This window comes from Bradyrhizobium rifense (assembly GCF_008123425.1).
Taxonomy (GTDB): domain Bacteria; phylum Pseudomonadota; class Alphaproteobacteria; order Rhizobiales; family Xanthobacteraceae; genus Bradyrhizobium; species Bradyrhizobium rifense.
Genome location: NZ_VSSS01000047.1, coordinates 1 through 55770 on the forward strand (window position 1 = coordinate 1; position 55770 = coordinate 55770).

Consider the following 55770-nt stretch of genomic DNA (forward strand, 5'->3'; position numbering starts at 1 on the left):
CACGTCCGACGCCGCCGCCTCCCCCGGCCGCGCCGCCCCCGACTCATCAGGCTCCTCCGCCGCCCCCGCCGCCGCCGGCTGCACCCAAGGCGCCGACGCCGCCTCCGGCCGCGGCTCCGCAGCAGCATGCACCGACACCGCCGCCGCCTCCGGCGGCAGCCCCGCAGCAGCACGCACCAACGCCGACTCCCCCCCCGCCGCCGCCCGCGGCAGCACCGGCGCGTCCAGGTGCCCCGCCGCCACCCCCGCCTGCTGCTGCCACGCCACCTTCAGCGGGTCCTGCGGCACGGCCTGCGCCGGCGGCAACGCCAGCCCCGACCGCAACGCCTGCCCCGCCGCCCGCAGCACCGGCAGCTCGTCCGGCCGCGACACCTGCTGCTCCGACAGCCACACCCACACCGTCCGCGACGCCCGCGCCCGGCACCGTACCGCCCGGACGCCCCGGCGGTCCCCCGGCTGCAGGGTCACCGGCTCCAGGCGCCACGCCTGCGCCAGGTGGCACTCCGACGACAGCGCCCGGACGTCCGGGCGCTCCGCCGGCTGCAGGAACACCAGCTCCGGGCACCACCCCGGCCCCGGCAGCAACGCCGGCTCCCGGCGGCGCGGTGACACAGCCCGGACGTCAGGGTGGAACGCCGGCCGCTGGCGCGCCTGCGGCTGCCGGATCACCTCCCGCGGGCACACCGCCCGCGGCACCGCAAGCGGGCGGGCAGGCTCGACCGACGCCTCCGGTTGGCGCCGCAGCGCCGTCAGTGGTCCCTGGTTCGCCGGCGGCCGCGGTTCCGGCCAACAGGGCGCAGAACGCTCCGCCGACGGTCAGTTCGGCCTTCCGCGCCGCGCCGACGACCACCACGCCGCTGCCACAAGCGCCGCGCCCGCAGCAGCGTGACCTGACGCCGCTTGCGATCGGTGCAGGCGTCGTGGCCGGTGCCGTGATCGGCGCCACCATCGCCGACTACCGCAATCAGCGGCAGGAGGTCGTCGAAGGCGGCCGCACTGTCTACACCGAGCCGGATCGCATCATCATCCGCGACCCGGGCGGGCAGGAGTATGTCCGCGGCAACGATCTCTATCGCTTCCGCTACGGCGCCCGTGACATCCGCACCGAGACCATCGGCGGCGAGACCCGCACCGTCGTGATCCGTCCCGATGGCAGCGAGATCATCACCGTGGTCGGTCCGGACGGTTCGCTGCTGCGTCGAATCCGCAGGGACCCCCGCGGGCAGGAGCTCGTCATCATCGACAACAGCTACCGCGATCCGCGCGCGGTCGGCGGCTTCTATGTCGACGTGCCGCCGCCGGTGGTCAGCATCCCCTACGATCGCTACATCGTCGACGCCCAGGATGCGACGCCGGACATGATCTACGGGGCCATGGAGGCACCGCCGGTGCAACGGATCGATCGGCGCTACTCGCTCGACGAGATCCGCTACAGCCCCAACGTTCGCATGCAGATGCCGAGCGTCGACGTCAACACGATCAATTTCGAGACGGGATCGTGGACCATCCCACCGGACCAGGCTGCGAGGCTGCAAGTCATTGCCGACGGCCTCAACCGTGCGATCCAGCGCAACCCGCGCGAGGTGTTCCTGATCGAGGGACACACCGACGCGGTCGGCAACGACGTCGACAATCTGTCGCTGTCGGATCGCCGCGCGCAGTCGGCGGCCGAATTGCTGACCCAGCAGTTCAATGTGCCCGCGGAGAACCTGACGTCGCAGGGCTACGGCAAGCAGTACCTGAAGGAGCAGACCGACGGACCGAGCCAGATCAACCGGCGCGTCACCGTCCGCCGCATCACGCCGCTGCTCAACGGTGGCCAGGCCTCGCTGCCGCCGCCTCCTCCCGGCACCACGCCGCCGCGCTGAGACGATAGCCAATAATGCAAAATGGCCGGGAGCGATCCCGGCCATTTTTGTTTTGGGCTCTCGTCATTGCGAGGAGCGAAGCGACGAAGCAATCCAGACTGTCTCTGCAGAGAGATTCTGGATTGCTTCGCTTCGCTCGCAATGACGAACGAGGCGACAGTCGCGGGTTACGTCAATCCTTGTCGTTCTCGAGCTTGAAAATCTGCGAGCCTTCGCTGCCCGACAGCAGGCCGGTCTTCGAATAGAGACCGAGCTTCGTCCGCGTATCCGCGATGTCGAGATTGCGCATGGTGAGCTGGCCGATGCGGTCGGCCGGCGTGAAGGCGGCGTCCTCGACCTTCTCCATGCTGAGCCGCTCCGGCGCATAGGTGAGGTTCGGGCTCTCGGTGTTGAGGATCGAATAGTCGTTGCCGCGGCGCAACTCGAGGGTGACCTCGCCGCTGACGGCGCGCGCAACCCAGCGCTGCGCGGTCTCGCGCAGCATCAGGGCCTGCGAGTCGAACCAGCGGCCCTGATAGAGCAAACGTCCGAGGCGCATGCCGCTGATGCGGTACTGCTCGATCGTGTCCTCGTTGTGGATGCCGGTGACGAGACGTTCATAAGCGATGTGCAGCAGCGCCATGCCGGGCGCTTCGTAAATGCCGCGGCTCTTGGCTTCGATGATGCGGTTCTCGATCTGGTCGCTCATGCCGAGGCCGTGGCGGCCGCCGATGGCATTGGCTTCGAGGAACAGCGCGACGGGATCAGAGAAGGTCTGGCCGTTCAGCGCGACCGGCTGACCTTCCTCGAAACGCACCACGACCTTCTCGGCCTTCACAGCACAATCGTCGCGCCAGAACGGCACGCCCATGATCGGGTTGACGATCTTGATGCCGCTGTCGAGGCTCTCGAGATCTTTTGCTTCGTGCGTGGCACCGAGCAGGTTGCTATCGGTCGAATACGCCTTCTCCGCGCTCATCTTGTAGGCGAAACCCTGCGCGGTCATGAACGCCGACATCTCGGCGCGGCCGCCGAGCTCGTCGATGAACTGCTGATCAAGCCAGGGCTTGTAGATGCGCAAGGACGGGTTGGTCAGCAGGCCGTAGCGATAGAAGCGCTCGATGTCGTTGCCCTTGAAGGTCGAACCGTCGCCCCAGATGTTGACGCCGTCTTCCTTCATCGCCGCGACCAGCATCGTGCCGGTGACGGCGCGCCCGAGCGGTGTGGTGTTGAAATAGGTGATGCCGCCGGTCGAGATGTGGAAGGCGCCCGACTGGATCGCGGCGATGCCTTCGTGCACGAGCTGCATGCGGCAATCGACCAGCACGGCCTTCTCGGCGCCGAACGCTTCCGCCTTGCGCGGGATCTCGTTGTAATCGGCTTCGTCGGGCTGGCCGAGATTGGCGGTATAGGCGTAGCAGCGCGCTCCCTTCTGCTTCATCCAGAGCAGCGCCGCGCTGGTGTCGAGACCGCCCGAAAACGCGATGCCGACTTTCTCACCCTTGGGCAGGCTTTTCAGGATCGTGGTCATGGCGCTTCCAATCGGGTCTCAAGGGGCTGATGGCGGGGTGTTGTTTGACCGCGCGAATATCAAATTTCGCGAGGCTCGGCACGCATTTAATGGCTCAAATCGACGGTGCAGGGTCCGTCTTGCCGCCGAACAGGCGCTGGCGGAGCCGGTAGGCGGGCATGTTGAGCCGGGTCAGTGCGGCATCGACCGCCTCGTCCGAAAACCGGGTCCGCGGCCAGCGGTAGATCAGCGCGTAGCCGAACCAGATCACGATGAAGGTGACGAGGCCCGCGGTCGCGACATCGGTAAAGAAGTGCCCGCCAAAAGCCATGCGGAGCCCGCTGGTCGCGGCACCGAACACCACCGCGCCGGCGTAGGCGAGCGGCCGCCATGCCGGTGGCGCGAGCGCAGCCGGCGCCAGCGTCCAGAACGCCGTCGCACCCTCGCCCGAGAAGAACGAGCAGTTGCGCGCACAGTCGCCGCGCGGATCCCACCACGCCACGAACTGCTGGTCGCCGGCAAATTCGGTCACCACCACCGGCCGCGGCCGGCCCCAATAGGTCTTGAAGGTGAGGTTGGTGAGAATGCCGGCCGACAGGATGATCGTGACGAGCAGGAACACGATCGCACGCCCCGACACCATCAGGGGACGATCGGGCCGGATCATCTTGACCACGAGTGCGACCAGCGACGGCAGCACGAAGGCCCAGGAGACCCACATCGCAGCGTCTCGCGCGATGCCGGCCCAGCTATTCAGCTTGAGCGGAAAGGTTTTTGTCTCGGGATCGAAGAACAGCGCGGCGAGCTTGAGATCGAGCTCGGGATAGAGGCCGAAAACGACGCCGATCACAAGCCACAGCGCCAGGGCGATGAAGAGTCCGGTACGGTTCATGGCGCGCGGTTTAGCGGAGGGAAGAAGGGTTGAAAACCCCGGAATCGGGCGCGGCTCACCGCGCGTCCGGCCTTGAATTCAACGGCAGCGGCGGAGGCGGCTCGAGCGGGGGCGGCGGCTGGCGCCAGGCGCCGGCATTGCGGCCGGCGACCAGCCAGTAGGCGACGCCTGCGACAATGCCCGCGCCGGTCATGATCTCGAGATGACGCCGCACGATGCCTTCGAATTGCAACGTGTCGGAGTGGAAGGGAACAAGGCCGAGATAGCAGGCAAGCCCAACCACGCCGCCGCAGACGGCATAGGCGAGCGCACTGCGGATATAGAGCGCTTCGGTCACCGCGACGATCACGGCGGCCGGAACCAGAGCAAAGCCCGAGACGAAGATGAAGCCGAAGCCGAGCAGGATGTCGATCGTACCCTGGTCGACCGGACCGGCGCCGAGATCGGAAAATTCCGGAAACAGTAGCGCGCCAACGACGATCATGCCGCCGACGAAACAGGCGGCGAGAAAGCCGATGAAGATCACGATGAGGCGGCCGATCAGGGACATGACACCACCCTCACCGTCACTGCGAGAGCGCGAGCGCGCATCTCAATCCGTCATCGCCATGGCGCGCAGCGCCTGGCGTTCACGGGCCGACAGCTTTTCCGTCTCCGACTTGAGCTGGCCGCACGCCGCAAGAATGTCGCGGCCGCGCGGGGTGCGCACCGGCGAGGAATAGCCGGCGTTGAAGATATATTCGGAGAATTTTTCGATCTGGTCCCAGTCCGAGCATTCATAGGCCGTGCCGGGCCAGGGATTGAACGGGATCAGATTGATCTTGGCGTGAATGCCCTTGAGCAGCTTGACCAGCAGCTTTGCATCGTCGAGCGAATCGTTGACGCCCTTGAGCATCACATATTCGAAGGTGATGCGGCGTGCGTTCGAGGCGCCGGGATAGTCGCGGCAGGCCTGCAGCAGCTCCTTGATCGGATATTTGCGGTTGAGCGGCACCAGCTCGTTGCGCAGCTCATCGCGCACCGCATGCAGCGAGATCGCAAGCATGACGCCGATCTCCTCGCCCGCGCGCACGATGTTCGGCACCACGCCCGAGGTCGACAGCGTGATGCGGCGGCGGGAGATGCCGATGCCTTCATTGTCGCCGACAATCAGCAGCGCATCGCGCACCGCATCGAAATTATAGAGCGGCTCGCCCATGCCCATCATCACGATGTTGGTGACGCGGCGCGTGCCGTCCTCGCGGTCGGCCCAATCATTCAGGCGATCGCGCGCAACCATGATCTGGCCCACGATCTCGCCGGCGGTGAGGTTGCGCACCAGGCGCTGCGTGCCGGTGTGGCAGAACGAGCAATTCAAGGTGCAGCCGACCTGCGAGGAGACGCAGAGCGTGCCGCGATCGGTTTCGGGGATGTAGACGCACTCGACTTCATGCGCCTTTTCGACATTGTCACCGCTCGGCAGCCGCAGCAGCCATTTGCGGGTGCCGTCGTTGGAGATCTGCTCGGCCACGACTTCGGGCCGGTCAACCGTGAAATGCTGCGCCAGTTCGGCGCGAATGCCCTTCGAGACCGAGGTCATGTCGTCGAAGCTCTGGGCGCCGCGGAAATACATCCAGTGCCACAATTGCTGCACGCGCATCTTGCGCTGTGCGGGCGCGACGCCGATGTCGCCGAGGCGATCGGCAAGCTCGGTGCGCGACAGACCGATCAGCGATGGCTTCGCCGGCGGCACATAGGTTTCGAGTGGAGTCTTCTCCACCAGGATTGCGTCGCGCGGCTCGGTCGTCGGTTGCATTGGTTGCCTGATATCTCTCGTCATGCCCGGGCTCGTCCCGGGCATCCACGTTCTTTTCGCCCGTGGCTAGCACGTGGATGGCCGGGACATCTGATGCGAAGACGCGCTTCGCGCTCCAGCCCGGCCATGACGGCTGTACCTTTGGGATACCCCTAATATAGCAACCGGAACCGCCGATTGCGACCGTGGCTGTTGCTTAGCCCTAAAGGCTTGAGCCCGCAGCCTTAACGCCTGCAATCCTGCGAAATCCGGTCGAGCGCCTGGGCGAGGCCCTTCAGCGAGAACGTGTCGGTCGTCTCCGTCCCCTTGGCCGAGACGCCCTTGACCACCAGATCGGCGGATTTGCGCATGGCCTCGACCATCCGCTCCTCCTCGGCTGCATTCTTGATCCAGAGGCCGTCGCCCTGCGTGTACATCGCAAACGCAGCGCCCCCGACCTCGACGGAGGATTCCGAGCCCGGCTTCAGCGCATAGCCGATCATGACCGAGACTTCGTTGTTCACCTTCTCGGCTGGGCGGGTCGAGACGAAGGCGTAGGCTGGATCGCGTGGCCGGTTCGGCGGATTGGTCTTCGACGACGAGGGCTTGGCCAGCGCAAAGCAGACCTTCTTGCCGTTGGGCGTCGCCGAATAGGCGCCCCAGGTACCGAATTGGCCGATCAGGGTCGGCTCCGCGCCACCCGCAACCGCCGCGGGAACGGCCGCCGGCTTGCTCTCGGGCTTGGCTGCCGTCTTGGCGGCGGCAGCGGCTGGCTTGGCCGCCGCCTTCGGCGCCGGTTGCGTCGTCTGCGCTCGTGCGGAATCGGTGATTCCACAGGCTGTCACGCCAGTCATCAAAGCTAAAATCAGCACCCGCCACATGCTGGAGTGGTTCCCTCAATATTGTGACTGGAAGATGGCCCGGTCCTGCTTTGTCCCCGGCGCAGGGATAACCGGGAAAGTCCAATTTGGGAAGGCAGTTAGCGGGTCGGCGCAGCTAGCTTTTCGACCGCGTGGCGCGCTGCTCGGCCCATTGTGCATCGGTCCAGCGCAACAAATCCTCGGCGCCGGAACTGCGCAAATGCGCGCCACCATCGATCACCACCATCTCACCGTTGATATAGCCGGCGCGGTCCGAGACCAGGAAACTGGCGAGATCGGCGAGCTCGCCGTGCTCGCCCGTGCGGCCCATCGGGTTGCGCGCCGTCCAGCCTTCGTCACGGCCCTCGGGGCGGAGCTGGCCCGATGCACCGGCGGTCGGGAACGGCCCCGGTGCGATCGCGACGGTGCGGATGCCCTTCGGACCCCACTCCACCGCGAGGCTTTTGGTCATCGCCAGCACCGCCGATTTCGCCATCGCCGAGGGAACCGTGAAGGCGCGACCGGTGATGGTCGAGGTCGAAAGGATCGAGAGCACGACGCCGTTATGCTTACCTTCGATCCAGCGCTTGCCGGCGGCGAGCGTGCAGTACATCGCACCATGCAGCGTCGGCGCCAGGATCGCGTCCGCCGCGCGGAACGACAGATGCTCGCTCTGCGCGATGAAGGTTGCGGCACCGTTGTTGACGAGGATGTCGAGCGGCGCCTCGTGCCAGATTGCATCCATCATGTTGTCGACGGCGGCACCATCGCGAACATCGCACGCGATGGTCGTGACCTTGCCGCCGGTCTGGGCGCGCATCTCAGTCGCGGTAGCTTCGAGCCGGTCGAGCTTGCGGCCGCAGATGATGAGCTCAGCGCCGAGCGCGAGAAAGCGGCGCCCCATCGCGGCGCCGAGGCCCGAGCCGCCGCCGGTGACGAGGATGCGTTTGCTGCTGAGCAGACCTGTTTCAAACATCGCTTGAATCCTTGTTTTTCCGTCATTTCGAGCGGAGCGAAACAATCCAGAGTCCGTGCCGCGGAAATAGTCTGGATTGCTTCGCTGGGCTCGCAATGCCGAGGATAGGCCCGTGCGCTCCTCAGACAAAGAATCCTGATTGTAGGGTCGCCCCAAATCCGGCAAAACCGGCCAACTATAATTCCGTCCTGAAACGCCAAGTTCTCTCAAGAAGGTGCCGCCATGAAAGCCATCCTCTGCTCGCAATATTGCCAGCCCGACGATCTCGTGCTCGCCGATGTGCCGGATCCGGTGGCTGGCCCCGGCGAAGCCGTGATCGCGATCAAGGCGGCGGCGCTGAACTTCTTCGACATCCTGATGATTCAGGGCAAGTACCAGATCAAGCCGCCGTTCCCGTTCTCGCCGGCCGCTGAAGTCTCAGGCGTGATCGAAAGCATCGGCCCTGGTGTCACTGACCTCAAGGTCGGGGATCGCGTGGTCGCCTCCTGCGGCCACAACGGCGCGCGCGAGAAGATCGCGCTGCCGGCGGCAGGAATCGTGAAGATTCCCGACAATCTCGACGATGACCGCGCGGCCGGCATCATCATCATCTACGGCACCGCGCTGCATGCGCTGGAAGATCGCGCGAGCCCGAAGCCGGGCGAGACGCTCGCGGTGCTTGGCGCTGCCGGCGGCACCGGCCTCGCTGCCTGCGAGCTCGGCAAGCTGATGGGCCTGAAGGTCATTGCCTGCGCCTCGTCGGACGAGAAGCTCGAATTCGCCAAAGCGCATGGCGCCGAGCTGACGCTGAACTACGGCAAGGAAGATCTGAAGGAAGGTTTGCGCAAGCTCACTGGCGGCAAGGGCGTCGACATCATCTTCGATCCCGTGGGTGGTGCGTATGCCGAGCAGGCGTTGCGCTCGATCGCCTGGGAAGGCCGCTTCCTCGTGATCGGCTTTGCCGCCGGCGACATTCCGAAGATGCCGCTGAACCTCGCGCTCTTGAAGGGCTGCGACATCCGCGGCGTGTTCTGGGGCGCCTGGACCCGGCAGAATCCGGAGAAGAACCGCGCCAATCTCGAAAAGCTCGTGAAGTGGACCGCGGAAGGAAATATCTCCTCGCATGTCGACCGCACCTTCCCGCTGGCGCAGACCGCCGACGCATTGAAGGTGCTCGCGGGACGCCAGGCCATGGGCAAGGTGATCTTGCATCCGTGAGGATGCAGTGCTGTCGCCACATACTCAACTGTCATCGCCCGGCCTTATGCGCAATTGCGCATCAGGACCGGGCGATCCAGTACTCCGAGACGGTCGTGGCTCAATCGATGGGCCGCGGCGTACTGGATGCCCCGGTCAAGCCGCGGCATGACAGTGTGCTGGTTGTATCCCCGTCAACCATCGCCGCCGAAATTGCGGTGCATTCCCCTGCTCCGCCCTAATCAAACCCAACTATTTCCCGATTCGCGCAAACCGCCGTCGTTTTTTGGGCTGATTCAAACTGCGTTTTACCGGTTCCATTTGCGGGACACTTCTGGACAAAAGCAAGAAAACTGAAGCCGGGAATGCCCCTGCGTTGCGTAGTAATGGGGAGCATCACCATGGAGACGACGGCGTATCGCCCGTCGAAGGAGTCGAGCGCGCTCGACTCCAATCGAGCCGTATCACATCCGCCGACCGCGTCCTTTATCCGGGCACGCGCCGCGCGGGCCGATCTTTCGCAGGACGATCCAATTCCACTCTTCTTGTCCGATCCGCTCGGTGCGCCGGACCCACGCGAATATGCGCCAGTGGAGTTGCGCTCCAGAATTGTCCCGCGTGTTCTCGCGGCCGTTCTGGCGGCGTCCACCCTGGCAGTTCTGGTCACACTGTTTCAGTCCGACTTTCGCGGCCTCTTGGCCGCCAATGCCGGTAGCTGGGTGGGCATCGCGCCGGACCAGGCCATGGCGTCGGCCAGCGCGCCGGCCGTACCGCAGACCCCGCTCAAGGATCCGGCCCGTGTGACCAACACGAGACTGGCGAGCGCCGACGCGCAGGGTCTCCCAGCACCGTCAACGCCGAGCCGCGAAGCGATCGCGACCGCCTATCAGACGGCGCTGCAAGCCCAGGCACCCGCGCCCGCACCCGTCGCGGCGCCGCCTGCACCCCCTCCGCCCGCCAAGACGCTCGACGCCGACACGCTGGCCGGGCTGATGACGCGCGCGAAGAGCCTGTTGAGGATCGGCGATATTGTTGCAGCCCGCTTGCTGCTCGAACGCGCGGCCAATGCACAGGATGCAACGGCGGCACTCCTGCTGGCGCAAACCTATGATCCGGCGGTGCTCGGCACACGCGACACGCGGAGCGTCAATGCCGACGCCGCAGCCGCGCGTGACTGGTACCAGAGGGCCGCAGCGCTCGGATCGTCTGAGGCGGAACAGCGCCTCGCTCTTCTCTCGAACTAGACCACTTCAGGGGACATCATGCGTAACGCTATGGGAATGGCGCTTGCCGCCATCATGACCATCTGTGCCTTCGCGGCACGCGCCGAACAGACCGAATATGATCCGGCAAAAGTCTCGGACAGCCTGAAGGCGATCTTCCAGTTCGGCTCGACCTCGACCAAGCAGGCGCTGAACGCCAACACGGTCACGCTGATCACCGGCACGATCGGCGGCACCTATGTGCAATTCGGCGCCGACCTCGCCTCCGTGCTCGACGACGGCAACAAGATCCGCGTGCTGCCGATCGTCGGCCGCGGCTCGGTGCAGAGCGTCGCCGACATCCTGTTCTTGCAGGGCGTCGATCTCGGCGTGGTGCGCGCCGACACGCTCGACTATCTCGAACGCAAGGGCTTTGCGAAAGACATCAAGCGGCAGTTCACCTATGTGACGAAACTCTACAATGAAGAGATGCAGGTGATCGCGCCGAAATCGGTCGCGACGCTGAAAGACCTCGAGGGCAAGACGGTGAGCGTCGACCTGCCGAACGGCGGCACCTTCGTCACCGCGCTCACCGTGTTCGAGCGGCTCGGGATCAAGGCCAAGTTCGTCTATGTCGAGCAGCGCATCGCGATGGAGAAGCTGAAAGCCGGCGAGATCGATGCCGTGATCGTGGTCGGCGGCAAGCCGTACAAATCGGTCTCGACCTTCGGCAATGACGGCCGCTTTCACCTCGCGAAGGTCGACTATGCCAAGCCGCTCCAGAACGACTATCTGCCGGCGACGCTGACCGCCAAGGACTACCCCAACCTGATCAAGGACGGTGAGAGCGTGGACACCATCGCGGTGCCGGCGGTGCTCGCGGCCTACAATTGGGCGCCCAACACCGAGCGCTATCGCAAGATTGCGCTGTTCGTTGACGCGTTCTTCACCAAATTCCCCGCGCTGCAGAACCCGCCGTTCCATCCCAAATGGAAGGAAGTTTCGCTCGCGGCGCCCCTGTCCGGCTGGAACAGATTGCCGGTGGCGCAGCAATGGCTCGACCGGCACGGCGTCGAGCCGGTGACGCAGCAGCGCTTCGAGGCATTTTTGAAGCAGAGCCCCACGGCCGCAAAAGTGTCCGACGCAGACAGGGAAGCACTGTTCAAGCAATTCCAGGCGTGGGACGCGGAGAAGGCGCGGACGGAGAAGAAGTAGCGGGTGGCGCGCTATTCCTCCGCCTCATCCACCCCGCGCTTGAGCGCAGCGCGCGCGGCGTCGCGGTGCTCCGACGTGATATGGCCGGCGACCATGCGAATGGCGGTGGCGAGCACGGCGGCGTCATCGGTGAAGCCGAGCACCGGCATCACGTCGGGAATGAAGTCGAACGGCAGGATGAAATAGGCGATCGCACCCAGCAGCGACGCCTGGACATGGCGCGGCGTCTGCCGGTCGAACGCGCAGTAATAGGCGGCGAGCAGATCCTCGGCGACCGGCAGATGCGCGACGACGCGCTTCAGCTTGCGCCAGAAGCGGCGACGCACGCTTTCACGATCTTCCGCGAGCCGATCGGCCGGCTCGAAGCCGACGCTGTGTTCGGCAGCCATCTTTGGAAACTCCAGCTCAACCCGGCGCGGCTGAAGGCCGCATCCGACGACGATCACAAGATGGGGATGCGGCTCGGGCCCGCAAGGCGTCAGCCCTGCGTCAGCTTGGCAATCGCGTTCATCGCCGTTGCGAGCTCGATGTCGAGCTTGGTGACGCCACCGGCGTCATGGGTCGACAGGATCACTTCTACAGTCTTGTAGACATTGCGCCATTCGGGGTGGTGATCCATCTTCTCGGCGACCAGCGCCGCCCGGGTCATGAAGCCGAAGGCCTCGTTGAAATCCTTGAAGACAAAGGTCTTCCCGATCCCTTTGCCGTCCTGGACCTCAGCCCAGCCCGGGATACCGCCCAGCGCCTGCTTGCGTGCGTCCGCCGATAGCCGTTCTGCCATGATCGCCTCCGTTTTCAGGGGAACTTTACCCTAACACCGTGCTTACGCCCCGGGTTCATGCGGCATTTCGCCGATCCGCTAACCATGACGGAGATGTAACCCCGCGGAACAAGAAATTTGCTACAATTGCGGGCGTAAATCGCCGGCCAAGATGAAACTGAGCCTGAAGCGCCTGTTTGGGAGATCGATGACCGGGGCATCCGACCTGGCCGAAACGCCCTCTCCGCCTTCGCCGCGATCCGCGGCGCGGAAGACGGCGCTCGTGTCTCTGGCGCTGGTGTTTGCAATCATCGGTGCGCTTGTCGGCGGCTATTACTTCGCGATGCGACCGGTGACGCTGAAGATCGCGGTCGGTCCCGCCAACAGCGACGACGTCAAGGTGGTGCAGGCCCTGACGCAGGCCTTTGCGCAGAGCAAAGGCTTTGTGCGGCTGCGCCCGGTCCAGACCGACGGCGCCACCGCCAGCGCGGATCTGCTCGCGGAGGGCAAGACCGATCTCGCCATCGTGCGCGGCGATCTCGATGTCCCCAAGAACGCACAAGCCGTCGCGACGCTGCGCAAGAACGTCGCAGTGCTGTGGTCCGTGCCCGGCAAGGGCAAGAAGAAGGGCGCGAAGATCACCAAGATCGCGCAGCTTGCCGGCCATCGCGTCGGCGTGGTCGGCCGCACGCCGGCCAACGTCAATCTGCTCAAGGTGATCCTGCAGCAATACGGCGTCGATCCCGCCAAGGTCGAGATCGTGCAATTCCCGGCGAGCGAAGTCGCCGAAGCAATCAAGGCCCAGAAAGTCGACGCCTATCTTGCGGCCGGCCCCGTCAACAGCAAGATCACGGCGGACGCAATCGCCGCCTCCGCCAAGGATGGCGGCACGCCGACCTTCCTCGCAATCGATTCGGCGGATGCGATCGCGCAGAACCATCCGGTCTATGAAGCGTCCGAAATTCCCGCAGGCACTTACGGCGGTTCGCCCGATCGTCCCGACGACGAGGTCAAGACCATCAGCTTCTCGCATCACATCGTGGCGCGCAAAGGCCTCTCAGAAACTACGGTCGCGGCCTTCACACGCCAGCTCTTCGCCGTACGCCAGCAATTGCTGACCGAATTCCCGCAGGCCGCGAAGATCGAAACGCCCGATACCGACAAGGATGCGGTGATCCCCGTGCATCCGGGTGCCGCTGCCTTCGTCGACGGCGAGGAGAAAACCTTCCTCGACAAGTACAGCGATTACATCTGGTGGACCCTGATGGCGCTTTCCGCCACGGGTTCGATCGGTGCATGGTTCGCGGGTTATCTGAAGAAGGACGAGCGCGACAACAACAGCCATCTGCGCGACCGCCTGCTCGACATGCTCGCCGCCGCCCGCAAGAGCGAGACGACCGAGGAGCTCGACCAGATGCAGACCGAGGCCGACGAGATCCTGCGCGACACGTTGCGCTGCTACGATCACGGCGCCATCGAGGAAGGCGCGCTGACCGCCTTCAACATCGTGCTCGACCAGTTCCACACTGCGGTTGCCGACCGCAAGGCGGTGCTGTTCAGCATGCCGCAGAACCTGCAACGCACCGGCGCGCAATTTCGGGCCGCCGGCAACGCATAAACGCTTGCGCGCGTAATTGCCGCGTCACATTGTCTCAATATAGCGTCAGACTTCATCCTGGCGACCGCCGCCTCGGCTGGCCCGCCGCGCGATATCGAGAGCATCGCCATGAAGATCAAATTCTCCCGCCGTCGTTTCCTCACCACCAGCGCCGGTGCGCTTGGCGCGATCGCGATGCCGCATCTGTCGCGCGCGGCCGACCGGCCTGCGGTCACCCACGGCGTGCAGTCCGGCGACGTCACCGTCGACGGCGGCGTGGTCTGGGCGCGCACCGACCGGCCGGCACAGATGCTGGTCGAGGTGGCGACGACGGAATCGTTCAAGGACGCCCGCGCGCTGCCGCCGATCGCGGCCCTGCCGGAGAGCGACTTCACCGCGAAGATGCTGGTGGACAATCTGCCGGGCGGACAGGACATCTTCTACCGCGTCCGCTTCCGCGATCTCTCCCACACCGCGATCGAGGGCGAGCCGGTGGTCGGCCGCTTCCCCACCGCGCCGGCCGACCGCCGCGACGTCAGCTTCGTCTGGGGCGGCGACGTCGCCGGCCAGGGCTGGGGCATCAATCCCGATGACGGCGGCATGGTCACCTTCGCAGCCATGCGCAAGCACCGGCCGGATTTCCTGCTGCATTCCGGCGACACCATCTACGCCGACGGCGTGATCCCCTCCGAGGTCAAGCTTGCCGACGGCAAGATCTGGAAGAACCTCACCATCCCCGAAAAGGCCAAGGTCGCCGAGACGCTGGACGAGTACCGCGCCGCGCACAAATACAATTTCACCGACGACAATGTCCGCGCCTTCAATGCCGAGGTGCCGATCTTCGTGCAGTGGGACGATCACGAGGTAACCAACAACTGGTCGCTGTCGAAGGATCTGCCGGCGACCTACAAGGTGCGCGACATCTCGCTGCTCGCCGCGCGCGCTGGCCGCGCCTTCCACGAGATGTATCCGATGCGCGAAAGCATCGTCGAGCCGGGCCGGGTCTATCGCCAGATCTCCTACGGTCCGCATCTCGACGTGTTCGTGCTCGACGAGCGCAGCTATCGCGGCCCGAACGGCGCCAACCTTGAGACGGAGTACGGCCCGGCCAGCTATTTCCTCGGGCCCGAACAGATGGCCTGGCTGAAGCGCGGCCTGCTCAATTCGCGCGCGACCTGGAAGGTGATCGCCTCCGACATGCCGCTCAGCCTGATCGTCTATGACGATGCCACCAACAAGAAGGGCTCGGAAGCTTTCGCGCAAGGCGACGGCCCGGCGCGTGGCCGCGAGCTCGAGATCGCCGACATCCTGCGCTTCATCAAGATGGCGCCGATCAAGAACACGGTGTGGCTGACGGCGGACGTGCACTACGCCGCCGCGCATTATTACGATCCGAACAAGGCGCAATTCCAGGATTTCGAGCCGTTCTGGGAATTCGTCTCGGGTCCGCTGCACGCCGGCACGTTCGGTCCGAACGAGCTCGACAACACCTTCGGCCCCGACGTGCGCTTCATCAAGGCACCCGGCCTGGACAAGCAGAACCTGCCGCCGTCCGCCGGCATGCAGTTCTTCGGGCACGTCAAGATCGACGGCGCCTCTGGCCAGATGACAGTGACGTTGCGCGACCGCGCCGACGTCGCGCTGTGGTCGACCACGCTCGATCCAAAGCTCGCCTGAGGCTACCGCGCCGTCACGCGCCGCGTGCCTGCAACGCCGCCTCCAGCGCATCGCTGGAGCACGGCTTCTGCAGCCGCGGACGCGCGGCAAATTGCGCAGGGATGCTGGTCTCCGCGCCGTAGCCGGTGACGAAGACGAAGGGAATTTTGAGCGCCACGAGCCGCTCGGCGATCGCAAAGCTCTTCTCGCGTATCAGCTCGACGTCGAGCAGCGCGAAGTCGGGCGCCCGTGCCGTGATTGTATTCAACGCCTGCGCCACCGAGCCCACGGTGCGCACGCTCGTCACACCAAAGCCGAGCAGACGATCTTCGAAATCGATGGCGATGATCGGATCGTCCTCGACGATCAGAACATCGGCAGGGACGTCGGCCGAACCTTCCGGCGAAGCAGGTATCATGATCCTGGCTGCTATCGAGGGCTGCATGTTTTTACCGATCTGGACAGCCTCATGCCGACGCCTGCGCCCAGCGCATCGGAGGGTTCCCGGAACGAAACTCACCACAGAACAGTTTTGACGTCTGTCCACATGTGCACACAAGCCGCGGACGGAACTGGTTAGTGTCGAAAAGGAGAGCAGGGATTTGCGATGGATGCCCGTATCAGCAAGGCAAACGAGGTCGAGAGCCGCCCCGCCAATAATCTGCTGCGGCGCTTGAATCCGGCGGATTATGCGCTGCTCGCACCGCACGTCAGTGTTGACGACGTCGGCGCGAACCATCTGCTCTACAGCCCCGGCGACGATGTCCAAATCGTGCACTTTCCCTGCGGGCCGGCGCTCGCGACGTTTCTCGTTTCCAACGAAGACGGTCGGGATGTCGAGACCGTTCTGGTCGGCCGCGAAGGCGCGGTGGGCGGCATCGTCAGCGAAGGATTTTTGCCGGCCTATACCCGCATCTGCGTGAAATTCGGCGGGCCGTTTGCGCGCATCAATGTCGCAAAGCTGGAAGCGGCCAAGCTGCGCTCGCCGTCGCTGCGCAATATCTTCGCCCGCTATGCCGATTGCATGCTGGCGCAGATTTTCCAGTCGACCGCCTGCAACGCCATTCACTCGATCGAGCAGCGCACTGCGAAATGGATTTTGGCCGCAATGGAGCGGACCGGCGACGAGAGCAGCGTGCCATTGACGCATGAACAGCTCGCCACGTTGCTCGGGGTGGGGCGCAGCTACGCGAGCCGCGTGCTGCAATCGTTCAAGGCCGAAGGCGTGCTCGACACCCGACGCGGCTCGATCCTGGTCCGCAACCATGACGGCCTGCGCCTGCGCGCCTGCCTCTGCAACGACGCCGTGAAGATGCATTTCGAGGAGGTGCTGCGCGGGGTCTATCCGACCGAGGAAGCCGACCGCAGCTCTGCTCAGGGCTGATCGAGGCGGCCACCCACGGGATAAAGGGCCGGTTTGGCCCGGGATCGCTTAAGCTCCGGGGATTCCCGGACAAAATTCAGTCAACCAACCCCGAAAGAACGCATTGTTTTTTGGCGTTTTTTCCCTATATTGCGCCGCAAACGCGTAGGGCTCCCGGTCAATATGGCCGGGTTTCCTTTTTGGGCGTAGCAGGCCCCGTTTTCCACGTTTCCAGCGTTATCCGTGAAGAGGTCCCGGCTTGACCGGCGAGATCGCGCTTAACCCATTGTCCGACCGCAAAGAAGCTCACTCATGAATCTTCGTAACGTCGCCATCATCGCCCACGTCGACCACGGCAAAACGACCCTCGTCGACAAGCTCCTCCAGCAGTCCGGCACGTTCCGCGAGAACCAGAAGGTGACGGATCGCGCCATGGACTCCAACGATCTGGAGCGTGAGCGCGGCATCACCATTTTGGCCAAGGCGGCCTCGGTGCAGTGGAAGGACACCCGCGTCAACATCGTCGACACCCCCGGCCACGCCGATTTCGGCGGCGAGGTCGAGCGCATCCTGAACATGGTGGACGGCGCGCTGGTACTGGTGGACGCCGCCGAAGGCCCGCTGCCGCAGACCAAGTTCGTGGTCTCCAAGGCGCTGAAGGTCGGCCTCAAGCCGATCGTCGTCATCAACAAGGTCGACCGTCCCGACGCGCGCCCGACCGAAGTCATCAACGAGGTGTTCGACCTGTTCGCGGCGCTCGACGCCAGCGAAGAGCAGCTCGACTTCCCGATCCTGTACGGGTCGGCCAAGCAGGGCTGGATGGCCGAGAGCCCCGAGGGTCCGCAGGACAAGGGCATGGAGCCGCTGTTCGACCTGATCCTGCGCCATGTCGCACCGCCGACGGTCGAGGAAGGTCCGTTCAGGATGATTGGCACCATCCTTGAGGCCAATCCCTATCTCGGCCGCATCATCACCGGCCGCATCTCGTCGGGCGTGCTCAAGCCGAACCAGCAGGTCAAGGTGCTGCATGCCGACGGCAAGCTGGTCGAGACCGGGCGCATCACCAAGATCCTGGCATTCCGCGGTCTCGAGCGCACGCCGCTCGAGGAAGCCGAAGCCGGAGACATCGTCGCCATTGCCGGCCTGACCAAAGGCACCGTCGCCGACACCTTCTGCGATCCGACCGTCGAGGTGCCGCTGCCGGCACAGCCGATCGACCCGCCGACCGTGTCGATGTCGTTCATCGTCAACAACTCCCCGCTCGCCGGCACTGAAGGCGACAAGGTGACGAGCCGCATGATCCGCGACCGCCTCTTGCGCGAAGCCGAAGGCAACGTCGCGTTGCGCGTCGTCGAGGCCACCGACAAGGATGCGATGGAAGTGTCCGGCCGCGGCGAATTGCAGCTCGCGATCCTGATCGAGACCATGCGCCGTGAGGGCTTCGAGCTCTCGGTGTCGCGCCCGCGCGTCGTGTACCAGAAGGACGAAGCCACCGGCGGCGCCTTGGAGCCGATCGAGGAAGTCGTGATCGACGTCGACGAGGAGCATTCCGGCGTCGTCGTGCAGAAGATGAGCGAGCGCAAGTCCGAGCTGGTCGAGATGAAGCCTTCGGGCGGCAACCGCCTGCGCCTGGTGTTCTATGCACCGACCCGCGGCCTGATCGGCTACCAGGGCGAACTGCTCACCGACACCCGCGGCACCGCGATCATGAACCGCCTGTTCCACGGCTATGCCCCGTACAAGGGCGAGATCCAGGGCCGCCGCAACGGCGTGCTGATCTCGAACGACCAGGGCGAAGCGGTGGCCTACGCCATGTTCAAGCTGGAAGACCGCGGCCCGATGATGATCGAGCCCGGCTGGAAGGTCTACAAGGGCATGATCGTCGGCGAGCACACCCGCGACAACGATCTCGAGATCAACGTGCTCAAGGGCAAGCAGCTCACCAACATCCGCACGACCTCGAAGGACGAAGCCGTGCGCCTGACCCCGCCGATCCGCATGACCCTCGAAAAGGCGCTCGCCTATATCGAGGACGACGAACTCGTCGAGGTCACCCCGAAGTCGATCCGCCTGCGCAAGAAGCACCTCGACCCGAACGAGCGCAAGCGCGCGGAAAAGTCCAAGGAAGCGGTGGCGTAAGCTGCCGCTCGCCATAGTGCCGTAGGGTGGGCAAAGCGCAGCGTGCCCACCACTCGACAATGGTGGGCACGGCGCAAGAGCGCCTTTGCCCACCCTACGAAACCGTCTCTGGAATATTGGATCACCCGCTCCAAAGCGCTTATGGGCGGGTGATGACGGCTATGCGCGTGGTGGCTTCTGGCCCCCCAGCGAACGTGCTAGAGCCCACCCATGTCCCTCCCTTCTTCCGTCGACGTCGCGATCATCGGCGCCGGTGCCGCCGGCCTCGGCGCAGCGCACGCGCTGCAGGGCTCCGGCCTCTCCGTGACCGTGCTGGAGGCGCGCAACCGGCTCGGCGGCCGCGCCTGGACCGTGCAGGCCTCGCCTGAGGTGACCTTCGACGTCGGCTGCGGCTGGCTGCACTCCGCAGACAAGAACTCGTTCGTTCCCATCGCACGCGCGCTCGAATTCGAGCTCAACAAGGACCTGCCGCCCTGGCGCGAACGCGCCCATGGCAATGCGTTTCCGCAAAGCGAGCGCGACGAATTCATGCGCGCGATGGACGCGTTCTACGAGCGGCTCTGGCATGCCGCTCAGAAGGGCAAGGACGAGCCCGCGAGCCTGAGCCTCGAGCCCGGCAATCGCTGGAATCCCATGATCGACGCGATCTCGACCTATATCAACGGCTGCGAACTGAAGGACATGTCGACGCTCGACTGGGACGCCTATGAGGACACCGACGCCAATTGGCGCGTCCGCCGCGGCTATGGCGCGCTCATCGCGGCCTATGGTGCGCCCTGCCCGGTGGCGCTGAACTGCAATGTCACGCTGATCGATCATTCGAACAAGCGCGTCCGCATCGAGACATCACAGGGCACGCTCACCGCGGACAAGGTGATCGTCACCGTGCCGACCAATCTCATCGCCGATGAAGCGATCCGCTTCTCGCCGCCATTGCCGGCCAAGGTCGACGCAGCGCGCGGCCTGCCGCTCGGCGTCGACGACAAGGTGACACTGGCGCTGGACGATGCCGAAGCCTTCCCGAAGGAAGGCAATCTGCGCGGCGCCACCATGCGCACCGAAATGGGCACCTACCACATCCGCCCGTTCGGCCAGCCCTGCATCGAAGGTTTTTTCGGCGGCAGCTTTGCACGCCAGCTGGAAGATGCCGGCGAAGGCGCCATCGCCGCGCACAGCATCGACGAGATCGCGAGCTTTCTCGGCAACGACATCCGCCGCAAGCTGAAGCCGCTGTACGAATCGCGCTGGGGGCAGGATCCGTTTGCGAGAGGCTCGTACTCGCACGCGTTGCCGGGACACGCCGGTGACCGTGCCGTGCTGGCCGCGCCGGTGGATGGACGGTTGTTCTTCGCTGGAGAAGCGACGTCGCCAACGTTCTTCACGACGGCGCATGGGGCGCGGGACAGTGGGGAGCGCGCGGCGAAGGACGTGCTGGCGGCTTTGGGCAAGCCGTAACCGCAGACTCCGTCATTGCGAGCGCAGCGAAGCAATCCGGACTGTCGCCGCAGAAAGACTCTGGATTGCTTCGCTGCGCTCGCAATGACGGGCTACTCGATCACCCGCGCCCGCAAATCAGCGTCCGGCACGAAGCACGCGTCGTATTTCCCAAAAATGCGATAGCGGTTGTGCGCGATGAGGCTGTAGACCGTATTCCGCAGCGGTTTCGGCACGGCGAACAGCACCCGCGTCCAGGCCCAGCCCGGAAGATGCGAGAGCACCGTCAACGCGGCATCCGACTTCAGAAACGCGACGCCCCCGTGGATCACCGCGTTGGTGTCGGGATCATCGGGATCTATGCCGAACGTCCGCGCAAGCTCTGCCCCATAGTCCGACTGAATCGGCGTAAACCGAAACTTCTTCGCCGTGTCGCGCTGCGCGACGAAGCGCACCCAGCGTGAGCAGAAGATGCAAACGCCGTCGAACAGGATCACGTCGTCATCAGGCCATTTGGGCATCAGTGATTATCCAGCATCAGAAGCGCCACCAGCATTAGCACAATGACCGGTCCGGTCTTCACCAGCGCGCCGAGCGGCTCGATCCAGAGATCCGGCGTCAGGATCGCCGCGCCGAACATATAGCCTAGCGAGGCGACGATACCCGCAACGAGCCCGATCGCAGCCGTCCGCCGGACGGCGATCAGCACGCCAATGCTCATGTCCATCAGGCTGGTACCGATGGTGATGGGATCGACCAGCGCGAGCGGGAAATTGTGCGCGGACAAGATGCCGGCGGCAGCGCGGTAGGACACGAACAGCGCAATGAAGCCGGAGACGAGCCAGAACGCGACCAGGCTCGCAAAGATCAGCGCCTTGATCAGGAACAGCCGCGCGAACCATTTGTCCTGGATGGTGGCGGGGTGGCGCCCGATCGTCTCAGCCAGCGTTTTCGGCATGATGCCGGTGGCGGCGATCCACGCCGAGGGATCGCCGCTCACGCCGCGGCGGAGCTCGGCGATGGCGGTGGAGCGCATCGGGGGCATCCAGCCGAGAGTGTTGGCGAGATCGCCGATTTTGGCACCGAGATCGAGCATGAAGGACGGCATCGCGACATGCGGCCAGCCGGCCGTGCCGAACGCGAGCCGGAACTGCCCGATGACGCCGGCCATCGTGATCGGCTCGGATTGCATCAAGTCCCAGCTCACCGCTTTCACGGACGCATCGTCGATATCGCGCGCGGCGAGCCAGGCGATGGTCGCGGAGATATCCTCGACCGCGACGGGCTGGAATGGCGTCGCCATCTCCTTCGCCGCCAGGTCGAGCGGGAAGGCGGCGAGTGCGCGCAGCATGGCGCTGCCGCCATAGGCTGACGGTGCGACCACGAAGCCGGGCCGCAGGATGGCGTGGGGAATGTGGGATGCCGCGATCAGACGTTCAGCCTCGCGCTTGGTCGTGGCGAACGCGGTACGATCCGCTTCGGGGATCCCGGGGATCGAGATGTGCACCAGCCGGACCGCACGACCGCTGCCGGCGATCGCCTGAAGCAGGCGCGCAACAAAATCGCGATGCACGGCATTGGTGTCGCTGCCCGGACCATCCTGGAGCACACCGAGGCAGTTCACAACGACATCCACGGAATGCTCGCTCAGCAAGCGCATCAGCGCGGAGGCGTCGAGGATGAGGATCGGCAGCTTGATATCGAGCGCGCTCATCTTTTGCGCCGGCGACAAGCTGCGCGCGAGACCGACCACGCGAAACCCGCGTGTGCGCAAATCGTCGGTGACGAAGCGGCCGATCAGGCCGGAGGCGCCGAGCACCAAAATGGTTCGCTGGTTCATCGCATTATTCAAAACGGTTTTGCGACCATCAGCCAGAGGATCGCCATCGTGGCGCCGAAGCCGGGGAAGCCGAACGCAAACCAGCGGCGGAACAGGGTGAAGTAGCGCTCCGGCAGCGCGACGCGCTGCTCGGCGGCCTTGCGCGCGAGATCGCGCATCTCGATCTGCATGAAGACGACGGGGATCCAGAACAGGCCGGCAAAGACGTACAGCGCGAGCGAGGCCAGCAGCCAATTTTCGGTGACTGGCGTCGCCGAGAGCATCATCAGCAGGCCGCCGGTGACCGGCTGCAGGATCACGGCCGACAGCGTGAAGATCGCATCGGCAATCACCACCACCGACGCCGTGCGCGCGATGAACGCCGCGTCGTTGGTGCGATGTGCCATGAGCATGAAAAAGGCGATGCCGGTTCCGGTGCCGAGGATGACGATGGCACCGAGCACGTGCAGATATTTGACCAGGAAATACAGCGTCATGGCTTCTTGGTCGCCACTGGTTTAGGCAGGTTCAGTGCACGCGCGAGCTCACCGCCTGCGGCCTGGACGCCAGCCTCGGTCTCGATCATCCAGTGTCCTTCGCTGCCCACGGCCGGCAGCGTACGAAAATCGTCCTTGCCGCCGCCGCTGCGAAATGCATCTGCCAATGTTTTCGAAAATGCCGGCGAAAAATAGCTGTCATTGGCGGCAACCAGCGACGTGACAGGAATGCGCGCCGCCTTGCCGAATTCGACAGCAGCCGCGAGAAGCGTATGTGGCGCGCAGACCTTGTTCGGTTCGTCATTGGCATGGCCGCCGCGTCCGGGCGCGAATACCGTGATCGCGGAGATCTGTTTCGGATCGGCGTTCGCAAGCGCCAGTGCGCCCCAGCCGCCTGCGGAGTGTCCGATCACAACCGCAGCATCCTTGCGAATAAAATCCTGCTTTTGCAAATAGTCCAGCGCGAGCGAAATTTCCTCCGCGGTGGCACGGCCCGCGCGTGCGTAATCCGCTTCGTCGCAGCCGCCCTGGTCCTCGGCATAGCGGCCGCCGGTCGCACCATGGCCGAGCCGCTCCGGCACCAGCACGGCAAAGCCGCGTGCAGCGAGAAACGTTGCGAGTGCGCGATATTCCGGCTGCGGCATTTGCGCGCGACGCAGCACGTTCTGCGTCGACGCATGTGCGATCACCGCAAGCCGGAACGGACCGGCACCGGCGGGACGAAACAGCAGCGCGCGCGCGGCAATGTCGGTATCCGGCGACGGCACCCGCCATTCCTGGCGGCGGAACGGCTCGCTCTCCGCACCCGATGCCCCGAACGTGACCTGGGCGCACAGAGGCTGCGCCGTCAGCAGGGACAGCAGAAGCAGGCGAGCAAGGGTGTCGAGGAGCCGCATGAATGGCCGAGGGCGAGCACGGATATCGCAGGCCAGACTAGTCGGAACGAATCACTCTGGGCGGACTTTCTGCGTTGCCATCGGCGTTCATTCGTTGCGACCGTGGAGTTTTGCACCGGCGCATGGCAGACGATTGCCGCACGAAATGGCGGCTTGTCTTTTTTCGGTACAACATGGCTAAAATACTGATGCAGAAAGTCCACAGGTTAACCGATAATTAACGATAGGTCTTGCCGCCAGCGCGGCGACTTGGTTTGATCGCCTCCATGAGCACAACCCTGATCGAGGTCCGGCCGGCCAAAGCTGCAGATGCAACTGCGGTGGCGTCCACCCATGACGAAGCCTGGCGTTCCGCCTATCAGGGCATCATTCCCGGCGCCGAGCTGGAGAAACTGATTAACCGTCGCGGTCCGCAGTGGTGGGACAGCGCGATCCGCAAGGGCAGCCGCGTCAGCGTGCTGGTGTTCGGCGACAAGATCGCAGGCTACGCCAATTACGGCCGCAACCGCGCCCGCAGCCTGCATTTCGACGGCGAGATCTACGAGCTGTACCTGCGCCCCGAGTTTCAGGGCCTCGGCTTCGGCCGCCGCCTGTTCACTGCCGCCCGCCGCGACCTTATGCAGAGCAATCTGAAGAGCATGGTGGTCTGGGCGCTCTCGGACAACGATCCGGCAACCGAGTTCTATCGGGCCCTCGGAGGCCGCATGGTGGCGCGCTCCTCGGAGCGGTTCGGGCCAAAGTCGCTCGACAAGGTTGCCTTCGCTTGGACCAACTAGATTCGGACCAATTGAGCCGCTGAAACCTTAACCGGCAGCGTTTCCCGTCCGCCGATACCGCCCGCCTTTTGCGCCGGTGATCGCTGGATTCATTATTTCATAAAAACACGATGGATCGGGGGGCCAAGCCCGCGTATGACAGCGCCAAAATCGCTGCCGGGCGCAATTTAACCTCGGCAACAACGGAGCCTATCTAATGCGTATCGATGCGGTCTCGATCGGGAAGAACGTCCCTGAGGACGTCAACGTCATCATTGAAGTCCCCGTGGGCGGCGAGCCGATCAAATACGAGATGGACAAGGAAGCCGGCACGCTGGTGGTCGACCGCTTCCTCTACACGCCGATGCGTTACCCCGGCAATTACGGCTTCATCCCGCACACCCTGTCCGATGACGGCGACCCCTGCGACGTCCTGATCGTCAACACCCGCGCCATCATTCCCGGCGCCGTCATGAGCGTGCGCCCGGTTGGCGTGCTGTTCATGGAAGACGAAGCCGGTGGCGACGAGAAGATTCTGGCAGTGCCGTCGTCGAAGCTGACGCAGCGCTACGACAAGGTGAAGTCGTATTCCGACCTGCCCGACATCACGCTGCAGCAGATCCAGCACTTCTTCGAGCACTACAAGGATCTCGAACCGGGCAAGTGGGTGAAGATCACGCGCTGGGGCGGCCCGGAGGAAGCGCAGAAGCTGATCCTCGAAGGCATCGAGCGCGAGAAGAAAAAGAAAGCCTGAGCTTTGCTCCCTCGCCCCGCTTGCGGGGCGAGATGAACTACACCGCCGGCTTCGGCAGCCCCGCGATCGCACAAGCCGCGCGCAGCGTGTTCACGAGCAGGCAGGCGACCGTCATCTGGCCGACGCCGCCCGGCACCGGCGTCACAGCACCGGCAACGCCAAGCGCTTCCTGATAGGCGACATCGCCGACGAGGCGGGTCTTGCCGTCGTCCTTCGGAATGCGGTTGATGCCAACATCGATCACGGTCGCACCCGGCTTCAGCCAGTCACCGCGCACCATCTCCGGCCTGCCGACCGCGGCATAGACGAGATCGGCCTGCTTCACGAGCCCGGGCAGGTCGCGCGAGCGCGAATGGGCGATCGTCACCGTGGCGTTCTCGTTCAGCAGCAGTTGCACCAGCGGACGGCCGACCAGATTGGAGCGGCCGATCACGATGGCGTTCATGCCCGCGAGGGAAGGGTGCACGCTCTTGGTCAGGATGATGCAGCCGAGCGGCGTGCAGGGCGACAGCGCCTCGAAGCCGCCGGCGAGCCGCCCGGCATTGTTCGGATGCAGACCGTCGACATCCTTGGCGGGATCGATGGCATTGATCACAGCCTCGGTGTTCAGCCCCTTGGGCAACGGCAATTGCACAAGAATGCCGTGCACGGCGGGATCGCGATTGAGCTTTGCGACCACCGCCAGCAGATCGGCTTGCGAGACGTCGGCCGGCAGCTTGTGCTCGTACGAGGCCATGCCGGCGGCCTGGGTCTGCGTATGCTTGGAGCGGACATAGACTTCGCTGGCAGGATCGTTGCCGACCAGAACCACTGCGAGGCCCGGCACCAGATTGTGCTCGCGCTTGACGCGGGCGACCTCGTCCGCGACGCGCGCGCGAAGGTCCGCCGCGATGACTTTTCCATCGATGATCTTTGCCGTCATGTCAGTTCCTTATCCCTGTCGATTTGACTGATGCGAGCTCGCGCAACGCCTCAGTCAGCCGTACCGGATCACCCGAGATGGCGACCTGCTTCAGCCGCGACGCCCGTGGTGGAGGTGCGCCAAGGGACCATCGAGGTTCCATTGGCCTACGGCACGTTCGGATAGACGTACTCGGCGAGATAGAGCTGGATCAACCAAAGCACGAAGAAGGCGACGATCGGAGACAGATCGAGCCCGCCCATCGCAGGCAGCCTGCGCCTGATAGGACCGAGGACCGGCTCGGTAATCCGATAGAGAAACTCCCACACCGCGCCGACGAACTGGTTGCGGGTGTTCACGACATTGAACGCGATCAACCAGGACAGGATTGCCGATGCGATCAGCAGGTAGATGTAGAGATTGATGATCTGGATCAGAATGAAGACTATCGGGCGCATCAGCGAAACACTCTCTGGGCCAGTGTCATTGGGGCAGTGTTTGGGACGGTCATGGCTAGATATCGGTTCCCCTCGGCCCAAACAAGGGAAGTCGGTGCCCGGATGGCTAAAACCGGGTTACACCTGTCCTTGACTTGACCTTGGCGGGGACTTAAATGGCGCCCGGTTGTCGGCCGCGTTTACCAGAGCGGCCAGCAAAGGGGCCATAGCTCAGCTGGGAGAGCGCGTCGTTCGCAATGACGAGGTCGGCGGTTCGATCCCGCCTGGCTCCACCACGCTTCGCCCTTCGGGCTACGCGTGGCGCAGCCACGAGGAGCCAGAAGAGCGAAGCGTGGTGTCCGGCGAAGCCCAAAGGGCGAAGACGGACTGCCTCCGGAAAATCCCCCTTACTTCCCCGTAAACCTTGGCGGCCGTTTCTCCATGAAGCTCGCCACTCCCTCCCGAAAATCGCTCCCGTTCAGCGCCACCATCATCTCCCGATTCGCATCGATGGTTGCCTCGGCCAGCGTCTGGAACGGCACCTCGTAGAGTTGCCGCTTGATCACGGCTATTGCGCTCGGCGAGACGAAATCGGCGAGATCGCGGGCATAGGCGTAAGTCTCCTCGCGCAGCTTCTCGGGCGAGCAGAGCCGGTTGACCAGCCCGATCCGCAACGCCTCCTCGCTTGGAACACGACGCGCCGAGAGCAGCAGATCCATCGCGTTGGCATGACCGACGATGCGCGGCAGCATCCAGCTGATGCCGTGCTCGGCAATCAGGCCGCGCCGCGCGAAGGCCGTCGTGAACACGGTGTTGTCGGTGGCAAAGCGTAGATCGCAATAGAGTGCGTGGACAAGACCGATGCCGGCCGTCGCACCGTTGAGCATGGCGATGATCGGCTTGCCGATCGACGGATAGAAGCCGTAGCGCGTTTGCCAATCCGGCCGGCGGTTCATGTCGAAGGGCGGCAGGTTCGAGGCGCGCCTGACGTCGTTGGGATCGAGCCCTTTCAGCGCATCCATGTCGGCGCCGGCGCAGAAGGCGCGGCCCGCGCCTGTCAGCACGATGACGCGGACATTGTCATCGGCGTTTGAGGTTTCCATCGCATGGCGCACGTCGCGCTCCATGACCGGCGTCCACGCGTTCATACGATCGGGACGATTGAGTGTGACGGTCGCGATCCGGTCGCTCACGTCATAGAGAATGTGTTCATAGGCCATCGCGCTCTCCCTTTGCTACCGGCACGCGTGCGCGCGCGCTCGTTGGCGACGAGCGTAGCATATTCCGGGATGAGCCTAGGACTTGCGCCAAGGACCCTGCGCGCCAAGGATTTGCGGGAAGCCGCGATCTACTCGGCGGCTTGCGCCAGCACCGGCCGGCGCGTCAGCCAGCCGCCGATGAAATGATCGAGCCAGGCGCGTTCCGCGGCATCGTAGACCGCGCGATCTGCAAAATGATGATGCCGCTCGCGCGCGCCAGGCGCGCTGAGGCCGTCATAGCCGCGCGTGGTCCAGCAATGCATCATTGCGTAGGTCACGTCGGGATGAAACTGCACGCCGACGGCATTGCCGGTGCGAAACGCCTGGATCGGAAAATCATCGCCTTCCGCAAGCAATTCGGCACCTCGCGGCAACTGAAATCCTTCGCGATGCCAGTGATAGACCTGCGCCGGCCAGTCCGGGCAGAGCGCGTGGCCAGCCGCGGTCGGGCGGATCGGGTAGTAGCCGATCTGGGTCAGCGCCTGCGCATGCGGCGCGACGCGCGCGCCGAGCTGCATCGCCAGCATCTGCGCGCCCAGGCAGATGCCGAGGAACGGCCGCTGTTCGCGGAGCGGAATTTCGATCCAGTCGATCTCGCGGCGAACGTAGTCGTCGGGATCATTGGCGCTCATCGGGCCGCCGAAGACCACGGCGCCGGCATGCCGGTCGAGCGTGTCGGGCAGGGGATCGCCGAAGCGCGGCCTGCGAATGTCGAGACGATGGCCGAGCGCGCGCAGCGCATTGCCGACGCGGCCGGGTGTCGAGGATTCCTGGTGCAGGACGATCAGAACCGGCAGAAGGGGTTCGGAGGCGGCCGCGCGCGGCGTCCTTCCGGGGAAGGGCACCAATTCTGCGCCACCAAACCTGTCCGTCCGAAACGACATGGCCTCTGCGAGTGCTATCGGTTCAAGCCGCCAGCATAGCTAAGCGACGGTTAACATCGTGTGAGTTTGCGCACACACGCCCCGATATTGAAGCAAGCTCCGGGCCACTACGGATGTTCGTTAGTGTCTCTGCCGCTGGAACCGGCTGGTGGCGGACAGGATGAAGCCGCGCGGGAAGAAGCGCAGTGCGAACGGTACGATCTTGATACCGAGACCCGGCAGCACTGCCCGTTTGTTCGCCATCAGGCCGCGATAGGCCTGCTGTGCGACATCGGCGGCCGGGACATTGAGAATCGCCGTATCGTGCCCGGAGCCAACGCCGGCGCGCCCCTGGAATTCGGTCTGCACCGGTCCCGGGCACAGCACGGTGACGCGAACGCCGCGCGGCGCAAGCTCGGCCCGCAAGGCCTCGGTGAGCGAAATCACATAGGCCTTGGACGCGTAATAGACCGCCATGCCGGGGCCCGGCAGAAAGCCCGCGACGGAGCCGACATTGAGCAGACCGCCCTTGTTCCTGATGAGCTGGTCGGCAAAGCGCAACGACAGATCAGTCAGCGCGCGGACGTTGACGTCGACAATGCCGACCTGCTCGTCGCGGTCGCGCTCGATGGCATCGCCGAACACGCCAAAGCCGGCATTGTTGACGAGATTATCGAGCTCGACCTCTTCGGCAGCGAGCGCCGCTGCGATTTTTTCGCCGGCATCGGGCGCCTGGAGATCGCAAGCGATGACGATCGGCTTCTTGCCGCACTTGGAGGTGAGCTCGTTTGCGAGCGCCTCGAGCCGGTCGGCACGTCGGGCCGTCAGCGCGAGCCGGTGTCCGTTCGCGGCAAACACCCGCGCCAGCTCCGTGCCGATGCCCGCCGAGGCACCGGTGATCAACGTTACCCGCTCAGTCACGATCGTAGTCTCTTGAATTGAAGTTTTTTGCCCGTAATGGCGGAACTGGAGCATAAGCCACGCGCGACAGGCAAGCGGCGCTGGCGGCATGGCGGCCTGAGCGGGCAACAGGAAGCAGGAAAAGCGGCCGATTTACCGGGGAATCCGGAGCCGGCAGGTCCGGCGGCTACATTAAAGTTTCGTCATGTGGTCCATACAACCGGGAATCATGCCGCGTTGGCGATAGCTCAGCCGCCGACAGCATTGTCCTTGAGCTGATCCGCGGCGCGGTCCGCGACGGCGTGCTTGAGATCGATCCGGTCGCGCTGGGAAATCCCAAGCAGGTCTGAGGCGCGCCAGACGACGTTGTCCTCGAACTCGGTGACCTGGCCGTCGGCATAGACCAGCTCCCACATCATCTGGACGATGCGCCTGCGGCCCTCTTCGTCGAGCGAGCGCATGATGACGCTGGTAAAGTGATAAAGATCGACCGCCTCGCCCTCGACCTGGGTCGCATCCGCGATCAGCCGGTCGGCCGTGCCGCGGTCGAGCTTGAAATGGCTTTCGATCAGAGTGTGCAGCTTGCTCTGCTCGGCCTGCGTCGGCTGGCCGTCCAGCGAAACCACATGGACCAGCAGCGCGGTGGCCGCCAGCCGATAATCGCTGTCGCCGAAGGCGCGGTCCTGAGCATGAGGAGCAACAATGTCGGCGATGAATTGGCGCAGGCCGTCGAGCATAAGATCCTACCGAAATCGATGACGCCGCGAGGGACGCGGCCGCTACCAGCATTATATGAGTGGGAAACTCAACCGGCGCAACGTGCGTCAGTTCCGCGCGCCGCATTACGTTTCGGCAATCTGGGCAGCGTTAACGCGCGAAGGCGTCACGGTATCTCGTACACCACCATCTTGTCGGCGATGCCGCGCAGCGCCGCCTGCTTCTGGATCGGCTTGATCGCACGCTGCTGCAAAATCTCGGCGACGGCGGGTGCGTCCAGCACCGGGCCGGTGATGTGAATCTCCTGCGCCGTCGACAGGCTCTGCACGCGCGCTGCGATGTTGACGGTCTGGCCGAAATAATCCTGCCGCTCGTTCAGCATCACCGCGAGGCAGGGGCCTTCGTGGATGCCGATCTTGACGATGAGATCGTCGGTGCCGCGCTGCTTGTTGAGCCCGTCCATCGCGGCGCGCATCCGCAGGCCCGCGACGATGGCATGCTCGGGACGGACGAAGGTCGCCATCACGGCATCGCCAATCGTCTTCACCACCGCGCCCTTCTCGGACGAGATGATCTCCAGCAACGCGTGGAAATGCGCACGCACGAGGTCGAAAGCGGCGAGATCGCCGACGCGCTCGTAGAGCGCGGTCGAGCCCTTCAGATCGGTGAACAGGAAGGTCAGCGAGGTGATCTGGAGTCGCTGGTCGAGACTGAGATTGTCCGCCTTGAAGACATCGCGAAACGTCTGGTTCGACAGCATGCGCTTGGCGGTGAGGAACGGCTTGCGCTGGCCGATCAGATGATGGAGCGCCTCGGCCGCGATGAACACCGACGGCAGCACCCGCACGCCGGCCTGGTTCTCCAGCGACAGCCGCAGCGGACCCGGCCGCATCGTCGTGGTCCCCGTCGGCGCCTGCACCTTGTTGTACATGATGGCGAGCTGCTGGCGGTCCTTGGTCGGCTCGCCCTGGACGTCGATGAACTGGGCGGCGTGCGTCACCGGCTCGAAGATGATGATGAAATCGTTCGGGAGTTGCAGCGACATGGTCGCCTTCTCGCCGGCCGGCAGCTCCATGGTATCCAGCGTCACCTCGTTGGCCAGTGTCGCAAACGATTCCTTGTTGAAGTCGACGCCGGAGCTCCAGAACACCTGCTTGAAATACTCCCACACCGGAAGCGAGTCCGGGTCGTGCGCCGCGATGCGCCGCACGCGCGGATTCACCGTGAAGGAGACCTCGACCTGATCGTCGACCGACGCCTTGTAGCCGCAGGCGCAGAGCGCGCAGTGATAATCGTCCGGCTTGAGCGCCTTCAGCGTCGTATGGGCGCCAAGCACGCCGCCGCAGCCGGGGCATAGCACGTTCCAGCCGAGGTCGAACAACCCCAGCCGCGCCGAATGCAGGAAGGCGGAGATCGCGTGCTCTTCATCGACGCCGTGCTGCGTGGCGAAGTCGAGGACATTGACGCGGTTGAGCTCGTGATCCTCGCCGTCCTTGATGAGACGCTCGATCGCATCGACCACCTTTGCGTCGGCGGTCTGGTTCAGAACGGATAACTGGGCCTGGATGTCGCTCATGGCGCAACTCTATTTAGGGTGGATCACGCCAACGGCCAGAGCCTGTCACCGGCGCGTGATGCGGAACAGGGGTGAGTGGTCAGGCTGGGTCGTGACAACGCCGTACGGAATGACAGGATTGGCGTCGACGAGTTCGACGCGGAACGCGCCGATCAGCCGCGCCAGCGCCAGCACGGACTCGGCTTGCGCGAACGGCGCGCCGATGCAAACGCGCGGGCCCGCGCCGAACGGCAGATAGGCGAAGCGATCGGGTGGCTCTTTCGACATGAAGCGTTTTGGAATGAACGCGTTCGGCTGATCCCACAGCTTCTCGTGCCGGTGCAGCAGCCAGGGCGCGATCATGATGATGTCACCCTTGTTGACCTCGGCACCGGCAACAACGTCCTTGCCGCGTGCGGCTCGGGCGACAAGGAAGGCCGGCGGATAGAGCCGCATGGTCTCATAGACCACGGCGCGGGTGAATTTTTGCCGGTCGATATCGGCCATGCTGTCGAGATGCTCGCCGCGGGTCTCGGAGGCGACCTCCTCCTGCGTATCAGGATCGAGCGCCAGCAGATAGAGCGCCCAGAACAGCGCGGTCGCGGTCGTCTCATGACCCGCCAGGATCATGGTCGCGACCTCGTCGACGAGCTGCTCGTCGGAAAATCCCTTTCCCGTTTCAGGATCGCGCGCCTCGTCCATGAGGTCGAACAGATCGCGCGGCGGCGCGCCGTCCTTCTTGCCCGCCGCACGCCGCTCGGCGATCAGCATCGCGACGAATTCGGTCCAGCGCGTGCGGAAGCGGGCGCGGGCGCGATCCATCGGCGTCGGCCAGGACACCGGCAGCACCATGTCGAGGAAATAGGCCCGCCCGAGCCGCTCGGCATATTCCATGATGAAGTTGCGCAAGGTCGGACCGTGCCGGTCCATGCCGAACGAGAACATCGTGCGGCCGGCGATCTCCAGTGTCATGCGCTGCATGATCTCGCGCAGATCGATTGGCTCGTTCGTGCGCACATCCAGCTTCGCGATGGTCTCGTCGAGCACCGCCGTCATGTGCGGGACGAGATTGGCAGTGGCGCGCGGCGTGAAGGCAGGTGCGAGCGTCCGGCGCTGATGTGTCCAGGCATGACCCTCGGCGAGCAGGAGGCCTTCGCCGAGCACGGGACGCAGCATGCGGATGCCCGCCGGCGTCCGCGTGTAGTTCTCGTAATTGCTGAGCAGCACGTGCCGGATGGCATCCGGCTGATTCAGGATGAAGCTCTTGTGCAGGAAGAAGCGGCCCTGGATGATCTCTTCCTCATAGGCGCGCTGCCCCCAGGTGGCGATCATGTTCTGCCTGATCACCGCAAGCCGGCCAAAGAACGACAAATTGTCCGGCGCGCGCGGCGGGGTCGAGGGGATGATGGGCCGACGCACGCTGGCGATGTTCATGGCTCTCTCCCGCAGATCTCGTCGCAGTAAAGGCTTGCCGCAGGCAATTAGCTAATAAGTCAGTTCGGCAACCGCAATCCTGTTCTCGGATGCCGGCCAGGCGCGTGCCACAATTCGTTCTTCGTTGAACTGGGCCACGACGTGACGCCCGACCTCGCTGGCCGGAAGGCGCAGGGTTGCTGCCGCATCCGTGGGTACGCCCGGATGGACGTCGGCAGGCTCCTGGCCGTCGAACAGGATAGTGTCGCGCGGCAGACCGAAATAGCCGCGCGGACGCGACATGATCACGACCGCACCGGCGTCCTTGTCCGCGGGAATGAACGGGCGCGCGGCGCGCAAATGCACGACGTCGGAGGAGCGCGGGAAGGGCGAGCGGTAGAAATGTGTGATCGGGGCGTCCGGCGAGGTCAGGACGATCTCGAGCGGCGAGGTGGAATCGACCGTGGCCGGGCCCCAGCGGCCGTCGGCGCCGGTCGTCGCGCGATGCACCACATCGCCCCTGCGCTCGCCGCTCTCGCGGTCGACATAGTTGATCTCCACCACCGCCCCGGCCACGGGGCGGTTGGTCGGTACGCCGTCCACCGCGCCCGTAACCAATCCGCCAATGCGAACGGTCTGCTCCGGCGTGATCGCAATGCGTGCAGGCTCGCGACCGGCGATGAACTTGTAGATCTCGCGGAAGGCGCGCGGGTGATACGCCGTCTCGCGATGGTCGATCGTGCCGAGCACGAGATTGGTCGCGCCCTTCAATTCCGGCCCCTCGAAGGTGACATTGGTCGGCACGCCCGGCTTGCCCATGAAGCGGCCGTCGGGTTGTGCATATTTGTCCATGCCGTCGCTGCGCAAAGTAAGGAAAGCCGTGCCCGGCGTCACCTCGCTGTCGCCGCCGTTCAGGCCGCGCAGAAAGGCGCCGCGTCCGTTGAACTCGCTGCCAAGGAGATCATCGAGCGCAAACACGCCGTGATTGGGCGTGCCGCACAGGATCGCGTGACTGACATCGCCGGCGCCGCCGTTCTTGATGACGTTGCGGATCGAGTTGCCGCCGCGCGAATTGCCGACCAGCGCGACGCGCGCCGCACCGGTGCGGCGCTTCAGCTCGGTAATAGCGGCGGCAAGCTCGCGGCGCTGATCCTCGGTCGAGGAGCGGTTGGCCTGCTCGACCGTATCGTCGGTGCGCGCGGTGGGATTGGTGAAATTGATCGCCATCATGCGGTCACGCGCGATGCCGTTGGATTCCATCCGCCACAATGTCGTCATCCAGAGCGCGTCGTAGTCGCCATTGCCATGGACGAACAGGATCGGCGGCACTTCAGGGTTTGCGGCCGCGGACGGCGCTTGCGCCAGCGCATCGTTGCGGAAGCTCGCGACCGCGAAAGCCAGGCTACCCGCACCCTGCAGGATCGTCCGTCGTGACAGCTTCATCTGGTCCTCCCCGGTAAAACCATGACTTTGCACTGCTTATAGCGGTCTAACCACTGGACAGCGAAGGACTTTCGCAGGCATCACTGAACCTGCCGGAATCATCGAAGCCATTTCGGCCAGAGGACTTGGAAGGGGATATGACCGAGCAGACGAACCGTCAGAGACGTGCCGCCGACGGCATCACGGCCCCCCTGCGGTACACAATATTCCGGCGCATCTGGCTCGCCAGCCTGCTTTCCAATCTCGGTCTCCTGATCCAGGGCGTGGGCGCGGCCTGGGCGATGACGCAGATGGCGGCCTCCGCCGACAAGGTCGCGCTGGTGCAGACCGCCCTGATGCTGCCGATCATGCTGATCTCGATGCCGGCCGGCGCCATCGCCGACATGTATGACCGGCGCATCGTGACCCTCGTCGCACTCATGATCGCGCTGACCGGTGCATCCGCACTCACGATCCTGGCCGGGCTCAAGCTCATCGCCCCGGAATCGTTGCTGGCCTTCTGCTTCGTCGTCGGCAGCGGCAATGCGCTGTTCGGACCGGCCTGGCAGTCCTCCGTCAGCGAGCAGGTGCCGCCCGAAGCCCTGCCGTCGGCCGTCGCGCTGAACGGCATCAGCTACAACATCGCTCGCAGCTTCGGTCCCGCAGTGGGCGGCGTCATCGTCGCCGCGCTCGGCGCGGTCGCGGCGTTTGCCTGCAATGCGATCCTCTATCTGCCGCTCTTGGTGGTGCTGCTGCTCTGGCGACGCGCGGTCGAACCCTCGCGACTGCCGCGGGAGAAACTCAATCGCGCGATGGTGTCGGGCTTCCGCTACATCACCAATTCGCCGCCGATCAAGATCGTGCTGCTGCGTACGCTGGTGATGGGCCTGATCGGCGGCGCCGTGATGGCGCTGATGCCGCTGGTCGCGCGCGATCTGCTGCATGGCGGCGCGCAAACCTACGGCATCATTCTGGGCGCGTTCGGCATGGGCGCCGTGGTCGGCGCACTCAATATTCACGAATTGCGCAAGCGCATGAGCGGCGAGGCGGCGATCCGCGCCTGCACGATCTCGATGGCGTTTGCGATGGCCGCGATTGCCCTGAGCACCGAGCCGGTGCTGACCGCGGCCGCGCTGGTGCTGGCCGGCGCAGTCTGGATGGCCGCGGTGGCGCTGTTCAACATCGGCGTGCAGCTTTCGGCGCCGCGGTGGGTCGCGGGACGCTCGCTCGCAGCGTTCCAGGCCTCGATTTCCGGTGGCATCGCAATCGGCGCGTGGGGCTGGGGTCATCTCACCGACTATGCCGGCGTCGAGGTCGCGCTGCTGACCGCGGCGGGTCTGATGCTGGTCTCGCCGGTGCTCGGCATCTGGCTGACGATGCCACGGGTCGGCGCCCGCAACGAGGACGCGGATGTGCTGGCCGATCCCGAGGTCAAGCTGTCACTGACCGGACGCAGCGGACCGCTGGTGGTGGAGATCGAATATCGCGTCGCCCAGGAGAACGCGCGCGCCTTCCACAATGTGATGCAGGACGTGCAGCTGTCGCGGCAACGCAACGGCGCCTATGGCTGGTCGATCGCGCGCGACATCGCCGATCCGGAATTGTGGACCGAGCGCTATCACTGCCCGACCTGGTTCGATTATCTGCGCCAGCGCAACCGTTCGACCCAGTCAGAACGCGCGCTGCATCAGCAAGCGATCGATTTTCACATCGGCGCCGATCCGGTGCGGATCCGCCGCATGCTAGAGCGGCCGTTCGGCTCGGTGCGGTGGAATGAAGGGACGCCGGACCGCGCCAGTGCCGAGGTCCTGCCGGTGGTCGCGACCGCGGCGGGAAGCAGCATCGCTCGCTAGCAGTAGTCTTTACTGCCCGTGATCCGTCAGCACCTTGTCGCAGGCCTTGCTCAGCTTGGTGCGGTTCTGCTTCAGGCACGCGAGCACGGCGCTATCGCCATTATTCATCACGGCGCGGCAATGACGCGTGACGTCGCGCGCGCAGGCGTCGTGGCCGGGCTGCTGCTGCGCTGACGCGCCGGATGCGCACAGAACCAAAGAAACAATGAAAAGAAATCTGGTCATCGCATCGTGCCTCGTACCCGGAAGATGTGCGGGCGAAGCTAGTGCGACGGTCCCTTAGCCGCAACGGCTTTATTGGCAGGCAGACTTTGCAGGCTGATTGGCGCCGCCGCGTGGCCCCGGCTTGACGCCGGGGCACATCGCGAGGGGAGCTAACCGACGCAACGACGCTATCGTTGCGCGCTCTTATTGACCGTCCTGGGCGTCAGCGACCTTGCGTGAGGCGCCCTTGGCGAGGTCCTTGTCCATCACCGCGCGGCAGCCGGCGCTCAGATCCGAACGATGCTTCATCATGCACGCGGTGATCTTCGGGATGTTGGGGATCTCCGACGAGCACAGGCGGAAGGCGTCGCCGGTGCACTGCTGCTGCGCTTCGGCCGAGAAGGCGAAGCTCGAGGTGGTCGAGATGATCGAGACGATGGCGGCAAAGCCCAGAGCCAGGCTGGTGTCGCGGATCTTTGCAGTCAAGGACTTGAAAGAGAAAGACTTGGAAGAGAAAGACTTGGTCATTTGAAGCTCCCATTGGCACCGCCGGAGCGGGGCCCGTTGTTGATGGGAACTACGATGCTCCACCAAAACAGTTTCCACTGTGATGATGGTCACGGGCGGCTCCCCCTCCGTGACCTCGGTCACTTTGGCGCACCCGCCTGAAATTCCTCCGCAACCGCTGTCGTGTTGGTGTCACGTTAACTCTTCCTTCGCATTAATGGCCGGGCGCGCGGGAAATTCCGCTGGTTTGGTTGCGTATTTGGAAAGAGTAGCGATGCGTAATGCGTTGGGCCTGATGTTGGCCAGTGTCCTCGCGGCGGTCCTGATCGCCGGAGGTTGGTACTTTTATTCCTCGCGCGCCGACCAGGGCGCCCCCAAGACAACAGACGCCCGTGCCGCCGATCCACTGCCGGCGAAGCTCGCCGCCAAGGACGACGTCGAGACCACTGCGGCGATCGCGGGCAAGCCCGCTGCTGTTGCCGCCGCACCGGCGCCCGCACCGGCGGTGGCACCGGTTCAGCAGACGGCGACCTGCACCAACCCGAATGCATTGGGCGTCTCGCGCGTGGTCGAAATCGACACGACCGGCGGTCCGGGCTTCGGCTTCGAGCAGTTCAAGCAGTTTGATTTTCTCGCCGACAAGGAGGTCGTGCTGACCTTCGACGACAGTCCGTGGCCGCACAACACGCCGGCCGTGCTGAAGGCGTTGGCCGATGAATGCACCAAGGGCCTGTTCTTCTCGGTCGGCAAGCACGCCACCTGGCATCCGGAAATCCTGCGCCAGGTTCTAGCCCAGGGCCACACGGTGGGCACGCACACCTGGTCGCACGTCAATCTCAACGGCAAGAAGATGACGGAGCAGCAGGCCAAGGACGAGATCGAGAAGGGCTTTAGTGCGGTGAAATGGGCGCTCGGCACCAATCCGTCGCCGTTCTTCCGCTTCCCGCAGCTTCAGCAGAATCCGGCGCTCGTCAGCTATCTCGGCAGCCGCAACGTCGGAATTTTCTCGACCGACCTCGACTCCTTCGATTTCCGCAAGGAGAGCACGCCGGACAAGATCATCAGCAATGTGATGACCAAGCTCGACAAGCTCGGCAAGGGCATCGTCCTGATGCACGACTTCCAGAAGCGCACCGGCGAAGCGCTGCCGACGCTGCTCGCGCGCCTCAAGGCCGGCGGCTACAAGATCGTGCAGATCAAGGCGAAGACGACGTTCGACTCGCTGCCTGAGTATGACGAAGCGGTGCTCAAGGAGCTGAAAGTGCCCGCGTCCAATGCGACGAACGCGCGCCCGGTCTCGAGCGTGGTGCAGACGGTCTCGCAGCGCTAAGCGCGTCAGGTTTCGACAAGCAAAATGGCCAGGCTCAGCCCGGCCATTTCATTTTGAGAGCGTCACGCCGCTTACCAATAGATGCCGTGGCGGTGCAGCTCGGCGATGATGCGGCCTTCGGTCCACCGTTTGTGTTTGGACTTGTCGGCCTTCGCCGTCGTCTTCGGCGCAGGCTTGCCCGTCGTGACCGGCGCTGGCGCCGTCGTTGTCGTGGTCGCGGCGGGAGCAGTCGCCACTGCCGGCGCGGCAGCCGGGATCGCCGGCGGGCGGTCGACATATTTCGGCGGTTCGACCACCGGGGCAACTTCGCTGATTTGCGTGGTCGGGGTGGTGGTTGTGGTGGTTTGCGGAGCGGCCGTTGCCGTGGACAATGACAGGCTGCGGTCACCTGCCTGGGCAGATGCAGACACCAGAACCACGGCGGCAACCAGAATGATCTTGCGCATGTGAAATCTCCCCGTGTTTGTGTGACGGGGACAGTACGGGAGAGCCGCGCGAGGTTATGTGATAGAAATCACGCAGACGGCCGTCCCCGATTTCAGCAACGCATCGCAGTGACACACGCGTCGAGCGCGATCACGCAGGAAGCTTGCTTGTGGCGGTCGGATGAATGAAGCGCTGGTGCCGCAAGAGGGACTCGAACCCCCGACCCCGTCATTACGAATGACGTGCTCTACCAGCTGAGCTATTGCGGCGAACCCTGCCGGGCCTGGGCGATGCCGGCCCCGATACGCGCGCTCCTGATATCGGGCATGGCCCGAATTGGCAAGGACAAGCGGCAGGCGAAATGGGCCTTACGCGCCCCAGCGGGACCAGAATCCGCGCCAACCGCCGGCCTGGGCCTTGGGCTTGCCGATTTGTTCCGTAAATTCATCGGTGGGGCCGTCGTCATCGATGCCGGGATCATCCGGCGCGCGAACGATCGGGATGACGGCCTGGATCGGCGCCTGTGTCGGCTTGCCGAGGTCGGCACGGGTCCGGAACACCGGGGTTGCCGCCACCGGCGATGATTCGGCGGCCTCAGGGGCCGGATTGACCGGCTCGGCAGGCGCCACCACCGGATCTTCCTTGACCGCGGGGGGCGCGTTGTCCTGCGCGGCCGGAGCAGCGGCCGGGGTCTCGACCGGCGCGATCACGGCCGGTTCCACCGGCGCCTCGCTGGCCACGGTCACCCGCTTCGGCGGCGGGGCCGCGAGCATGGCTTCCTCGAAGGCCGAGGACTCGATCATCGTGCCCTTGTCCGAGGGCAGGCTCGCCACCGGCGTCTGCCACTGGAACGCGTCGAGCCGGCCAGTGACCGGGGAGACCGGACGCCAGCGGTCGCTGACATAGCCGTCCGCGGTCCAGGCCGGGTCGTGACGGGCGCGGACCGCACGCAAGGTCCAGGCGCGGGCACGGCCGCCATCGCCGTGCTCGGTGCGTTCGAGCTCGGCCATCAACAGCGCCACGCGCTGGGTCGGATCATTGACGTAAGGCGTCAGTACCGCGCGCGCGCGGGCGAACTCGGACGCATCGATCGCGGCACGCGCGATCGCAAGCTGTCCCTCGACATGGCCGGCCTTGTCCGCCGGCGTTTTCGCCGCGAGCGTCTCGACTCGCTGCAAACGCTGCCGCGCTGCATCGCCGAGTTTGACATGCGCATAGGCGTCCGCAAGATCGGGATGCGGATTGGCGAGCCAGGCAGCCTCGACCAGTTTCATGGCGCGGCGCACCTGATGCGCCTCGCTCTCGAATTTCGCGGCGAGCACCGCCGCCGGCACCAGCGTCGGCGCGAGCTTGACGGCTTCCATCACGCTCTCGCGCGCGACATCACGGTCCATCGTCTCCAATTCCAGTGCGCGCGCCGTCAGCAGCACGCCGCGCTGCCGGCGGTAGCCCCGCTTGTCGATCAGGCCCGCGGACAGATTCGAATCCAGGATCGCGAGCGCGCCGCTCCAGTCGCCGCGCGCACAGCGGAAGCCGAGCACCGCATGCGAGGCCCAGGTCGAGGACGGCGACAGCTTGATCGCTTCCTCCGCGATCATCACGGCGCCGACCGCATCGTCTGCGCGCTGCGCCTCGATGAACAGGCCGCGCAGGCCGAGCAGCCGCGTATCCTCGCGCTCGGCCATGGCGCGGAAGGCGTGCTGCGCCTCGTCGCGATTGCCGTCGAGCTGGGCCGATTGCGCATGCAGAAGGAGCGCGAGCGGATCGTTCGGCGCGTGCCGCCGCGCCGCTTCGGCATGACGGCGGGCAAGCGCCATGTCGCCATGGCCGATCGCGAGCAGGCCGTGGGTGATGGCGTGGCGGCCGCGGGCGTGACGCTTCTCATGGTGGCGGCGGCGCATCCGCCCCGGTGCGCGCCAGATCACCGTCAGGAGGCTCCAGAGCAAGACGATCAGGACTGCGAATATGCCGAGGCAGAGCACGAACACCGGAATGCTCGGTGAGGCCCGAAAACCGCCCCAGGTCAGCACGACATCGCCGGGCTGATCGGCAACCCAGGCCGCGCCGGCGCCTGCGAGCGCAATCAGAACAAGGAAGAGAACGATGCGAAGCATGACTATCCCTATACGCGCGGATTGTTGCGCGAATCTTATTGAGCAGGCCTATTGAACTGGCTTGGCGAGACCAGCCAGGGCGTCGTCGGCGAATTTGCGGGAGGCCGCGAGCGCGGCATCGCGCGCGTCAGCCTTGTCGAGCCAGGCTTGTGCCGGCGCGCGATCGGCCTCGGGCAGCGTCTTCAGCTCGCGGCGCGCCTCGACGAAATCGTTGCGCAGCGCCGCAGCCGTGACCCGCGTGACAATCGCGCCGCGGTCGTTGCCGACGCCGTCGGTGCGCTCGATGCGGACGAGCTTTGACGCTCCCGCCTGAAGCCGCTCGACGATGCCGGCACTGCTGCTCGGCGCCTCCGGTGGCGGCGACAATTTCGGCACGATGTTGAGGAGCTCGCGGGTCAGCGCGACCGGCGTCGGAATGCCCGACGCGGCAAACGCTTCGAGCGGCTTCAGCAGTTCGGGTTTGGCCGCGAACGACCGCGCAGCAATGAGCTGCGCCTCATAGGGATCATTGTGGCGAACGGCGACGTCAAGCAGGGTGGCGGCGACCACAGAGCGCAACGGCTTGTCGTCCGTCACCTTGGCGTCGGCGATCTTCTCACCCTGCTGTGCGAGCTCCGCGCGTGCGGTGGTGCTGGCACGCTCGAGCTGGGAGATGCGGTCGTCGAGGGCAGCGAGACCGGACGAGGCCGCCGCATCGCGCGGCGCGGATTTCGCATCGTTCAATGCGCTCGCAGTCTTGTCGGATTGCGCGCGCAAATTGGCGATGTCGCCGCGCAGGGTGCCGACGGATTTTTCCAGCGCATCGAGCCGCGCCGTCATCGCAGGATCGGCGACGGGCTTGCCCGTTTTGGCTTCGACTGCGGCGACACGTCCGCTCAGCGCATCGACCGTGGCACCCGTCACTTGCGGCGCGGCCGGCGGCGCCTGCACCGCGGGCCAGCCCAGCGCCCAGCCAACCGCGATCACGACCGCTGCGGCAACGGCGCCGGAAAATGGCGCGATGACCCAGGGAGAAATGGCGCCCGACGCAGCTGCGGCCTGCGCCTCGCCATGCTCCGGCTCGGTCTTCGCTGTCTCGGTCTTGGCTGTCTCGGCCTTTGCTGTCTCGACCTTGGCGTCTTCGGCACCGGCCTGGTCGGCGTTGACCTGCTCGGCCGAGGGTTGCGCCTCCGGCTCGACCGCCACGTCCTGCGGCTGGGTGGAGACTTCGGTCGCCTCAAGGTCGATGGTGGGCGGGGTGCGCTTGGCACGGCCGGACTCGGGGGCCAATCCTGCGTCTTCAGGCTTGTCGTCGGCCATCGTGACGGTTCCTCACACTTTCATACCAGAGACGAGCCCGATTGCCTCGGATTCGGCCCGTCCTCTTACGCCAAACGGGTCCGCAAAGCACGCTCCAAGGCGTCAAACAGGGCATTTTCGTCCGGGGTCGCGGCCACCAGGACCTGCGATGCCCCGGCATCGCGCAGCACGCTTGCGACCGTCTCGGACAGGCAGCATTGCGGGATCGCCAGCGCCGAGATTTCGACGCCTTCGTCCCGGGCCGCGTCCAGGAAGGCCCGCGCACTGCGCCGGGAGTAATGCAGCACCGCCTCGATGCCATGCGCGGCAAAGCCGTCGCAGACGTCGCGCGGGAGAATCTTGACCGGGGCCATACGGTAGCTCGTCTGAGTGACCACGCTAAACCCTTCCGCGCCGAGCTCGCCGCCGAGATCCCGCGACAGGTCGGCGCCCGCGAGATAAAGCAGCGTACTCTTTTTCTTCAGCACCTTGGCACGCGCGCTCTGCATCACCTTGTCGCGCAAGGAAGCGGCATCGCCGCCGGCGACGATCACATCCGCGAAGCCGAATTCGCGCGCCACGGCAGCCGTGTGCTCGCCGACCGCGAACACCGGCAGCTCCAGCAGGCCGAGGTCCCGCAACTGCGGCGCGACGGCGCGGATCGCATTGGCCGATGTCACGATGATGGCGCTATAGCCCGCCTCACTCTCGTCATGGAAAGCGACCGGCTCGAACTTGAGCACCGGCGCGAGCAGCACCACATGTCCCCGCGCGCGCAGATTTCCCGCCGTCGCCTCATTGTCGGGATGCGGCCGTGTGACAAGAATGGACATCGCTTGTGTTCCCGGACCACGTGGCGGTGATGCACTCGAGGGATGGCGGCGCGTGACGATTGCGCAAGCCGACCCCGGAATGCTACCGCGTTACCAGAACTCTGCTTTACGGATGAGCGCAAGGGCGCAAATTGGATAACAATTCGCCAATGCTGGTACTGGGCATCGAGACCACCTGCGACGAGACCGCGGCGGCCGTGATCGAGCGCGCGCCTGACGGGAGCGGCAAGATTTTGTCCAACATCGTGCGGTCGCAGGTGGAGGAGCATGCCCGCTTCGGCGGCGTCGTGCCGGAGATCGCGGCGCGCGCCCATGTCGACGTGCTCGACGGCATCATCGACCGCGCCATGCACGAGGCCGGCATCGACTACGCCCAGCTCGACGGCGTCGCGGCAGCCGCGGGCCCGGGCCTAATCGGCGGCGTCATCGTCGGGCTCACCACCGCCAAGGCGATCGCGATGGTGCATGACACGCCGCTGGTCGCGGTCAACCATCTCGAGGCCCATGCGCTGACGCCGCGGCTGACCGACGGCGTAGAATTTCCTTACTGTCTGTTCCTCGCCTCCGGCGGCCACACCCAGATCGTCGCGGTCACCGGCGTCGGCCAATATGTGCGGCTTGGCACCACCGTCGACGACGCGATCGGCGAGGCCTTCGACAAGGTCGCGAAGATGCTGGGTCTGCCCTATCCAGGCGGCCCGCAGGTCGAACGCGCGGCCGCGAACGGCGATGCGGCGCGCTTCGCCTTCCCGCGGCCGATGCAGGGACGTCCCGATGCCAATTTCTCCCTGTCGGGACTGAAGACGGCAGTCCGCACCGAAGCGAGCCGGCTGGCTGAGATCACGCCGCAGGACGTCAACGATCTCTGCGCGAGCTTTCAGGCTGCGGTGCTGGATTCCACGGCCGACCGGCTGCGGGTCGGCCTCAGACTTTTCCGAGAACAATTCGGCGCGCCGCGCGCGCTGGTCGCGGCCGGCGGTGTCGCCGCCAATCAGGCGATCCGCAGTGCACTGTTTGACGTCGCCGGGGAAGCGCAGACGCAGCTAATCATGCCGCCGCCCGCGCTCTGCACCGACAATGGCGCGATGATCGCCTGGGCCGGCGCCGAACGTCTCGCGCTCGGCATCACCGATACGATGGAGGCGCAGCCGCGCGCGCGCTGGCTGCTCGACGCCAACGCCACCACGCCTGCAGGCTACGGCAAGACGCGGGCGGGATACTGACCATGCCCGCGTTCCAGTCCGTCGCGGTGATCGGCGCGGGTGCCTGGGGTACGGCGCTGGCGACGGTGGCCGCGCGCGCGGGACGGAACGTGACGCTGTGGGCGCGCAACGCCGAACACGCCGCGCGCATCGCATCGACCCATGACAATCCGCGACTGCCGGGCGTGCGGCTCGTGCCGGAGATCGTGGTGACGAGCGACCTCGCCGTGGCAGCGGGCGCGGACATGCTGCTGATCGCGACGCCGGCGCAGCACCTGCGGAGCGCGGTCAACATGCTCGCCTCGCACATCACGAAGCCTGTGCCGGTCATCGCCTGTGCCAAGGGCATCGAGCACGGCACCCACAAATTCATGACCGACGTGATTGCGGAGGCCGCAGCCCACGCACAGCCGGCCATCCTGTCAGGCCCGAGCTTCGCCGATGATGTCGCACGCGGCTTGCCGACGGCGGTGACGCTGGCAGCGAAGGACGAGGCCTTGGCGAGCGCACTGGTGCAGGCGCTGGGCTCGGCGACCTTCCGGCCCTATCACACTACGGATGTCCGCGGCGTCGAGATCGGCGGCGCGGCCAAGAATGTGCTGGCGATCGCCGCGGGCATCGTGGTTGGCCGCAACCTCGGCGCCTCCGCGCTCGCCGCGCTGACCACGCGGGGCTTCAGCGAGCTCGCGCGTCTCGGCCGCGCCTGCGGCGCGCGCACGGAAACCCTCTCGGGCCTCTCCGGCCTCGGCGACCTCTTGTTGAGTTGCTCGACCGCGCAATCGCGCAACTTTGCGCTCGGAATTGCGCTCGGTCGTGGAGAGGCCGCACCCGCAGGCAAGCTTGCGGAAGGCGCATTCACCGCGCCGGTGCTGGTCGAGCTCGCGGCCGCACGAAAGGTCGACATGCCGGTCTCGCAAGCGGTCGCCGCCATCCTGGACGGCCGATTGACGATCGACGCCGCGATCGAAGGGTTGCTGACGCGCCCCTTCAAGGCCGAGGAATAGCGACAGCTCTCGCGTCGCAGCTGGCACTTCACGGCCTGTGCACGCTGGTCTAGCCTAGCGGCACACCGCAGGATCCCGGTCCAACAACAACGAAACGGATCCCAGGGGAAAACGCATGCGCAAACCGCATCGTGCGATCATTTCGATCGCCATCACCACACTTGCCGCCATCACATTACCCACCGCTGCCTACACCCAGGCCGCAATCTCCTATGACGAGCTCGCCAAGAACGAGGCGGCCGCCAATGCCGACAACGGCAAGCGGGTCGCCCCCGTCAAATCGATCGCCAACCCCTCCAACGACGTCAGTGCCGACATGCAGGCCATGATCGGCGCACCGTTTCCGCCGCATTTCAATGCGGACCCGAAGACCCCTGCGGAATGGAAGGAACTGATCGATCGCCGCGCAAAACTGTCGATTGCGGGCATTCCCGCGATGAAGGAGAAGCTCGGCGTCAAGGTCGAGGAGACCAGGATCGCCGGCGTGCATTGCTTCATCGTCACGCCAAGCAAGATTCCGGCCGAGAACCGGCGACGCCTCCTGGTTCACGTCCATGGCGGCGGCTATGTGTTCGGTCCGGGCGAAGCCGCGTTGCCGGAAGCAATCATGATGGCGGGCTTTGGCGGCTTCAAGGTGATCTCGGTCGACTATCGCATGCCGCCCGATTTCCCCTATCCCGCCGCGATGGACGATGCGATGGCGGTTTGGAAGGAGGTCACCAAGGAGCACGATTCGCGCCGGATGGCGATCTTCGGCACGTCGACGGGCGGCGCCATGACGCTTGCGATGGTGCTGCGGGCGAGGGACGAGAAGCTGCCGAAGCCGGCGGCAATCGCTCCGGGCACGCCCTGGGCCGATATCGACAAGACCGGCGACACCTATGCCAGCAATGAATGGGTCGACAATGTGCTGGTGACCTGGGATGGCTGGCTTGGCCGCGCCGCAAAGCTCTACGCCAATGGCACGGACCTGAAGAACCCCTACATCTCGCCGATCTACGGCGACTTCAAAGGCTTCCCCCCGACCATCCTCACATCGGGCACGCGCGATCTGTTTCTGAGCAACACGGTCAGGACCCATCGCAAATTGCGCCGCGCCGGCGTGATCGCGGATCTCAACGTCTATGAAGGCCAATCTCACGCGCAGTACCAGTTCAACATCAATGTGCCGGAGACGAAGGAAGCGTTCACCGATATCGCAATGTTCTTCGATCGATATCTGAAGGAGTAGGTCGGCCATGGATCGTGGATGCCCGCGCTTGTCGCAGGCATCCGCGTGGCTGTATGGTCGCGACACGAGAGACGCGCGTATCCGAAAATGGGGCAAGTTGCGATGAACTACTGGCTGGTGAAATCCGAACCGTCGGTGTGGTCCTGGGACCAGCAGGTGGAGAAGGGCGCCAAGGGCGAAGCCTGGACCGGCGTGCGCAATTTCACCGCGCGCCAGAATCTCGTGAACATGAAGAAAGGCGACAAGGCGTTCTTCTATCATTCCAACGAGGGCAAGGAGATCGTCGGCATCGCGGAAGTCAGCAAGGAGGCCTATCCGGATCCGACCGACAAGACCGAAAAGTTCGTCTGCGTCGACATCAAGGCCGACAAGCCTTTGAAGACACCGGTGACGATGGCCGCGATCAAGGCCGAGAAAAAACTCGCGGGCATGGCGCTGGTGAAATATTCGCGCCTGTCGGTGCAACCGGTCACGGCCGAGGAATGGAAGCTGGTTTGCAAGATGGGTGGGATGTAGTCAGTGCCGTAGCCCTTGCGTCTCCGGCAGCGTAAGCACCTCACATGGCGAGGCGATGCCGCGCAGCTTGTGCAGCCCAAGCGCAATAAGCGGCATGTCCGTCTCGGCGGCAAGTGCCCCCGACACCAGCACGGTCCTGCCGAGCGGCTTGCACAGGCCTTCGAGCCGGCTGGCAAGATTGACGGCGGGACCGATCGCGGTGAAATCGAGCCGGTTGGCGGCGCCGATATTTCCCCAGAGCATCTCGCCGAGATGAAGTGCGGCACCGAACGCGAGCGGCGGCAACCCTTGAGTGCTGCGCTCCGCGTTGAGGTACGCCATCCCGGCTTCGGCTGCGCCTGCCGCGCGCAGAGCGGCCTCGCACGCGCGGCGCGGTGATGCCTCAACCACCGGAAAGATCGCGAGCACGCCGTCGCCGATGAATTTGAGCACCTCGCCGCCGAAGGCGTGAACTGCACCGGCAATGCGATCGAACCAGGCATCCAGCGCGGCGATGACATCGGCCGGCGGGTGGGCTTCCGACAAGGTGGTGAAGCCGCGCAGATCTGCATAGAGCAGCGCAGCCTGAATGGTCTCGCCGAGGTCGCGCCGCAACGGCGCGGCCAGCACCCGCTCGGCGCTGCGCTTGCCGAGATAGGCATCCAGCGTCGCCCGCAACGTGGCGCGTGCAGCGAGCACGGCGAGCGGTGTCGCGGCAAAGCGCGCGGCCTGGCGCAATTGCTCGATCTCGCCGGGCGTGAACGGACGCGGCCCGATCCAGCCGAGCAGTGGCCCATCGCGCCCGACAACGTCTTCATGCACTTCGCCGCCCGCGATGTCGCGCAGCCAGCGGCGGCCGGCATCGTTGGGCAAATCGGGCGCCAATCCGGCTGGCGCAAAGCCGAGCGCCTCGATCACCGCGCCGCTTTCGGCACGCCACAGCCATGTCCGCTTCGCGATCAGCGGGTGCGGCACCTCCAGCGTCAGGGCGCCCGCTGCGAGCGGCACACCATCGGCGAGCAGATGTGCGCCGAGTTCCGCAAGCAGGCGATCGGCCCCGGGACACTCCGAAGCGGCATCGACAAGCCAGGCGAGGGTCGGAGCGAGTTGCATGATCCGATGATGGCGAAAGAGGACCGGCTTTGTCACGGGCAATCCTTGACGGGCTGCTTTGGCGCCGCCATGTGCCAGTGGCAGAGCGTTTTCAAGCGAAGTGGATGCCGGTTCGCGTCAAGAAAACGCGTCAAAACAAGAAACTAGAGCCCTCGTTCCGACTCCGTCGGAACGAGGCTTTAGCCCAGGGATGATCGCCATGACCGAGCCGTTCGTATTGCGACGCGAGACCCAGATCGCAGCTCCGCGCGCCACCGTCTTCGCCTATTTGACCGACCCTGAGAAAATCCTGAGCTGGATGGGCTCGGATGCGACCACTGAGCCGCATCCCGGCGGACTCTATCTGCTCAAGGGAATCGGCCCACGTGGCAGCGTCGCCCGGGGCGCCTTCCGCGAAGTCGTGCCGGTACATCGTCTGGCCTATACGTTCGGCTGGGATGGCGGCCAGGAAGTGCCGCCCGGGTCGAGCCTGATCGAGATCGACCTGATCGAACGCGACGGCGGAACGCTGATGCGCATGACCCATAGTGGGCTGCCGACGGAGGAGCAGGTGGCGGCGCACGCGAAGGGGTGGGCGCATTATCTGGGACGGCTCACAGCCGCAGCTGCGGGCCGCGATCCCGGTCCCGACAAAGGTATTTCAGACCATATGTAGGATTGTGGCTCGTCAGACCGCCGCGGTCGCGACGACCTGCTGAAGAAGCTGCTCACGCCTCGCCTGCGAGCGCTGACCCTTCATGGTCGCGGCGAAGCGCTCCAAAATGCCGTCCTCGAAGGCGGTGACGATGGTGTCGTGGACGTAGCTCTTGCGACAGATCGCCGGCGTGTTGGAGAGCTTGTCGGCCGCGGCGCGGATCGCATCCAGCACCTGCTTCTTGCGGCCGCGCTGGCTGGTCGCCGGCGTGATCCGCGACAGCGATTCCACGACGACGGCCGAGGCCATCAGCGTGCGAAAGTCCTTCAGCGAAATCTTGATGCCGGCGATCTCGCGCAGAAAAGCGTTCACCTGCGTGGTGCTGACCGTGCGCACGATGCCGTAGGCGTCGCGATACTGGAACATGCGCTTGCCGGGAACGCCGTTGAGGATGCCGATGGCGCGCACCAGCTTGGCCGCGTCGCACTCCTTGCGCACGGCCTTGCCGCCCTTCGCCTTGAAGGTCAGCACGAAGCAATCGTCCTCGAGCGTGACGTTCGACTTCAGCATCGTGGTCGCGCCGCGGGTGCCGTTGAGGCGGGCGTAGGATTCATTGCCGGGACGGATCGCGGTGCGCGCGATCAGCTCGATCACCGCCGACAGCGCGAATTCGCGCGTCGGCTCGTCGCCCGACAGGAACGCCGACACCTTGCGCCGGATTTTGGGCAGCGCACCGACGAGCTTTTCCAGGCGATGCGCCTTGCGGTGCTCGCGGACCTTTTCCCAATCGGCGTGATAGCGATATTGCAGCCGGCCCGCGGCATCGCGTCCCACCGCCTGAAGATGGGTGCTCGGATCGGCCGAGTAGCGCACCTCGCGGTAGGCGGGTGGCACTGCCATGGCGTGGAGCCGGCGGATAGTGCGGGCGTCACGGATATGGGCGCCATTGGGGCGGACGAAGGAATAGCCCTTGCCGCGGCGGATGCGGCGAATGGTCAGCTCGTTCTGGTCGCCGAGCCGCAGACCCAGCTCCTTGGCAAGCGCCTCGACCGTCGCCGCGGGCGCCGAATCGAACACCTTTTTGGGGCGGGGACGGATGGAACCGGCCGATTTCGGCCATTGTCCCAGGGCTTTGGCCAGGGCAATGGCAGCAGGATCGGCCGAAGCGGGCCGCATCGTCCCGAGATTCTGCTGATCCATCATAGTCTTATGCCTTGACCCTGTCTGTTACCGTTCAATGCCGCTGTTCTGATTATTGTTCCAAGGGTCGCTTGGAAGGTCTCTTGGGACCCGGGTTAGCCACTTAGGGTGTTCCGAACCGCATTGCGAGTCCCGAATCAGTGAAAAGCGGTTCCTAAATACCGCCCGCGACGCATGGGCGCCCTGCGCAGGCCTATTCCGGAGATTTGGGTAAAGAGCCGAAAACCTCTGCCCGGTCTGTTTCAGATTTGCGACAGCCGGCCTTTGCGGCTTGATTTTCCGCATCGCCGGCCGCTCACCGAAGGTCCAGCTTGTGCTCCTTGTCGGGTCCGGTTAGCTCGACGCATAATCGGTTCAACGATCAAGTCGGTTTGCGCGTCGCCAGCGTTTGGCCTGCCGTATGTGGAGGGAAACATGTCCGAGAAGATTTACGACGTCCCCGCGGAGTGGGCCAAGCGTGCCTGGGTCGATCAGGCCAAGTACAAGGACATGTACGCCCGCTCGATCGCGGACCCGAACGCCTTCTGGGCCGAGCAGGCCAAGCGCATCGACTGGATGCACGCCCCCACCAAGATCGAGAACGTCTCCTTCGCGCCCGGCAACATCTCGATCAAATGGTTCGAGGACGGCATCCTCAACGTCGCCCATAATTGCATCGATCGGCATCTCGCCAAGCGCGCCCACCAGACTGCGATCATCTGGGAAGGCGACGATCCCTCGCAGTCCAAGCACATCACCTACAAGGAGCTGCACGACGAGGTTTGCCGGATGGCCAACATCCTGCGCACCCGCAACGTCAAGAAGGGCGACCGCGTCACCATCTATCTGCCGATGATCCCGGAAGCGGCCTATGCGATGCTGGCCTGCGCGCGGATCGGCGCTGTTCACTCCGTGGTGTTCGCGGGCTTCTCGCCGGATTCACTCGCCCAGCGCATCAACGATTGCCAATCCAAGGTCGTCATCACCGCGGATGAAGGCCTGCGCGGCGGCAAGAAGGTGCCGCTGAAGGCCAATGTCGACGCGGCGCTCGCCAAGGCCGACGGCGTCGACTGGGTCGTCGTGGTCAAGCGCACCGGCGGCAAGATCGACATGAACCCGACGCGCGACCTCTGGTATCACGAGGCGGCGGCGATGGTGACGACCGAATGCCCGGCCGAGCACATGCACGCCGAGGACCCGCTGTTCATCCTCTACACCTCGGGCTCGACCGGTCAGCCCAAGGGTGTGCTGCACACCTCGGGCGGCTATCTCGTATTCGCGTCGATGACGCATCAATACGTCTTCGACTATCACGACGGCGACATCTACTGGTGCACCGCCGACGTCGGCTGGGTCACCGGCCACAGCTACATTCTCTACGGGCCGCTCGCCAACGGCGCGACCACGCTGATGTTCGAAGGCGTGCCGAATTACCCGGATAATTCGCGATTCTGGAACGTCATCGACAAGCACAAGGTCAACATCTTCTACACCGCGCCGACCGCAATCCGCGCGCTGATGCAGTCGGGCGACGAGCCCGTGAAGAAGACCTCGCGCGCGAGCCTGCGCCTGCTCGGCTCTGTCGGCGAGCCCATCAATCCGGAGGCCTGGGAGTGGTATTACCGCGTCGTCGGTGACGAACGCTGCCCGATCGTCGACACCTGGTGGCAGACCGAGACCGGCGGCATTCTGATCACGCCGCTGCCGGGCGCAACAAAACTCAAGCCGGGCTCGGCGACGCAGCCGTTCTTCGGCGTGGTGCCTGAGATCGTCGATGCCGACGGCAAGGTGCTGGAGGGTGAGACATCAGGCAATCTCTGCCTGACCCGTTCATGGCCGGGCCAGATGCGCACGGTCTATGGCGATCACGCCCGCTTCGAGCAGACCTATTTCTCGACCTACAAGGGCAAATACTTCACCGGCGATGGCTGCCGGCGCGACGCCGACGGCTATTACTGGATCACCGGCCGCGTCGACGACGTCATCAACGTCTCCGGTCATCGCATGGGCACCGCGGAAGTCGAGAGCGCTCTCGTTGCACATGAGAAGGTGTCGGAGGCCGCCGTGGTCGGTTACCCGCACGACATCAAGGGCCAGGGCATCTATGCTTATGTGACGCTGATGGCCGGCGTCGAGCCGAGCGACGAACTGCGCAAGGAACTCGTCACCTGGGTGCGCAAGGAAATCGGCCCGATCGCCGCGCCTGACCAGATCCAGTTCTCGCCCGGCCTGCCCAAGACCCGCTCGGGCAAGATCATGCGCCGCATCCTGCGCAAGATCGCCGAGGACGAGCCGAGCAGCCTCGGCGACACATCCACACTCGCCGATCCCGCCGTGGTCGACGATCTCGTGAAGAACCGGCAGAACAAGAAGTCGGCGTAAGGATCTCGTGCCCCAGCTCTGCAGCGCCACTTGGCGGTGCGCTGCAGAGCCGGGGCCTATTCAATTGAGCGCAAAGAAAACTGGGTCCCGGCTCTGCGTCGCGTCACTTGCGTGCCGCGGCGCGTTCGGGACATGAAAACCACCCGCATTCCATCGCGCTATCGCGCGCCCCCTGAATCAACCCCGGTTCACATCCCTCACGCACTTGTCAGGGCGCGCGCAGTCCCGCCCGCATCTTTCCCGCCGAGTGTTGTTTTCAAGTCATTTACTTTATTTCGAACATTTCCTTTGTTCCCCCTGCTGGCTCGCCATTGGCGGCCGTGCGTGGAAACCATCCGGTTAACAGGTGCGGTTAAGAATCTCTGGGCGAGCCGGCGATTGCCGGTTTTGCGTGAATTTTGACGATCCGTTCGGGGCAAGGGGAAAATTGATGTCGATGAAGATTGCACTGGCGCTGGCCGCCACCATCGGGGCAGGGCTCTTGATGTCGACGGCCGCCGAGGCGCGGCCTGAAATGGTGGGGACGCACGTCGCCAACTATTCGCCCGGCACCATCTTGGTCAAAACCAGCGAGCGGCGGCTCTATCTCATTCTCGATGACGGCCACGCCGTGCGCTATCCGGTCGGCGTCGGCAAGTCCGGCAAACAGTGGGCCGGCACCACCCGCATCGACGGCAAGTACCGCAATCCGGCCTGGTCGCCGCCTGCCGAGGTGAAGCGCGACAAGCCGCAGCTTCCCGACGTCATCCCGGGCGGTTCGCCGCACAACCCGATGGGCGTTGCGGCGATGACACTGGCCGGCGGTGAATATGCCATCCACGGCACCAACGTGCCGGGCTCGGTCGGCGGCTTCGTCTCCTATGGCTGCATCCGCATGCTCAACGACGACATCACCGATCTCTACAGCCGCGTTTCCGTCGGCACGACGGTGGTCGTGGCGCGCTGATCGCCGCAACCAAAACAGCGATCGAAAGAGCCGCGTTTCGGCGCGGCTTTTTTGTTACCAGAAGCGCCAGCCGCGCGCGCACCAGCCATCGCGATGACCGCCATTGTAGCTGCGCGCGAAACCGCCCGCGAGCATCGCCGCCGAGACGTTGGCGGTCCGTCTGGTCGCGACATCGGCGAGAACGCGCCCGTATTTCTCCGAGCCGAGATTGTAGATGGTGACGCCGCCCTGGCCGAGCAGATTGCGCAGCGCCCCGGTGGCGGCCTCCGCCCTGTCCAGCTCGTCCTGACAGGACGCCTTCATCTCGGGCGCATCGATGCCGCGCAGACGAACCCGCGCGACAAGATCGCGCCCGTCGCGTTGATGCACGCGCGCAAGGAAGGTGTCGCCGTCGATGGTGCGGATGACGTCGATCGGGAGGTGGCTGTCGGGATTGCCGGACTGCTGCAGAATGATCTCGGCGTCCTGCGTGCGCTCGTCGGTGGGATAGGGAATCGGCCAGTTCGTCCCGTGCCTAAACGTGAGCACGACCGCCACAACGACAGCGACGACGAACATCCACGGCAACAGTCCGGAGAAGCGGCGGCCGAATGGCGAGCCACCGTAAGACGGGCGATATGGATGACCGGGGTCGAAGCGCGGCATCCGCGCACGCTAGGTCTGAGTCGGCCAGGTCGACAAGAGAGCCTCAAAGACCTGAGCGTCAAAAGTCCGAGGCGATGCCCTTACGTTCCCAATCGCCGTAGCGCGTCGGCTCGGGTCCCTTCGGCCCCTGCAATTCCTTCGGCGCCGCCTCGGTATTGGCCGCGGCGGCCTGCCGGCGCGCCTCGGCTTCGGACAGCGCGCGCTGGGCGGCCGGCGGCAGGGGCTTGCGATCGGGAACGGGAGGCTGGTCACTCATCGTCGGGGTCCTAGCGCAGGATCGAAGGTGGCGCGACGTCCAATTGCGCATTGCTGAAATGGCCGCGAAGGGCTGAAATCGCCAGAGGCCATTCTTACATTTGGCATATTCGCATGCCACAGCTGGTGTCCTTAAGGCATGCGCCCATATTGGCGGAACTGCCGCTCGCTCAGAACCTTACTTCCGCATGCCATCTCAACGTTTTGCCCCTCCGTCCGAAGTGCCCGGTCTCGCGGCGCGGCGGATTGCTGCCGACATCGTCGACGGCGTCCTGCACAAGCACCGCACGCTCGATGACCAGCTCGACGGCTCCGGCGCCCATCCCGGACTGAAGACGCTCGCCGACCGTGACCGCGCGCTGATGCGGCGGCTGGTCGCAACCATCCTTCGCCGCCTCGGCACGCTCGGCCACGTGTTGTCGCGCCTGCTCGACAAAGGCATTCCTTCCGACGCACCGCGCGCGCAGAGCGCGCTCCTGATCGGCGCCGCCCAGATCCTCTGGATGGACGTGCCCGATCACGCCGCGGTCGATCTCTCGGTTCGCCTGGTGCAATCCGACCGGCGCGCCGCGCGCTATGCCGGCCTCGTCAACGCCGTGCTGCGCCGCTGCGCGCGCGAGGGCCAGGCGCTGGTCGAGGAGGTCGCCACGCAATCGCTGGACCTGCCGCCCTGGCTGATGGCGCGCTGGAGCGTCCATTACGGCGAGGCGACGGCACGGGACATGGCGCTCGCCCTTGGCCACGAACCTTCGCTGGATCTGACCGTGAAGTCGGATGCCGAGCAGTGGGCGAGCCGGCTGCACGGCGAAGTGCTGCCGACCGGATCAGTGCGCACGGTGCTGCACGGCGCCGTGACGATGCTGCCCGGCTTCACCGAAGGACAATGGTGGGTGCAGGACGCCGCGGCCGCACTGCCGGTCCGGCTGTTCGGCGACATCAAAGGTAAATCCATTGCCGATCTCTGTGCTGCGCCCGGCGGCAAGACCGCGCAGCTGGCGCAGGCCGGCGCGCATGTCACAGCGATCGACCGTTCGCCAGCCCGGGTGGCGCGCCTGCGCGAAAACCTCAACCGTCTGTCGCTCCAGGCCGAGACTGTCGTCGCCGACGCCGCGGAATGGGCGGGCCAGGCGGATGGCCTCGATGGAGTCCTGATCGACGCGCCCTGCACCTCGACCGGGACGATCCGTCGGCACCCGGATGTTGCGTGGCTGCGCCAGGAGTCCGACGTCGCTGCGACGACCATTCTCCAGCAACGGCTGCTGCGCAAATCCGTCTCGTTGCTCAAGCCCGGCGGTATGATGGTCTACTGCACCTGTTCGCTGGAACCCGAAGAAGGCGAGCAAGCGATCGCCACGCTGCTGGCTGCAGAGCCTGCGCTTCGCCGCGTGCCGATCGAGGCCAGCGAGGTCTTCGGGCTCAGCGAGATCATCACCACTGAGGGCGATCTCCGGACCCTGCCGAGCCACCTGCCGCACACCGACCCGAAGCTCGGCGGGCTCGACGGATTTTTCGCGACCCGGCTTGTTAAATACTGATTTTGCACCGGATTT

Annotated in this window: 53 protein-coding genes and 2 tRNA genes; 22 read left to right on the forward strand and 33 right to left on the reverse strand. The window is 65.0% G+C overall.

From position 1 onward, the window contains the following. On the forward strand, nucleotides 1-1868 hold a 1868-nt coding region (locus tag FXB40_RS29090), incomplete at its 5' end, for an OmpA family protein (RefSeq protein WP_246208023.1). A 172-nt stretch (nucleotides 1869-2040) separates the two neighbouring features. On the opposite strand, the gene argG is transcribed toward FXB40_RS29090, so the two are convergent. The 6 genes from argG to FXB40_RS29120 form a co-directional block, all read right to left on the reverse strand. Continuing rightward, nucleotides 2041-3378 (reverse strand): argininosuccinate synthase, encoded by a 1338-nt coding sequence (argG, locus tag FXB40_RS29095; RefSeq protein WP_148775553.1) that lies wholly within the window; start codon nucleotides 3376-3378, stop codon nucleotides 2041-2043. Between the two features lie 94 nt (nucleotides 3379-3472). Further along, nucleotides 3473-4249: a phosphatase PAP2 family protein gene (locus FXB40_RS29100; RefSeq protein ID WP_148775554.1), complete on the reverse strand. Its 777-nt coding sequence runs from the start codon at nucleotides 4247-4249 to the stop codon at nucleotides 3473-3475. 55 nt (nucleotides 4250-4304) lie between these two features. After that, nucleotides 4305-4799 (reverse strand): hypothetical protein, encoded by a 495-nt coding sequence (locus FXB40_RS29105; protein WP_148775555.1) that lies wholly within the window; start codon nucleotides 4797-4799, stop codon nucleotides 4305-4307. A 42-nt stretch (nucleotides 4800-4841) separates the two neighbouring features. Beyond that, entirely contained in the window at nucleotides 4842-6044 is a 1203-nt protein-coding gene (rlmN, locus tag FXB40_RS29110; protein ID WP_148775556.1) for a dual-specificity RNA methyltransferase RlmN, read from the reverse strand. 224 nt (nucleotides 6045-6268) lie between these two features. Beyond that, complete coding sequence (locus tag FXB40_RS29115) at nucleotides 6269-6904, reverse strand: invasion associated locus B family protein (RefSeq protein ID WP_148775557.1); 636 nt, start codon at nucleotides 6902-6904, stop codon at nucleotides 6269-6271. A 115-nt stretch (nucleotides 6905-7019) separates the two neighbouring features. After that, nucleotides 7020-7859 carry an SDR family oxidoreductase gene (locus FXB40_RS29120; RefSeq protein WP_148775558.1) on the reverse strand — a complete coding sequence of 280 codons (840 nt, stop codon included), beginning with the start codon at nucleotides 7857-7859 and terminating at the stop codon, nucleotides 7020-7022. A 222-nt stretch (nucleotides 7860-8081) separates the two neighbouring features. Here FXB40_RS29120 and FXB40_RS29125 point away from each other — a divergent pair, with 222 nt between their 5' ends. The 3 genes from FXB40_RS29125 (at nucleotide 8082) to FXB40_RS29135 (ending at nucleotide 11452) form a co-directional block, all read left to right on the forward strand. Continuing rightward, the gene (locus FXB40_RS29125) at nucleotides 8082-9056 is read left to right on the forward strand and encodes an NADPH:quinone oxidoreductase family protein (protein ID WP_148775559.1); all 975 of its coding nucleotides are present in this window, start codon (nucleotides 8082-8084) and stop codon (nucleotides 9054-9056) included. 380 nt (nucleotides 9057-9436) lie between these two features. Further along, on the forward strand, nucleotides 9437-10279 hold the full coding sequence (locus FXB40_RS29130) for a hypothetical protein (protein WP_148775560.1): 843 nt from the start codon (nucleotides 9437-9439) through the stop codon (nucleotides 10277-10279). An 18-nt stretch (nucleotides 10280-10297) separates the two neighbouring features. Beyond that, nucleotides 10298-11452, forward strand: coding sequence for a TAXI family TRAP transporter solute-binding subunit (locus FXB40_RS29135; RefSeq protein ID WP_148775561.1), 1155 nt, complete (start codon nucleotides 10298-10300; stop codon nucleotides 11450-11452). An 11-nt stretch (nucleotides 11453-11463) separates the two neighbouring features. Here the strand turns inward: FXB40_RS29135 and FXB40_RS29140 are convergent, their stop codons facing one another. Together FXB40_RS29140 and FXB40_RS29145 are read right to left on the reverse strand one after the other, a co-directional pair. After that, nucleotides 11464-11841, reverse strand: coding sequence for a YkvA family protein (locus tag FXB40_RS29140; RefSeq protein ID WP_148775562.1), 378 nt, complete (start codon nucleotides 11839-11841; stop codon nucleotides 11464-11466). 89 nt (nucleotides 11842-11930) lie between these two features. Further along, nucleotides 11931-12233 (reverse strand): 4a-hydroxytetrahydrobiopterin dehydratase, encoded by a 303-nt coding sequence (locus tag FXB40_RS29145; protein ID WP_148775563.1) that lies wholly within the window; start codon nucleotides 12231-12233, stop codon nucleotides 11931-11933. Nucleotides 12234-12384: 151 nt separating this feature from the next. Between FXB40_RS29145 and FXB40_RS29150 the strand changes: the two genes are divergently transcribed. Next, the gene (locus tag FXB40_RS29150) at nucleotides 12385-13830 is read left to right on the forward strand and encodes a TAXI family TRAP transporter solute-binding subunit (protein ID WP_148775564.1); all 1446 of its coding nucleotides are present in this window, start codon (nucleotides 12385-12387) and stop codon (nucleotides 13828-13830) included. A 108-nt stretch (nucleotides 13831-13938) separates the two neighbouring features. Next, on the forward strand, nucleotides 13939-15486 hold the full coding sequence (locus tag FXB40_RS29155; RefSeq protein ID WP_148775565.1) for an alkaline phosphatase D family protein: 1548 nt from the start codon (nucleotides 13939-13941) through the stop codon (nucleotides 15484-15486). A gap of 13 nt (nucleotides 15487-15499) precedes the next feature. Here the strand turns inward: FXB40_RS29155 and FXB40_RS29160 are convergent, their stop codons facing one another. Further along, nucleotides 15500-15883 carry a response regulator gene (locus FXB40_RS29160; protein ID WP_187437218.1) on the reverse strand — a complete coding sequence of 128 codons (384 nt, stop codon included), beginning with the start codon at nucleotides 15881-15883 and terminating at the stop codon, nucleotides 15500-15502. Nucleotides 15884-16072: 189 nt separating this feature from the next. Between FXB40_RS29160 and FXB40_RS29165 the strand changes: the two genes are divergently transcribed. From FXB40_RS29165 to FXB40_RS29175, 3 genes are all read left to right on the forward strand, one after another. Then, nucleotides 16073-16849 carry a Crp/Fnr family transcriptional regulator gene (locus FXB40_RS29165; RefSeq protein WP_148775567.1) on the forward strand — a complete coding sequence of 259 codons (777 nt, stop codon included), beginning with the start codon at nucleotides 16073-16075 and terminating at the stop codon, nucleotides 16847-16849. 291 nt (nucleotides 16850-17140) lie between these two features. Further along, on the forward strand, nucleotides 17141-18967 hold the full coding sequence (gene typA / locus FXB40_RS29170) for a translational GTPase TypA (RefSeq protein WP_148775568.1): 1827 nt from the start codon (nucleotides 17141-17143) through the stop codon (nucleotides 18965-18967). 210 nt (nucleotides 18968-19177) lie between these two features. Next, nucleotides 19178-20422: a flavin monoamine oxidase family protein gene (locus FXB40_RS29175; protein WP_148775569.1), complete on the forward strand. Its 1245-nt coding sequence runs from the start codon at nucleotides 19178-19180 to the stop codon at nucleotides 20420-20422. Nucleotides 20423-20514: 92 nt separating this feature from the next. Here FXB40_RS29175 and FXB40_RS29180 read toward each other — a convergent pair whose 3' ends face one another. Genes FXB40_RS29180 through FXB40_RS29195 form a run of 4 tightly spaced genes read right to left on the reverse strand, consistent with a single transcriptional unit; the run spans nucleotide 20515 to nucleotide 23613 of the window. Beyond that, entirely contained in the window at nucleotides 20515-20922 is a 408-nt protein-coding gene (locus FXB40_RS29180; protein ID WP_148775570.1) for a thiol-disulfide oxidoreductase DCC family protein, read from the reverse strand. Then, nucleotides 20922-22241 (reverse strand): SDR family oxidoreductase, encoded by a 1320-nt coding sequence (locus FXB40_RS29185; protein WP_148775571.1) that lies wholly within the window; start codon nucleotides 22239-22241, stop codon nucleotides 20922-20924. Before FXB40_RS29185 ends, FXB40_RS29180 begins: the two co-directional genes overlap by 1 nt. Before the next feature lie 8 nt (nucleotides 22242-22249). Then, a complete protein-coding gene (locus FXB40_RS29190; RefSeq protein ID WP_148775572.1) occupies nucleotides 22250-22717 on the reverse strand; it encodes a DUF2269 family protein in 468 nt (155 codons plus the stop codon). Next, on the reverse strand, nucleotides 22714-23613 hold the full coding sequence (locus tag FXB40_RS29195; protein ID WP_148775573.1) for a dienelactone hydrolase family protein: 900 nt from the start codon (nucleotides 23611-23613) through the stop codon (nucleotides 22714-22716). The genes FXB40_RS29190 and FXB40_RS29195 overlap by 4 nt, the downstream gene beginning before the upstream one ends. A gap of 266 nt (nucleotides 23614-23879) precedes the next feature. Between FXB40_RS29195 and FXB40_RS29200 the strand changes: the two genes are divergently transcribed. Both FXB40_RS29200 and ppa read left to right on the forward strand, forming a co-directional pair. Further along, a complete protein-coding gene (locus FXB40_RS29200; protein WP_027533231.1) occupies nucleotides 23880-24389 on the forward strand; it encodes a GNAT family N-acetyltransferase in 510 nt (169 codons plus the stop codon). A 196-nt stretch (nucleotides 24390-24585) separates the two neighbouring features. After that, nucleotides 24586-25122: an inorganic diphosphatase gene (ppa, locus tag FXB40_RS29205; RefSeq protein ID WP_148775574.1), complete on the forward strand. Its 537-nt coding sequence runs from the start codon at nucleotides 24586-24588 to the stop codon at nucleotides 25120-25122. 37 nt (nucleotides 25123-25159) lie between these two features. On the opposite strand, the gene folD is transcribed toward ppa, so the two are convergent. Then, on the reverse strand, nucleotides 25160-26044 hold the full coding sequence (folD, locus tag FXB40_RS29210) for a bifunctional methylenetetrahydrofolate dehydrogenase/methenyltetrahydrofolate cyclohydrolase FolD (RefSeq protein ID WP_148775575.1): 885 nt from the start codon (nucleotides 26042-26044) through the stop codon (nucleotides 25160-25162). Nucleotides 26045-26190: 146 nt separating this feature from the next. Then, on the reverse strand, nucleotides 26191-26481 hold the full coding sequence (locus FXB40_RS29220; RefSeq protein WP_148752825.1) for a YggT family protein: 291 nt from the start codon (nucleotides 26479-26481) through the stop codon (nucleotides 26191-26193). 199 nt (nucleotides 26482-26680) lie between these two features. Here FXB40_RS29220 and FXB40_RS29225 point away from each other — a divergent pair. Further along, nucleotides 26681-26756: transfer RNA gene (locus FXB40_RS29225), tRNA-Ala, on the forward strand. 111 nt (nucleotides 26757-26867) lie between these two features. Here FXB40_RS29225 and FXB40_RS29230 read toward each other — a convergent pair. The 7 genes from FXB40_RS29230 to FXB40_RS29260 all read right to left on the reverse strand — a co-directional run bounded on the left by FXB40_RS29230 (nucleotide 26868) and on the right by FXB40_RS29260 (nucleotide 34610). After that, nucleotides 26868-27680 (reverse strand): enoyl-CoA hydratase, encoded by an 813-nt coding sequence (locus tag FXB40_RS29230; RefSeq protein WP_148775576.1) that lies wholly within the window; start codon nucleotides 27678-27680, stop codon nucleotides 26868-26870. Between the two features lie 128 nt (nucleotides 27681-27808). Then, a complete protein-coding gene (locus tag FXB40_RS29235; RefSeq protein WP_148775577.1) occupies nucleotides 27809-28603 on the reverse strand; it encodes a glutamine amidotransferase in 795 nt (264 codons plus the stop codon). Nucleotides 28604-28723: 120 nt separating this feature from the next. Next, the gene (locus FXB40_RS29240) at nucleotides 28724-29503 is read right to left on the reverse strand and encodes an SDR family NAD(P)-dependent oxidoreductase (RefSeq protein WP_148775578.1); all 780 of its coding nucleotides are present in this window, start codon (nucleotides 29501-29503) and stop codon (nucleotides 28724-28726) included. A 227-nt stretch (nucleotides 29504-29730) separates the two neighbouring features. After that, nucleotides 29731-30219: a tellurite resistance TerB family protein gene (locus FXB40_RS29245; RefSeq protein WP_148775579.1), complete on the reverse strand. Its 489-nt coding sequence runs from the start codon at nucleotides 30217-30219 to the stop codon at nucleotides 29731-29733. Between the two features lie 146 nt (nucleotides 30220-30365). Next, on the reverse strand, nucleotides 30366-31775 hold the full coding sequence (locus FXB40_RS29250; RefSeq protein WP_148775580.1) for an adenylate/guanylate cyclase domain-containing protein: 1410 nt from the start codon (nucleotides 31773-31775) through the stop codon (nucleotides 30366-30368). Nucleotides 31776-31820: 45 nt separating this feature from the next. Next, nucleotides 31821-33188, reverse strand: a complete 1368-nt coding sequence (locus tag FXB40_RS29255; RefSeq protein ID WP_148775581.1) for a cytochrome P450 — start codon at nucleotides 33186-33188, stop codon at nucleotides 31821-31823. Between the two features lie 51 nt (nucleotides 33189-33239). Next, complete coding sequence (locus FXB40_RS29260; protein ID WP_187437219.1) at nucleotides 33240-34610, reverse strand: hydrolase; 1371 nt, start codon at nucleotides 34608-34610, stop codon at nucleotides 33240-33242. A 137-nt stretch (nucleotides 34611-34747) separates the two neighbouring features. On the opposite strand from FXB40_RS29260, the gene FXB40_RS29265 reads away from it, so the two are divergent. Further along, nucleotides 34748-36442 carry an MFS transporter gene (locus FXB40_RS29265; RefSeq protein WP_148775583.1) on the forward strand — a complete coding sequence of 565 codons (1695 nt, stop codon included), beginning with the start codon at nucleotides 34748-34750 and terminating at the stop codon, nucleotides 36440-36442. A gap of 9 nt (nucleotides 36443-36451) precedes the next feature. Here the strand turns inward: FXB40_RS29265 and FXB40_RS29270 are convergent, their stop codons facing one another. Both FXB40_RS29270 and FXB40_RS29275 read right to left on the reverse strand, forming a co-directional pair. After that, entirely contained in the window at nucleotides 36452-36667 is a 216-nt protein-coding gene (locus tag FXB40_RS29270; RefSeq protein WP_148775584.1) for a hypothetical protein, read from the reverse strand. Between the two features lie 183 nt (nucleotides 36668-36850). Further along, nucleotides 36851-37174: a hypothetical protein gene (locus tag FXB40_RS29275; RefSeq protein ID WP_148775604.1), complete on the reverse strand. Its 324-nt coding sequence runs from the start codon at nucleotides 37172-37174 to the stop codon at nucleotides 36851-36853. A gap of 253 nt (nucleotides 37175-37427) precedes the next feature. Between FXB40_RS29275 and FXB40_RS29280 the strand changes: the two genes are divergently transcribed. Further along, nucleotides 37428-38483, forward strand: a complete 1056-nt coding sequence (locus FXB40_RS29280; protein WP_148775585.1) for a polysaccharide deacetylase family protein — start codon at nucleotides 37428-37430, stop codon at nucleotides 38481-38483. 71 nt (nucleotides 38484-38554) lie between these two features. On the opposite strand, the gene FXB40_RS29285 is transcribed toward FXB40_RS29280, so the two are convergent. From FXB40_RS29285 to FXB40_RS29305, 5 genes are all read right to left on the reverse strand, one after another. Continuing rightward, nucleotides 38555-38929 (reverse strand): hypothetical protein, encoded by a 375-nt coding sequence (locus FXB40_RS29285; RefSeq protein WP_148775586.1) that lies wholly within the window; start codon nucleotides 38927-38929, stop codon nucleotides 38555-38557. A gap of 173 nt (nucleotides 38930-39102) precedes the next feature. Next, nucleotides 39103-39178, reverse strand: a tRNA-Thr gene (locus tag FXB40_RS29290). Between the two features lie 99 nt (nucleotides 39179-39277). After that, complete coding sequence (locus FXB40_RS29295) at nucleotides 39278-41023, reverse strand: heme biosynthesis protein HemY (RefSeq protein WP_148775587.1); 1746 nt, start codon at nucleotides 41021-41023, stop codon at nucleotides 39278-39280. A gap of 48 nt (nucleotides 41024-41071) precedes the next feature. Continuing rightward, the gene (locus FXB40_RS29300; protein ID WP_148775588.1) at nucleotides 41072-42322 is read right to left on the reverse strand and encodes a COG4223 family protein; all 1251 of its coding nucleotides are present in this window, start codon (nucleotides 42320-42322) and stop codon (nucleotides 41072-41074) included. 65 nt (nucleotides 42323-42387) lie between these two features. Continuing rightward, nucleotides 42388-43134, reverse strand: a complete 747-nt coding sequence (locus FXB40_RS29305) for a uroporphyrinogen-III synthase (protein ID WP_148775589.1) — start codon at nucleotides 43132-43134, stop codon at nucleotides 42388-42390. A gap of 149 nt (nucleotides 43135-43283) precedes the next feature. Here FXB40_RS29305 and tsaD point away from each other — a divergent pair, with 149 nt between their 5' ends. The 4 genes from tsaD (at nucleotide 43284) to FXB40_RS29325 (ending at nucleotide 47087) form a co-directional block, all read left to right on the forward strand. Then, nucleotides 43284-44357, forward strand: a complete 1074-nt coding sequence (tsaD, locus tag FXB40_RS29310; RefSeq protein ID WP_148775590.1) for a tRNA (adenosine(37)-N6)-threonylcarbamoyltransferase complex transferase subunit TsaD — start codon at nucleotides 43284-43286, stop codon at nucleotides 44355-44357. 2 nt (nucleotides 44358-44359) lie between these two features. Further along, a complete protein-coding gene (locus FXB40_RS29315) occupies nucleotides 44360-45340 on the forward strand; it encodes an NAD(P)H-dependent glycerol-3-phosphate dehydrogenase (protein WP_148775591.1) in 981 nt (326 codons plus the stop codon). 115 nt (nucleotides 45341-45455) lie between these two features. Continuing rightward, nucleotides 45456-46571 (forward strand): alpha/beta hydrolase, encoded by a 1116-nt coding sequence (locus FXB40_RS29320; RefSeq protein WP_148775592.1) that lies wholly within the window; start codon nucleotides 45456-45458, stop codon nucleotides 46569-46571. A 102-nt stretch (nucleotides 46572-46673) separates the two neighbouring features. Beyond that, entirely contained in the window at nucleotides 46674-47087 is a 414-nt protein-coding gene (locus FXB40_RS29325; protein WP_148775593.1) for an EVE domain-containing protein, read from the forward strand. On the opposite strand, the gene FXB40_RS29330 is transcribed toward FXB40_RS29325, so the two are convergent. Next, nucleotides 47088-48179 carry an adenylate/guanylate cyclase domain-containing protein gene (locus FXB40_RS29330; protein WP_187437221.1) on the reverse strand — a complete coding sequence of 364 codons (1092 nt, stop codon included), beginning with the start codon at nucleotides 48177-48179 and terminating at the stop codon, nucleotides 47088-47090. A 199-nt stretch (nucleotides 48180-48378) separates the two neighbouring features. On the opposite strand from FXB40_RS29330, the gene FXB40_RS29335 reads away from it, so the two are divergent. Next, nucleotides 48379-48834: an SRPBCC family protein gene (locus FXB40_RS29335; protein ID WP_148775595.1), complete on the forward strand. Its 456-nt coding sequence runs from the start codon at nucleotides 48379-48381 to the stop codon at nucleotides 48832-48834. 12 nt (nucleotides 48835-48846) lie between these two features. Here FXB40_RS29335 and FXB40_RS29340 read toward each other — a convergent pair whose 3' ends face one another. Further along, nucleotides 48847-50016, reverse strand: a complete 1170-nt coding sequence (locus tag FXB40_RS29340; RefSeq protein ID WP_148775596.1) for a DNA topoisomerase IB — start codon at nucleotides 50014-50016, stop codon at nucleotides 48847-48849. A 411-nt stretch (nucleotides 50017-50427) separates the two neighbouring features. Between FXB40_RS29340 and acs the strand changes: the two genes are divergently transcribed. After that, a complete protein-coding gene (gene acs / locus FXB40_RS29345) occupies nucleotides 50428-52374 on the forward strand; it encodes an acetate--CoA ligase (RefSeq protein WP_187437220.1) in 1947 nt (648 codons plus the stop codon). A gap of 430 nt (nucleotides 52375-52804) precedes the next feature. Then, entirely contained in the window at nucleotides 52805-53320 is a 516-nt protein-coding gene (locus FXB40_RS29350) for a L,D-transpeptidase (RefSeq protein WP_148775598.1), read from the forward strand. Nucleotides 53321-53374: 54 nt separating this feature from the next. Here FXB40_RS29350 and FXB40_RS29355 read toward each other — a convergent pair whose 3' ends face one another. Together FXB40_RS29355 and FXB40_RS29360 are read right to left on the reverse strand one after the other, a co-directional pair. Next, a complete protein-coding gene (locus FXB40_RS29355; protein ID WP_148775599.1) occupies nucleotides 53375-53965 on the reverse strand; it encodes a thermonuclease family protein in 591 nt (196 codons plus the stop codon). A 58-nt stretch (nucleotides 53966-54023) separates the two neighbouring features. Then, nucleotides 54024-54221: a DUF1674 domain-containing protein gene (locus FXB40_RS29360; protein WP_148775600.1), complete on the reverse strand. Its 198-nt coding sequence runs from the start codon at nucleotides 54219-54221 to the stop codon at nucleotides 54024-54026. A gap of 187 nt (nucleotides 54222-54408) precedes the next feature. On the opposite strand from FXB40_RS29360, the gene FXB40_RS29365 reads away from it, so the two are divergent. Then, nucleotides 54409-55755, forward strand: a complete 1347-nt coding sequence (locus FXB40_RS29365; RefSeq protein ID WP_148775601.1) for an RsmB/NOP family class I SAM-dependent RNA methyltransferase — start codon at nucleotides 54409-54411, stop codon at nucleotides 55753-55755. Nucleotides 55756-55770: the final 15 nt, after the last annotated feature.

Excerpts from the sequence above, each read along its gene's own strand:
- FXB40_RS29250 (WP_148775580.1), bottom strand. The coding sequence starts at position 31,775 with ATGAGCGACATCCAGGCCCAGTTATCCGTTCTGAACCAGACCGCCGAC.
- FXB40_RS29260 (WP_187437219.1), bottom strand. The coding sequence starts at position 34,610 with ATGAAGCTGTCACGACGGACGATCCTGCAGGGTGCGGGTAGCCTGGCT.
- FXB40_RS29200 (WP_027533231.1), top strand. The coding sequence starts at position 23,880 with ATGAGCACAACCCTGATCGAGGTCCGGCCGGCCAAAGCTGCAGATGCA.
- FXB40_RS29105 (WP_148775555.1), bottom strand. The coding sequence starts at position 4,799 with ATGTCCCTGATCGGCCGCCTCATCGTGATCTTCATCGGCTTTCTCGCC.
- FXB40_RS29230 (WP_148775576.1), bottom strand. The coding sequence starts at position 27,680 with ATGGCCTATGAACACATTCTCTATGACGTGAGCGACCGGATCGCGACC.
- FXB40_RS29165 (WP_148775567.1), top strand. The coding sequence starts at position 16,073 with ATGGATGCCCGTATCAGCAAGGCAAACGAGGTCGAGAGCCGCCCCGCC.
- FXB40_RS29115 (WP_148775557.1), bottom strand. The coding sequence starts at position 6,904 with ATGTGGCGGGTGCTGATTTTAGCTTTGATGACTGGCGTGACAGCCTGT.
- FXB40_RS29125 (WP_148775559.1), top strand. The coding sequence starts at position 8,082 with ATGAAAGCCATCCTCTGCTCGCAATATTGCCAGCCCGACGATCTCGTG.
- folD (WP_148775575.1), bottom strand. The coding sequence starts at position 26,044 with ATGACGGCAAAGATCATCGATGGAAAAGTCATCGCGGCGGACCTTCGC.
- FXB40_RS29235 (WP_148775577.1), bottom strand. The coding sequence starts at position 28,603 with ATGTCGTTTCGGACGGACAGGTTTGGTGGCGCAGAATTGGTGCCCTTC.
- FXB40_RS29100 (WP_148775554.1), bottom strand. The coding sequence starts at position 4,249 with ATGAACCGTACCGGACTCTTCATCGCCCTGGCGCTGTGGCTTGTGATC.
- FXB40_RS29305 (WP_148775589.1), bottom strand. The coding sequence starts at position 43,134 with ATGTCCATTCTTGTCACACGGCCGCATCCCGACAATGAGGCGACGGCG.
- FXB40_RS29355 (WP_148775599.1), bottom strand. The coding sequence starts at position 53,965 with ATGCCGCGCTTCGACCCCGGTCATCCATATCGCCCGTCTTACGGTGGC.
- FXB40_RS29295 (WP_148775587.1), bottom strand. The coding sequence starts at position 41,023 with ATGCTTCGCATCGTTCTCTTCCTTGTTCTGATTGCGCTCGCAGGCGCC.
- FXB40_RS29255 (WP_148775581.1), bottom strand. The coding sequence starts at position 33,188 with ATGAACATCGCCAGCGTGCGTCGGCCCATCATCCCCTCGACCCCGCCG.
- FXB40_RS29120 (WP_148775558.1), bottom strand. The coding sequence starts at position 7,859 with ATGTTTGAAACAGGTCTGCTCAGCAGCAAACGCATCCTCGTCACCGGC.
- FXB40_RS29330 (WP_187437221.1), bottom strand. The coding sequence starts at position 48,179 with ATGCAACTCGCTCCGACCCTCGCCTGGCTTGTCGATGCCGCTTCGGAG.
- FXB40_RS29270 (WP_148775584.1), bottom strand. The coding sequence starts at position 36,667 with ATGACCAGATTTCTTTTCATTGTTTCTTTGGTTCTGTGCGCATCCGGC.
- FXB40_RS29220 (WP_148752825.1), bottom strand. The coding sequence starts at position 26,481 with ATGCGCCCGATAGTCTTCATTCTGATCCAGATCATCAATCTCTACATC.
- FXB40_RS29245 (WP_148775579.1), bottom strand. The coding sequence starts at position 30,219 with ATGCTCGACGGCCTGCGCCAATTCATCGCCGACATTGTTGCTCCTCAT.
- FXB40_RS29185 (WP_148775571.1), bottom strand. The coding sequence starts at position 22,241 with ATGAACCAGCGAACCATTTTGGTGCTCGGCGCCTCCGGCCTGATCGGC.
- argG (WP_148775553.1), bottom strand. The coding sequence starts at position 3,378 with ATGACCACGATCCTGAAAAGCCTGCCCAAGGGTGAGAAAGTCGGCATC.
- FXB40_RS29350 (WP_148775598.1), top strand. The coding sequence starts at position 52,805 with ATGTCGATGAAGATTGCACTGGCGCTGGCCGCCACCATCGGGGCAGGG.
- FXB40_RS29280 (WP_148775585.1), top strand. The coding sequence starts at position 37,428 with ATGCGTAATGCGTTGGGCCTGATGTTGGCCAGTGTCCTCGCGGCGGTC.
- FXB40_RS29180 (WP_148775570.1), bottom strand. The coding sequence starts at position 20,922 with ATGCCCAAATGGCCTGATGACGACGTGATCCTGTTCGACGGCGTTTGC.
- ppa (WP_148775574.1), top strand. The coding sequence starts at position 24,586 with ATGCGTATCGATGCGGTCTCGATCGGGAAGAACGTCCCTGAGGACGTC.
- FXB40_RS29285 (WP_148775586.1), bottom strand. The coding sequence starts at position 38,929 with ATGCGCAAGATCATTCTGGTTGCCGCCGTGGTTCTGGTGTCTGCATCT.
- rlmN (WP_148775556.1), bottom strand. The coding sequence starts at position 6,044 with ATGCAACCGACGACCGAGCCGCGCGACGCAATCCTGGTGGAGAAGACT.
- acs (WP_187437220.1), top strand. The coding sequence starts at position 50,428 with ATGTCCGAGAAGATTTACGACGTCCCCGCGGAGTGGGCCAAGCGTGCC.
- FXB40_RS29160 (WP_187437218.1), bottom strand. The coding sequence starts at position 15,883 with ATGATACCTGCTTCGCCGGAAGGTTCGGCCGACGTCCCTGCCGATGTT.
- tsaD (WP_148775590.1), top strand. The coding sequence starts at position 43,284 with ATGCTGGTACTGGGCATCGAGACCACCTGCGACGAGACCGCGGCGGCC.
- FXB40_RS29275 (WP_148775604.1), bottom strand. The coding sequence starts at position 37,174 with ATGACCAAGTCTTTCTCTTCCAAGTCTTTCTCTTTCAAGTCCTTGACT.
- typA (WP_148775568.1), top strand. The coding sequence starts at position 17,141 with ATGAATCTTCGTAACGTCGCCATCATCGCCCACGTCGACCACGGCAAA.
- FXB40_RS29135 (WP_148775561.1), top strand. The coding sequence starts at position 10,298 with ATGCGTAACGCTATGGGAATGGCGCTTGCCGCCATCATGACCATCTGT.
- FXB40_RS29365 (WP_148775601.1), top strand. The coding sequence starts at position 54,409 with ATGCCATCTCAACGTTTTGCCCCTCCGTCCGAAGTGCCCGGTCTCGCG.
- FXB40_RS29265 (WP_148775583.1), top strand. The coding sequence starts at position 34,748 with ATGACCGAGCAGACGAACCGTCAGAGACGTGCCGCCGACGGCATCACG.
- FXB40_RS29150 (WP_148775564.1), top strand. The coding sequence starts at position 12,385 with ATGAAACTGAGCCTGAAGCGCCTGTTTGGGAGATCGATGACCGGGGCA.
- FXB40_RS29145 (WP_148775563.1), bottom strand. The coding sequence starts at position 12,233 with ATGGCAGAACGGCTATCGGCGGACGCACGCAAGCAGGCGCTGGGCGGT.
- FXB40_RS29130 (WP_148775560.1), top strand. The coding sequence starts at position 9,437 with ATGGAGACGACGGCGTATCGCCCGTCGAAGGAGTCGAGCGCGCTCGAC.
- FXB40_RS29140 (WP_148775562.1), bottom strand. The coding sequence starts at position 11,841 with ATGGCTGCCGAACACAGCGTCGGCTTCGAGCCGGCCGATCGGCTCGCG.
- FXB40_RS29155 (WP_148775565.1), top strand. The coding sequence starts at position 13,939 with ATGAAGATCAAATTCTCCCGCCGTCGTTTCCTCACCACCAGCGCCGGT.
- FXB40_RS29175 (WP_148775569.1), top strand. The coding sequence starts at position 19,178 with ATGTCCCTCCCTTCTTCCGTCGACGTCGCGATCATCGGCGCCGGTGCC.
- FXB40_RS29195 (WP_148775573.1), bottom strand. The coding sequence starts at position 23,613 with ATGCGGCTCCTCGACACCCTTGCTCGCCTGCTTCTGCTGTCCCTGCTG.
- FXB40_RS29190 (WP_148775572.1), bottom strand. The coding sequence starts at position 22,717 with ATGACGCTGTATTTCCTGGTCAAATATCTGCACGTGCTCGGTGCCATC.
- FXB40_RS29335 (WP_148775595.1), top strand. The coding sequence starts at position 48,379 with ATGACCGAGCCGTTCGTATTGCGACGCGAGACCCAGATCGCAGCTCCG.
- FXB40_RS29340 (WP_148775596.1), bottom strand. The coding sequence starts at position 50,016 with ATGATGGATCAGCAGAATCTCGGGACGATGCGGCCCGCTTCGGCCGAT.
- FXB40_RS29320 (WP_148775592.1), top strand. The coding sequence starts at position 45,456 with ATGCGCAAACCGCATCGTGCGATCATTTCGATCGCCATCACCACACTT.
- FXB40_RS29300 (WP_148775588.1), bottom strand. The coding sequence starts at position 42,322 with ATGGCCGACGACAAGCCTGAAGACGCAGGATTGGCCCCCGAGTCCGGC.
- FXB40_RS29315 (WP_148775591.1), top strand. The coding sequence starts at position 44,360 with ATGCCCGCGTTCCAGTCCGTCGCGGTGATCGGCGCGGGTGCCTGGGGT.
- FXB40_RS29360 (WP_148775600.1), bottom strand. The coding sequence starts at position 54,221 with ATGAGTGACCAGCCTCCCGTTCCCGATCGCAAGCCCCTGCCGCCGGCC.
- FXB40_RS29325 (WP_148775593.1), top strand. The coding sequence starts at position 46,674 with ATGAACTACTGGCTGGTGAAATCCGAACCGTCGGTGTGGTCCTGGGAC.